The sequence below is a fragment of the Thermostichus sp. OS-CIW-31 genome (assembly GCF_054060305.1).
This window is the reverse complement of sequence record NZ_JBSSDA010000008.1, coordinates 1-57,671: the sequence shown is the minus strand read 5'-3', so window position 1 is coordinate 57,671 and position 57,671 is coordinate 1. Positions and strand designations below refer to the sequence as shown.

The 57,671-nt window shown below is 58.2% G+C and carries 47 protein-coding genes and 1 riboswitch; of the genes, 27 read left to right on the top strand and 20 right to left on the bottom strand.

Annotation, left to right across the window (positions count from 1 at the left end; translation table 11 throughout):
• Positions 1-57 precede the first annotated feature (57 nt).
• The 12 genes from ACVWY9_RS06505 (at position 58) to ACVWY9_RS06450 (ending at position 16,270) form a co-directional block, all read left to right on the top strand.
• A complete protein-coding gene (locus tag ACVWY9_RS06505) occupies positions 58-582 on the top strand; it encodes a hypothetical protein (protein WP_457387837.1) in 525 nt (174 codons plus the stop codon).
• Positions 583-1,203: 621 nt separating this feature from the next.
• Positions 1,204-1,356, top strand: a riboswitch (cobalamin riboswitch).
• A 42-nt stretch (positions 1,357-1,398) separates the two neighbouring features.
• Positions 1,399-3,369 carry a TonB-dependent receptor plug domain-containing protein gene (locus ACVWY9_RS06500; RefSeq protein ID WP_457387836.1) on the top strand — a complete coding sequence of 657 codons (1,971 nt, stop codon included), beginning with the start codon at positions 1,399-1,401 and terminating at the stop codon, positions 3,367-3,369.
• A gap of 128 nt (positions 3,370-3,497) precedes the next feature.
• A complete protein-coding gene (locus ACVWY9_RS06495) occupies positions 3,498-3,905 on the top strand; it encodes a DUF1636 domain-containing protein (protein ID WP_457387835.1) in 408 nt (135 codons plus the stop codon).
• An 11-nt stretch (positions 3,906-3,916) separates the two neighbouring features.
• Complete coding sequence (locus ACVWY9_RS06490; protein ID WP_457387834.1) at positions 3,917-4,786, top strand: (2Fe-2S) ferredoxin domain-containing protein; 870 nt, start codon at positions 3,917-3,919, stop codon at positions 4,784-4,786.
• 243 nt (positions 4,787-5,029) lie between these two features.
• Positions 5,030-5,437, top strand: coding sequence for a hypothetical protein (locus ACVWY9_RS06485; RefSeq protein ID WP_457387833.1), 408 nt, complete (start codon positions 5,030-5,032; stop codon positions 5,435-5,437).
• Positions 5,438-5,559: 122 nt separating this feature from the next.
• A complete protein-coding gene (locus ACVWY9_RS06480) occupies positions 5,560-7,596 on the top strand; it encodes an ArsA family ATPase (protein ID WP_457387832.1) in 2,037 nt (678 codons plus the stop codon).
• 32 nt (positions 7,597-7,628) lie between these two features.
• Positions 7,629-9,689: an NAD-dependent DNA ligase LigA gene (ligA, locus tag ACVWY9_RS06475; RefSeq protein ID WP_457387831.1), complete on the top strand. Its 2,061-nt coding sequence runs from the start codon at positions 7,629-7,631 to the stop codon at positions 9,687-9,689.
• A gap of 812 nt (positions 9,690-10,501) precedes the next feature.
• Complete coding sequence (gene clpX / locus ACVWY9_RS06470) at positions 10,502-11,848, top strand: ATP-dependent protease ATP-binding subunit ClpX (protein ID WP_414343692.1); 1,347 nt, start codon at positions 10,502-10,504, stop codon at positions 11,846-11,848.
• Positions 11,849-11,918: 70 nt separating this feature from the next.
• On the top strand, positions 11,919-12,608 hold the full coding sequence (locus ACVWY9_RS06465) for a potassium channel family protein (protein ID WP_414329043.1): 690 nt from the start codon (positions 11,919-11,921) through the stop codon (positions 12,606-12,608).
• A gap of 11 nt (positions 12,609-12,619) precedes the next feature.
• Positions 12,620-14,092 (top strand): TrkH family potassium uptake protein, encoded by a 1,473-nt coding sequence (locus ACVWY9_RS06460; RefSeq protein ID WP_457387830.1) that lies wholly within the window; start codon positions 12,620-12,622, stop codon positions 14,090-14,092.
• A gap of 78 nt (positions 14,093-14,170) precedes the next feature.
• Positions 14,171-15,277, top strand: coding sequence for a phosphotransacetylase family protein (locus ACVWY9_RS06455; RefSeq protein ID WP_457384520.1), 1,107 nt, complete (start codon positions 14,171-14,173; stop codon positions 15,275-15,277).
• A 465-nt stretch (positions 15,278-15,742) separates the two neighbouring features.
• Complete coding sequence (locus ACVWY9_RS06450) at positions 15,743-16,270, top strand: ribonuclease H family protein (RefSeq protein ID WP_457387829.1); 528 nt, start codon at positions 15,743-15,745, stop codon at positions 16,268-16,270.
• A gap of 60 nt (positions 16,271-16,330) precedes the next feature.
• On the opposite strand, the gene ACVWY9_RS06445 is transcribed toward ACVWY9_RS06450, so the two are convergent.
• Complete coding sequence (locus tag ACVWY9_RS06445) at positions 16,331-19,054, bottom strand: glycosyltransferase (RefSeq protein ID WP_457387828.1); 2,724 nt, start codon at positions 19,052-19,054, stop codon at positions 16,331-16,333.
• Positions 19,055-19,926: 872 nt separating this feature from the next.
• Here ACVWY9_RS06445 and ACVWY9_RS06440 point away from each other — a divergent pair.
• A complete protein-coding gene (locus ACVWY9_RS06440) occupies positions 19,927-21,570 on the top strand; it encodes a DUF3352 domain-containing protein (protein WP_457387827.1) in 1,644 nt (547 codons plus the stop codon).
• A gap of 47 nt (positions 21,571-21,617) precedes the next feature.
• Here ACVWY9_RS06440 and ACVWY9_RS06435 read toward each other — a convergent pair whose 3' ends face one another.
• The 6 genes from ACVWY9_RS06435 to ACVWY9_RS06410 form a co-directional block, all read right to left on the bottom strand.
• Complete coding sequence (locus ACVWY9_RS06435; protein ID WP_011432966.1) at positions 21,618-22,361, bottom strand: response regulator transcription factor; 744 nt, start codon at positions 22,359-22,361, stop codon at positions 21,618-21,620.
• Positions 22,362-22,429: 68 nt separating this feature from the next.
• The gene (locus ACVWY9_RS06430; RefSeq protein ID WP_011432967.1) at positions 22,430-23,188 is read right to left on the bottom strand and encodes a sensor histidine kinase; all 759 of its coding nucleotides are present in this window, start codon (positions 23,186-23,188) and stop codon (positions 22,430-22,432) included.
• A gap of 109 nt (positions 23,189-23,297) precedes the next feature.
• Positions 23,298-24,749 carry a sensor histidine kinase gene (locus ACVWY9_RS06425; RefSeq protein ID WP_457387826.1) on the bottom strand — a complete coding sequence of 484 codons (1,452 nt, stop codon included), beginning with the start codon at positions 24,747-24,749 and terminating at the stop codon, positions 23,298-23,300.
• A gap of 171 nt (positions 24,750-24,920) precedes the next feature.
• Positions 24,921-25,907, bottom strand: a complete 987-nt coding sequence (locus ACVWY9_RS06420) for a pentapeptide repeat-containing protein (protein ID WP_457387825.1) — start codon at positions 25,905-25,907, stop codon at positions 24,921-24,923.
• Between the two features lie 140 nt (positions 25,908-26,047).
• Positions 26,048-27,607 carry a hypothetical protein gene (locus tag ACVWY9_RS06415; protein WP_457387824.1) on the bottom strand — a complete coding sequence of 520 codons (1,560 nt, stop codon included), beginning with the start codon at positions 27,605-27,607 and terminating at the stop codon, positions 26,048-26,050.
• A 455-nt stretch (positions 27,608-28,062) separates the two neighbouring features.
• Positions 28,063-28,980, bottom strand: coding sequence for a CoB--CoM heterodisulfide reductase iron-sulfur subunit B family protein (locus tag ACVWY9_RS06410; protein WP_457387823.1), 918 nt, complete (start codon positions 28,978-28,980; stop codon positions 28,063-28,065).
• A gap of 316 nt (positions 28,981-29,296) precedes the next feature.
• On the opposite strand from ACVWY9_RS06410, the gene ACVWY9_RS06405 reads away from it, so the two are divergent.
• Both ACVWY9_RS06405 and ACVWY9_RS06400 read left to right on the top strand, forming a co-directional pair.
• Positions 29,297-30,049: a hypothetical protein gene (locus ACVWY9_RS06405; protein WP_457387822.1), complete on the top strand. Its 753-nt coding sequence runs from the start codon at positions 29,297-29,299 to the stop codon at positions 30,047-30,049.
• 302 nt (positions 30,050-30,351) lie between these two features.
• A complete protein-coding gene (locus ACVWY9_RS06400; RefSeq protein ID WP_011432973.1) occupies positions 30,352-31,101 on the top strand; it encodes a YebC/PmpR family DNA-binding transcriptional regulator in 750 nt (249 codons plus the stop codon).
• A 5-nt stretch (positions 31,102-31,106) separates the two neighbouring features.
• Here ACVWY9_RS06400 and ACVWY9_RS06395 read toward each other — a convergent pair whose 3' ends face one another.
• On the bottom strand, positions 31,107-31,418 hold the full coding sequence (locus ACVWY9_RS06395) for a YbjQ family protein (RefSeq protein WP_414330438.1): 312 nt from the start codon (positions 31,416-31,418) through the stop codon (positions 31,107-31,109).
• 389 nt (positions 31,419-31,807) lie between these two features.
• Here ACVWY9_RS06395 and rbsK point away from each other — a divergent pair, with 389 nt between their 5' ends.
• Both rbsK and ACVWY9_RS06385 read left to right on the top strand, forming a co-directional pair.
• Positions 31,808-32,725, top strand: a complete 918-nt coding sequence (gene rbsK, locus ACVWY9_RS06390) for a ribokinase (protein ID WP_414400639.1) — start codon at positions 31,808-31,810, stop codon at positions 32,723-32,725.
• A gap of 253 nt (positions 32,726-32,978) precedes the next feature.
• Entirely contained in the window at positions 32,979-33,722 is a 744-nt protein-coding gene (locus tag ACVWY9_RS06385) for a response regulator (protein WP_414424424.1), read from the top strand.
• Between the two features lie 166 nt (positions 33,723-33,888).
• On the opposite strand, the gene ACVWY9_RS06380 is transcribed toward ACVWY9_RS06385, so the two are convergent.
• A complete protein-coding gene (locus ACVWY9_RS06380) occupies positions 33,889-35,718 on the bottom strand; it encodes a DUF1565 domain-containing protein (RefSeq protein WP_457387821.1) in 1,830 nt (609 codons plus the stop codon).
• Between the two features lie 165 nt (positions 35,719-35,883).
• On the opposite strand from ACVWY9_RS06380, the gene ACVWY9_RS06375 reads away from it, so the two are divergent.
• The 3 genes from ACVWY9_RS06375 (at position 35,884) to ald (ending at position 39,593) form a co-directional block, all read left to right on the top strand.
• Positions 35,884-37,107: a pentapeptide repeat-containing protein gene (locus ACVWY9_RS06375; protein ID WP_457387820.1), complete on the top strand. Its 1,224-nt coding sequence runs from the start codon at positions 35,884-35,886 to the stop codon at positions 37,105-37,107.
• Between the two features lie 108 nt (positions 37,108-37,215).
• Positions 37,216-38,328: an LptF/LptG family permease gene (locus tag ACVWY9_RS06370; protein ID WP_457387819.1), complete on the top strand. Its 1,113-nt coding sequence runs from the start codon at positions 37,216-37,218 to the stop codon at positions 38,326-38,328.
• A 176-nt stretch (positions 38,329-38,504) separates the two neighbouring features.
• Complete coding sequence (ald, locus tag ACVWY9_RS06365) at positions 38,505-39,593, top strand: alanine dehydrogenase (RefSeq protein WP_457387818.1); 1,089 nt, start codon at positions 38,505-38,507, stop codon at positions 39,591-39,593.
• Between the two features lie 33 nt (positions 39,594-39,626).
• Here the strand turns inward: ald and ACVWY9_RS06360 are convergent, their stop codons facing one another.
• From ACVWY9_RS06360 to rpsN, 4 genes are all read right to left on the bottom strand, one after another.
• Entirely contained in the window at positions 39,627-40,400 is a 774-nt protein-coding gene (locus ACVWY9_RS06360) for an ABC transporter permease (RefSeq protein ID WP_414407516.1), read from the bottom strand.
• A 76-nt stretch (positions 40,401-40,476) separates the two neighbouring features.
• Positions 40,477-41,313: an ABC transporter ATP-binding protein gene (locus tag ACVWY9_RS06355; RefSeq protein ID WP_049749636.1), complete on the bottom strand. Its 837-nt coding sequence runs from the start codon at positions 41,311-41,313 to the stop codon at positions 40,477-40,479.
• Positions 41,314-41,587: 274 nt separating this feature from the next.
• Positions 41,588-42,220, bottom strand: a complete 633-nt coding sequence (locus ACVWY9_RS06350) for a ribonuclease D (protein ID WP_457387817.1) — start codon at positions 42,218-42,220, stop codon at positions 41,588-41,590.
• Positions 42,221-42,277: 57 nt separating this feature from the next.
• Complete coding sequence (gene rpsN / locus ACVWY9_RS06345) at positions 42,278-42,583, bottom strand: 30S ribosomal protein S14 (protein ID WP_011432985.1); 306 nt, start codon at positions 42,581-42,583, stop codon at positions 42,278-42,280.
• Between the two features lie 197 nt (positions 42,584-42,780).
• On the opposite strand from rpsN, the gene ACVWY9_RS06340 reads away from it, so the two are divergent.
• Positions 42,781-43,095 carry a hypothetical protein gene (locus ACVWY9_RS06340; RefSeq protein ID WP_414344672.1) on the top strand — a complete coding sequence of 105 codons (315 nt, stop codon included), beginning with the start codon at positions 42,781-42,783 and terminating at the stop codon, positions 43,093-43,095.
• Here ACVWY9_RS06340 and ACVWY9_RS06335 read toward each other — a convergent pair.
• Entirely contained in the window at positions 43,092-44,639 is a 1,548-nt protein-coding gene (locus ACVWY9_RS06335) for a YcjF family protein (RefSeq protein WP_457387816.1), read from the bottom strand. The two genes, ACVWY9_RS06340 and ACVWY9_RS06335, sit on opposite strands and share 4 nt — an antisense overlap.
• A 73-nt stretch (positions 44,640-44,712) precedes the next feature.
• The gene (locus ACVWY9_RS06330; RefSeq protein ID WP_457387815.1) at positions 44,713-45,204 is read right to left on the bottom strand and encodes a cytochrome c oxidase assembly factor Coa1 family protein; all 492 of its coding nucleotides are present in this window, start codon (positions 45,202-45,204) and stop codon (positions 44,713-44,715) included.
• A gap of 211 nt (positions 45,205-45,415) precedes the next feature.
• Here ACVWY9_RS06330 and ACVWY9_RS06325 point away from each other — a divergent pair, with 211 nt between their 5' ends.
• A complete protein-coding gene (locus tag ACVWY9_RS06325) occupies positions 45,416-46,609 on the top strand; it encodes an RNA-guided endonuclease InsQ/TnpB family protein (RefSeq protein WP_457387814.1) in 1,194 nt (397 codons plus the stop codon).
• A gap of 388 nt (positions 46,610-46,997) precedes the next feature.
• On the top strand, positions 46,998-47,312 hold the full coding sequence (locus ACVWY9_RS06320; RefSeq protein ID WP_414331733.1) for a hypothetical protein: 315 nt from the start codon (positions 46,998-47,000) through the stop codon (positions 47,310-47,312).
• 251 nt (positions 47,313-47,563) lie between these two features.
• Here ACVWY9_RS06320 and pcrA read toward each other — a convergent pair whose 3' ends face one another.
• Positions 47,564-49,924 (bottom strand): DNA helicase PcrA, encoded by a 2,361-nt coding sequence (pcrA, locus tag ACVWY9_RS06315; RefSeq protein ID WP_457387813.1) that lies wholly within the window; start codon positions 49,922-49,924, stop codon positions 47,564-47,566.
• A 132-nt stretch (positions 49,925-50,056) separates the two neighbouring features.
• Between pcrA and ACVWY9_RS06310 the strand changes: the two genes are divergently transcribed.
• Both ACVWY9_RS06310 and ACVWY9_RS06305 read left to right on the top strand, forming a co-directional pair.
• Complete coding sequence (locus tag ACVWY9_RS06310; RefSeq protein ID WP_414331728.1) at positions 50,057-50,689, top strand: hypothetical protein; 633 nt, start codon at positions 50,057-50,059, stop codon at positions 50,687-50,689.
• A gap of 86 nt (positions 50,690-50,775) precedes the next feature.
• On the top strand, positions 50,776-51,465 hold the full coding sequence (locus ACVWY9_RS06305; RefSeq protein ID WP_457387812.1) for a hypothetical protein: 690 nt from the start codon (positions 50,776-50,778) through the stop codon (positions 51,463-51,465).
• 3 nt (positions 51,466-51,468) lie between these two features.
• On the opposite strand, the gene dapF is transcribed toward ACVWY9_RS06305, so the two are convergent.
• Entirely contained in the window at positions 51,469-52,338 is an 870-nt protein-coding gene (gene dapF, locus ACVWY9_RS06300) for a diaminopimelate epimerase (RefSeq protein WP_457387811.1), read from the bottom strand.
• Between the two features lie 26 nt (positions 52,339-52,364).
• Positions 52,365-52,496 (bottom strand): photosystem II reaction center protein PsbN, encoded by a 132-nt coding sequence (gene psbN, locus ACVWY9_RS06295; protein ID WP_011432995.1) that lies wholly within the window; start codon positions 52,494-52,496, stop codon positions 52,365-52,367.
• Positions 52,497-52,698: 202 nt separating this feature from the next.
• Here psbN and psbH point away from each other — a divergent pair, with 202 nt between their 5' ends.
• Positions 52,699-52,902: a photosystem II reaction center phosphoprotein PsbH gene (gene psbH, locus ACVWY9_RS06290; RefSeq protein ID WP_414331336.1), complete on the top strand. Its 204-nt coding sequence runs from the start codon at positions 52,699-52,701 to the stop codon at positions 52,900-52,902.
• 93 nt (positions 52,903-52,995) lie between these two features.
• On the opposite strand, the gene ACVWY9_RS06285 is transcribed toward psbH, so the two are convergent.
• A complete protein-coding gene (locus ACVWY9_RS06285) occupies positions 52,996-54,084 on the bottom strand; it encodes a PQQ-dependent sugar dehydrogenase (protein WP_457387877.1) in 1,089 nt (362 codons plus the stop codon).
• A 280-nt stretch (positions 54,085-54,364) separates the two neighbouring features.
• On the opposite strand from ACVWY9_RS06285, the gene ACVWY9_RS06280 reads away from it, so the two are divergent.
• Positions 54,365-56,785: a glycoside hydrolase family 31 protein gene (locus tag ACVWY9_RS06280; protein WP_457387810.1), complete on the top strand. Its 2,421-nt coding sequence runs from the start codon at positions 54,365-54,367 to the stop codon at positions 56,783-56,785.
• A gap of 223 nt (positions 56,786-57,008) precedes the next feature.
• Here ACVWY9_RS06280 and ACVWY9_RS06275 read toward each other — a convergent pair whose 3' ends face one another.
• Entirely contained in the window at positions 57,009-57,476 is a 468-nt protein-coding gene (locus ACVWY9_RS06275) for a peroxiredoxin family protein (protein WP_457387809.1), read from the bottom strand.
• Positions 57,477-57,671 lie beyond the last annotated feature (195 nt).

Genomic DNA, 57,671 nt, shown 5'->3' with positions numbered 1-57,671 from the left:
AGCGGAACCGGCAGTCCTGCACCGTCGGATCCCTTGGTGTGTGTGAGGTTAAGCCCTATGGTTAGCCAGCCTTTGAACGCAGGTCTTGATCGTCCCAAAAGCCCTCGTCGCCACAGACAGCCTTCTGCTCTGAGCCGACCCCTCTCCGGTACAGTTCAGGCCAGCCGCACCCAACCTTTGAATTTGAAGTTGAAATCAGCCCATCCTCGCAGCCAACATTCGGCTTGGGCAGAACACCTAGGCTGGTGGAAGCAAATCTCCACAGGGATGGCTATCCTCTCCGGGGTTTCAGTGTTGAGCCTTTACAGTTGGACTGTGCATACCCAAAGCCGGTGGAGCCAGCGTTACCAGGTGTGGCAGCAGATGCAGCGCAACGAACGACAGTTTCTGCTGACTCAAGAATCCATTGCCAATTCTCTGCGGGAAATTGCCGACCGCTCCGAAATGGTGCCGCTGGTACCGGATCGGATGATCGAGGTGCCGATTGCCTCTCCCAGCCAAGTTGAGCCGGATCCAGCCCACCAGGCAACGGCTTTGCCAGAAATCGAAAAAGCCCCTCTTTTCTATCCGGTTGGGTACTAAATTCATACGGATCCCGCCCATGACGGCTAGGCCAGCGTCCCCATCTTGCTTTCCCAAAAGCTGTGGGTCTTGTGAAGTCTCAGCGTATCTGATACATTTACGCTGAACACTGCTGAACATCACTGTTCAACTATGCAGCGATAGCATTCTGTTTGTTTCCAACCAGAATGGCGGTATCCCGCAAAGCTTTGAGTAGAATACCCAAAGCGCAGTTTCCGTGTCGTCTTACTACCAATTTTCTGCTTTGCTTTGGCTACCATGTTGGCAGACTCGAAAGTAAACAGAAAGATCAACTGGTAGTAATCCGTACTGAGCATATTATACATTATTTTCAGTATGGTTGAGCTTATTATTGACTAGAGTCATGCTCTGTTCTCTAAAAGGCTAAGGGATCCCTGGGCCTCAGGATCTGGAATAGTAGTGGGCTACTCTTTAACTGCTTACAAAGCAAAGAAGAAGTCTGGCCCAGGTTTTCTAAGTTGGTGGGATGTGGCCCATCCAAAGCCCTGGGATTGCCGTTGGGATCCTGTTCACCCCTGGAGATGACATCCCCCCTGGCAGGATAGGAACTCCAGAGCAGGGGATGTATGATGCCTAGCACGGCTTTTTCGGAGCAATCGCAGAGAAAGCTGTACCGACAGGTTGTCCTGGGGATCAGCCAGGGCATGTAAAGGGGAAAGTCCGGTGCAAATCCGGCGCTGTGCCGCAACTGTGATGGGCTTGGGCTAGACCCATGCCCTCAGTCAGGATGCCCGCCTGCGGTTCTGGCTCGCATTTCTTCCGCGTCGCACGGAATCAGGAGCTTCAAGAAAGAAAATGAATCCCATTCTAGGTCTCAGCCTGGCGCTGGGGGGTCTTGTTTTGGGGATCCCAGCGTGGGCGCAGCCGGCAGCTTCCCCGCCCTCAGCTCAAGAGGTTTTGGAAACCGGTGTTAGCGCCGAGATTTTAAATCAACCCGTCACCACACCTTTTCGCCGTCCTGGTTTGCTGCGGGATTCTTCCCGCCCGGTTTACGTCATTACCCGCCAGCAAATTCGAGAGCAAGGGGCAAGAACCGTTCAGGAGGCCCTGCGCTACCTGCCCGGGATCCTCAGCGACGGCACGGCGGGAACCCAGTTGGGAGCCCTTAGCTCCCAGTTTATGCGGGGAGGACGAACGGCCCAGGTGTTGGTGCTGTTGGATGGCCGCCCCATTAACGACCTGGGCTTTTTTGGCGGGTTCGATCTGTCTCAGATCACTACAGATGTGGTCGAGCGTATTGAGATCTCTCCAGGTGGGGGCTCCACCTTATACGGCTCCGATGCCGTTGGCGGGGTCATCAACATCGTAACCCTGGAGCCAAAGCCGGGATCCGAGACCGTGCTGGAAGCGGCTATCGGCAGCTACGGCCTCAATGAGCAAGGGATCCAGAACCGCGGCCAGGTGCAGGATCTGGGCTGGGTGGTCAGCTATCGCCGTCTGCAGAGCAACAACGACTTTCCTTTTGAAATTAGGCGTTTGGGCAAAGCAGGCAGGCGGGAGAACTCGGCAGTGGAGTACCACAACCTACAAGCCAAACTCACCTGGCAACTGGCAGAAGGCCAGGTCCTAACAGGAAATGCCCTTTATCTCAATAAAGCGTTTCAGGTGCCCGGCAGCACCGAGTTTCCCTCCCCCGATGCAGGGCAAAACACCAACGACCTGCTGTTAGATCTCAGTTGGCTGTGGGATCAAGAGAGGGGATCCCTGCAAGCCAGGGTATTTTTTGACGACCTCAACTATCGCTTCAGCGCCCCACAAAGCCAGGGATCCCGGGATGAGATCCTGCGAACGGGGTGGGGATCCCAACTGCAATACACCTGGAAGGCTGCTGAAAACCTGGAGCTTACTCTAGGAGCAGACTACCGATCCATTTCAGCTCGCAACACCACCTTCTCCTTTGCCAGGGGATCCACCAACGTCAACTATGACAATACTGTGAATCAGGGGGCATTCTTCGCCCGCCTGGATTACAGGCCACAGCCCAACTTTTATCTCAACTTAGGTGTTCGCCAAGATTCGAGCAATCTGGTCAACGGTTCGGCCACCTCTCCTGCCGCAGGGATCCGCTGGGTTTTGGCAGAAGGCACCACCCTGAGGGCCAATTATGCCGGCAGCTTTCGCACCCCCTTGATCTCAAACCTGTTCTTTCGGCTGCGCGGCTTTTTTGAAGTCGACGGCAACCCCAATTTGCGACCGGAGCGGGGAGAGAGTTTTGACATTGGCCTGGATCAGGCTTTGGGAGATTTTGGCCTACTGCGCTTGACCTTTGCCCATAACCGCATCCGCGATGGCATTACCTTTGTCAGCACTGGCCCGCGCAGGGGAACCTACGAAAACATTGAGCTCGTGGAATACACGGGCTTGGAAGCAGCCCTGGATTTGCGATTGGGGGAAAACTGGACTCTTTTTGCCAACTACACCCTGAACGATCCCATCATCCGCTCGGCGCTGGATCCCAAAGCGGTTGGCAAACAGCTAGCCTTCGTGGGAGCAGACAGCTTCAACCTGGGCCTGAGCTACCGCGATGCAGAGGATCGGTATGCCTCAGTTTTCCTGCATCACATTGGCACTTTCTTTACCAACAACGCCAATACCCAATCTCTGCCCGGCTACACCAACCTGGCTCTGCGGGGAGGGATCCCGGTAGCAGAAAATCTCGCTCTAGAAGTGGGGGTTGATAACCTGCTGGATGAGCAATATGAGGTTTTCCCCGGCTACCCCGGAGTGGGTCGCACCGTTCGGCTTAATTTAAGGGGCCAATTTTAGAGCGACTTGAGGCTGACTTTTAGCTGTCTAACTCACTGCTGAATCCTTGGCCAAGACATTGAGATCGTCTTTGCCTCTTCTCACACCCTTTGCTTGGACAGAAACCTATGACTATATCAAGGAGCACCATGTCTCGATCAACTTCCCAGTTGCCCATCCAAGCTGGCAGCGCTGCCCAGCAACCCAGCAGCCATTGTCTTTGGGTTTGTGTCACTTGCGGATCTCGGTGGGTTAACGGCCAAAAAGAAGGGATTAGCAAGGGAGAAATGCTGCTGTCTGCCCTGCAATCTCAAACCCTCAATCCTCAACTGACCCTGAAGCCGGTTGCCTGTATGAGCGGCTGCAGCCATGCTTGTGTCGTTGCGTTGGCAGCACCTCAAAAGATGACCTATGTTTTTGGAGATCTCGATCCAAAAGATGTGGATCTCATTCTGCAGACAGCAGAGCTCTACCTCACCAAGTCAGATGGGATCCTACCCTGGGCCGAGCGCCCTCTCAAAAAAGGGGTGATTGCTCGTATTCCACCACTGCACTGAGGAGCTTTCTCATGGCCACTTTTACCCCCTGGATAACCCCCCTCCATCAAGCTTGGCAGGAAGTTTCTCTGACGGGTTGGACAACCCTTTATGAAGGGATCCCTGCCCACATCGACTGCTTGGGGCCGTTGCTCTACGAGCTGTTTCAAGAGCACTGGGCCGAGATCCAGGTGGGCCATGTGGCGGAAGGCGGGGTGCTGGAGCTGGCTTTCAAGAAACCTCCAGCTTTGTGCGTGCTCTACGATGGCTATCTAACCGTTGCCACCGAAACTTGGCACCTGCATTTGTGCCTGGAGGAGCACCAAGGCGGCCCCCATCGCAAGACCCCACCCGAGCTGCGCCGCAAAAGATTGGTTAGCCGTGCTGCTCTCTACCGGCGCCTCAATCCCCAAGGTCAGCCCCGCATGTGGGGGATCCAATTCTGGAATGGAGCAGAAGAGTCTTTGCTGCAGATTTTTCTGCCCAGCCCCTTTTTGGGTCCAGAGGAAGACTACCTGCCGGAAGGCAAAGCAGATTACCAAAAGCTTTCTCTTTACGAGCGCATCCGCGCCATCTATGTGCAGGGGAAAGAGCGGATCCCCTATGAGGATAACCCTCTTAAACGTCCCTACCTTGCTGTTTGTCGTTCCAGCCGTTGTTATCCTTCCCGCAACTACCAACCGGTTGTAGAAGCTCTGGAATCCGCCCTTCGAGAAGCCAACCTAGACGTACAGGTTATCACCTCAGGCTGCTTGGAAGTTTGCCAACAGGGGCCGGTGGTTTTTTACTCCGGAGATTGCACCTGGTACAAGCGGGTTACTCCCCAAGTAGCTCGACAAATTGTTTTTGAGCATTTGCTTAATGGCTGTCCTCTGAAAGACCACCTTTTTCCAGGAGATTAAAGCATGATTGGCCTGCAATCGAGTGCTCAACCTATCCCCATTCCCAGCTCTCGCCGCTTAATCCCAGCCCCACTTTGGATACAAGCTGCTCAAGATTTGGCCCGAGGCTGGTTCTGGCCCAGCTTGTTTACCACCGTCGGCTGTCTCAGCAATATTGCTTATACATGTACCCTTCCTTTTGTAACTGTTGGTATTGTTGCAGGCACAACTTTAACCCGCCAAAGGGCAGCCATTAGTGCTTTGATGATTTGGCTGGCCAACCAAATCTTTGGCTACACCTGGCACAACTATCCCCGCACTCCCGATTCGTTTGCCTGGGGGTTGGTGCTGGGGATCGGCACGGTGGGGATTGCTCTTGCTGGCGGTTACCGACCTCTGTTTTCTCAGTCCAAGCCGCTTCGGCCAAGGCAACTGCTGCTGAACTATCTCTGGATCCCGGCCATGCTCATCTTGGGGTTTCTGGCTTTTGAAGGGCTGATTTTGGCAGCCGGCCTGGTTTTGGGGGGAACGGAGGGCCTGACCCTGCCCATCCTGGGCAAAATCTGGTTGCACAACTGGCTGTGGACAGGACTTTGGATTGGGATCCACGCGCTGCTGGTGTGGGACAGAGGACGTCGCCGGGTGTGGCTGGGAGAGGGGAAACTGCGGTGAGCTGCTCCCGTACAAGCTCTTCCCATCCCGTCAGCGGTGCGGAGTACCTTTGCAGTGATCTGGAACATCCCCAAGAGGGATCCAGGCCAAAATAGGGGCGACCTATGTGGGAGGGGATCCCTTTGCAACTCAGTCGCGTTAACAGTGAGGAGCATTCCTGCCATCCTCTGCTCTTGGCTTCCCAACGCCTCTTGCTGTTCAGCGGCAAGGGAGGAGTGGGCAAAACAACCTTGACCTGCGCGCTGGCTCGCCAACTGGCCCAGGTGGATCCCCAGCGCCGTCTGCTCCTGATGTCCACAGATCCCGCCCACTCGTTGGGGGACGTGCTGCAAATCTCGGTTACGGATGTGGCCCAACCCTTGCCGGATCGCCCCAATTTACAGGTGCGGGCTTTGCAAGCGGAGATTTTGCTGCGGTCTTTTCGGCAAACCTATGGGCCGGCCCTGGAGCTCATTGCCGAGCGGGGCAGTTGGTTTGGCCGAGAGGATCTGCTGCCGATCTGGGATTTGGCGTGGCCGGGGGTGGATGAGCTGATGGCCATTCTGGAGGTCAACCGGCTGCTGGCGAGGGAGGAGGTGGATACCGTTATCTTGGACACGGCCCCCACCGGGCACACCCTGCGGCTGTTGGAGCTGCCCGACTTTTTGGATAATCTTCTGGCTGTGTTTGCCACCTTTCAGGCCAAGCACCGGGAAATCGCCCAAGCCCTGACAGGCACCTATCGACCGGATGAGGCGGATGCGTTTTTGGCCCAGTTGCAGAGGGAACTGGAGGGGGGCAAAGCCCGCTTGACCACTCCGGAGAGCACCTCTGCTTGGCTGGTGATGATCCCGGAGCAGTTGAGCGTGGCGGAAACCCGCCGCTTTTGTCAGCAACTGCAAAACCGACGCGTGCCCATCGGCGGTCTTCTGGTCAATCAGGTGCTGCTTGCAAGAGAGAATAACAGCCAACCTTCGCTGCCCGCTGCTCTCCCCTCTCCTCTCTACTCGGCGCGGCAACAGGAACAGCGGCGTGTGCTCAAAGCCCTACAGGAGGAGCTGCCCGGATACTCTATCTGGGTCTGTCCTTATCAACTGCAGGAGCCGGTTGGGTTGGCGGCCCTGGATGAGCTGGTGCAGCAGCTTCGCCCCTTGCCAGAGGTGCTGCTGCAGTTGGAAGGGATCCCAGAGCAGAGAGCGGAGAGAGAGTCTCCCTTCTCTACCCTCTTCCCTTCCTTCAGGGGGATCCCGGCTCTACCGGATTTTTTGACCCAAGGGATCCGACTGGTGTTGGTGGGGGGCAAAGGGGGTGTGGGCAAGACGACGGTGGCCGGGGCCCTGGCTTGGAACTTGGCCAAGCGCCATCCCGACAAGCAGCTGTTGCTGGTCTCCATCGATCCGGCTCACTCGCTGGGGGATCTGTTTCAGACAAAACTGGGTCAGGATCCCATTCCCCTGCTGCCCAACCTGCTGGGGCAGGAGGTCGATGCGGCGGCGGTGCTGGAGCAATTCCGGCAGGATTACCTGGAGGAGGTGGCGGCCATCTTGGCGGGGGAGGGGACGGCAGGGGTGGAAGTCCAATACGACCCGCAGGCGTGGCGGCAACTGCTGCAGATGCCCCCACCCGGCTTGGATGAGGTGATGGCCCTGTTGAGTGTTCTCCGACAGGAGACGAGCGGGCAGTTCGACCTGGTGGTGCTGGACACGGCCCCCACAGGGCATCTCCTGCGGTTTCTGCAGATGCCCCAGGCTCTGGAGGGCTGGGTAAGCTTGGCCCTGAAGCTGTGGCTGAAATATCGGGATGTGGTGGGCAGGCCGGAATGGGCGCAGCGGATGCGGGAGCTCTTGGCCCAGGTGCGACAGCTCCGGCAGCAGCTCCAGGATCCCCAGTTTGTTACCTTTATCCCCGTCTTTAACCCCGAGCAAGCAGTTCTGGCGGAAACCGAGCGTCTCTTGGCGGAACTGGATGCTTTGGGGATCCCTCATCCCTACGCCGTTCTCAATCGGGTGTGGTTGGAGGATTCTACCCCCTTTGGAGAGGCCCTCCGCCGTCGTCACCAGACTCTTCTGGCCCAGCTCCCCCAGCCATTTTCCCAGCAGGCCATCTTGACCATCCCCTTCCTACATCCTCCCAGCTTGGAGAATATCGGCTCCTACTTATTGGCTCCTCAGGAGCCCTAACCTAGGGGTAGACCTTGCTCACCCAAGGAGTTATGGATCCCAAGTTGGAAGAACGCGCCCGCGAGCTGCGCACCCTGCTGCAGAAGGCCAGCATTGCCTACTATGTCCACGATGCGCCCATCCTGGAAGACAGCGTTTACGACCGCCTTTACCGCGAGCTGCAAGAGCTGGAGCGGGCTTACCCTGAACTGGTCACCCCCGATAGCCCTACTCAGCGGGTGGGAGAAAAACCTGCAGAGCATTTTCCCACCGTCTTCCACCGCATCCCCCTCTACAGTTTGGAAAACGCTTTCAACCCAGAAGAACTGGAGGAGTGGCAAGAGCGCCTGCTGCGAGTTTTGGGCCGTGCCCCTGTTCCCGACAGCAGGACAGAGGGAGAGCTGGAATATGTATGTGAGCTGAAGATTGATGGCGCCGCCTTGGCCCTAACCTACATCGAGGGTCTTTTGGAGCGGGGTGCTACTCGGGGGGACGGACAGGCCGGAGAGGACATCACCCCCAACGTGCGCGCCATTCGTTCGATTCCCCTGCGGCTGGCGACAGCAGATCCGCCTCCCGTTTTGGAGGTGCGGGGGGAAGTCTATCTGGCCCTGGCCGAGTTTGAACGGATCAACCAAGAGCGTCGTTCCGCTGGGGATCCCCCCTTTGCCAACCCGCGCAACTGTGCTGCCGGTACCCTGCGGCAGTTGGATAGCCGCGTTGTGGCCGCCCGCAAGCTCAGCTTCTTCGCCTACGCCCTCCACTGGCCGGAGGGATGGCCTGCCGGGGATCCCCCGCAAACCCAGTGGCAGTGTCTGCAGCAGCTCAAGGAATTGGGATTTCCAGTCAACCCCCTTTCCCAGGTCTGTCGGGGCTTGGGAGAAGTGATCCAATTTTATGAGCGATGGCGGGCTGCCCAGCTCCCCTACGCCAGCGACGGGGTGGTGGTGAAATTGAACTCCTTGCGGCTGCAGGAGGAGGCCGGCTTTACGCAAAAATTTCCCCGCTGGGCCATTGCCCTCAAATACCCTGCCCAGGAAGTCCCCACCCGCATCCGCGCCATCGTGGCCAGCGTGGGCCGTACCGGCGCCGTCACTCCAGTGGCAGAGCTGGAGCCGGTTCCTTTGGCCGGCACCCTTGTCAGCCGCGCCAGCCTGCACAATGCCGATCGCCTGCGGGAGCTGGATGTGCACATTGGCGATACTGCCATCGTGCGCAAAGCCGGGGAGATCATCCCGGAGGTGGTCGGGATCCTAAAAGAATTGCGCCCTGCCGACGCTGTTCCCTACAGCCTGCCCAGCCAGTGCCCCGAATGCCACGCCCCTTTGGTTCGTCCCCCCGGCGAAGCCGTGACCCGCTGCCCCAACCCCGAGTGCCCGGCTAAGTTGCGGGGCCAATTGCAGCACTGGGCCAGCCGCGATGCTTTGGATATCGAAGGCTTAGGGGAAAAGCGGGCAGCCCAATTGGTGGAGAACTTGGGAGTGCGCACCGTAGCCGATCTCTACCGCCTCACCCCAGAGCAGTTGCAGGGCTTGGAGGGGATGGGATCCCGCTCCAGCCAAAAGCTGGTGCAAGCCATTCAGCGCTCTCGCCAGCAGCCCTGGGAACGGGTGCTCTACGGGCTGGGGATCCCCCATGTGGGGGTGGTCACCGCCCAGATTTTGGCCGGCCATTTTCCCACCCCTGAGCTTTTGGCCCAAGCCAGCGCAGAAACCATCGCCCAGATCTATGGGATAGGCGCGGAAGTGGCGGAAGCGGTGGTGGCCTGGTTTGCCGAGCCGGCCCATCGTCGCCTGTTGCAGGAGTTGCAGGCGCTAGGGATCCCCGCTCTTCCTCAGCAGGAGAACCCTGCCGTCTCCCAGATCCTGGCCGGGAAAAAATTCGTAATCACCGGCACCTTGCCCACCCTCTCCCGCCAGCAGGCCAAGGCTTGGATTGAGAGTCGGGGGGGCAAAGTCACCGCCAGCGTCAGCCGCCAAACCGACTACGTGGTGGTGGGCTCTGACCCCGGCTCCAAGCTGGAGCAAGCCCAACAACTGGGGATCCCCCTGCTGACCGAAGCGGAGCTGTTGGCGCTGGATCCCACCGTGGAATCCGGTGATCTGCATCCTTGACAGGGTGGATCCCCGAAAAACTTGGGTAGGGTGGGTTGTCTTAGCGGCAGGGATAATTTATGATTCACCTCTAGTGAGGAGTGGACGCCAATAGGGGGAAGCGAACGAAACACGGACAGTTCCTTCCCCTTTTTGGTTACAAAAAGGCGCGGCCACACCTCCAAAAAGTATCCAACTTAACTGAAGGATTCCTTTGCCAGTGCCAGATAAGTTCAACTATGATGGGATCAGCGGAGACGCATGTTTCCGTTCACTCCTCACACCATCTTCCGCTCGGCGTCAAGTCGGGCGGTTTTTCTATAAATCCGTCCAAAGGATGTATGACCATTCCCGATAGCAGCGAAACGGCTCACCCCTTCCATTTCCAGTTTTCCTCCTTGTGAGACACTTGGGGAGAACCGAGGCTGTGGCGTTTGCACGGGTAGCGCAGAGCGCTGGAGAAGCTTATGGTCACTTTGAAGCAAGAATGAAACACCTCCGTCGCATTGCTTCCCAGCTCCCTTTTGAAGAGTGGGTGGTCGCGGAAGCGGCACGGAGCGCTTGGGAAGTGTCTCAATCCAGTTTGAAATGACTATATCTCGAGTCTTTCCAGTTGATCCCCATGGGAATCTCTTGGCACCCTGCCCCCTTGGGGATCCGGAAACAAGCCCTACGAGCCCAGTGGAGATGCTAGACTAGTAGGTCAGTGAGATTCCACCAACTTCGGCCTCCTTACGCTTTCGCAGCCAATTTGCGACTGGATTGGAAGGTTTAGTTTTCTTCTGGCTTTTGCCGGATTAGGATAGCCAAGAGCAAGCAGCAACGAGGATCCCATGGCCAAATATGACTCCCATCTAAAGTGCTCCTTCTGCAACAAGTCACAGGATCAGGTGCGTAAGTTGATTGCGGGGCCGGGGGTCTACATCTGTGACGAGTGCGTGGAGCTCTGCAACGAGATTTTGGATGAGGAACTCTACGACGGCAACACTCCTCCTGCTGCCGCCCCTGCCGGCGGCCGGCGTGAAGCTCCTAAAAAATCCTCCCGCAGCCTGCCTTCTTTGGCGCAGTTGCCCAAGCCGCAGGAGATCATGCGCTATCTCGACCAATATGTGATTGGCCAAGAAAAAGCTAAGAAGGTTTTGTCGGTGGCGGTTTACAACCACTACAAGCGTCTGGCTGCCAAGGCCAACCCCGGTAGCGTCGGAGTTTCGGAACTGGATGAGGTGGAGCTACAGAAGTCCAACATTTTGATCATTGGCCCCACTGGCTCCGGCAAAACCCTGCTGGCGGAAACCCTGGCTCGCATGTTGGATGTGCCTTTTGCGGTTGCAGATGCTACCACCCTTACGGAAGCTGGCTATGTGGGCGAGGATGTGGAAAACATCCTGTTGCGCCTGCTGCAGGTGGCGGACATGGACGTAGAAGAGGCCCAGCGCGGCATCATCTACATCGACGAAATCGACAAAATTGCCCGCAAAAGCGAGAACCCCTCCATTACCCGCGATGTCTCCGGCGAGGGGGTGCAGCAGGCTTTGTTGAAGATGCTGGAAGGGACAATAGCCAACGTGCCTCCCCAGGGAGGGCGCAAGCACCCCTATCAAGACTGCATTCAAATCGACACTTCCAACATCCTCTTCATTTGCGGGGGGGCTTTTGTTGGCCTGGAAAAAGTAATCGAGCAGCGCATTGGCAAGAAATCGATGGGCTTTATCAAGCCAGGGGAGCAATTGTCGGTTAGCCGCGAGCAACGTATGGCCAATGCCCTCAAGGCTTTGGAGCCTGAAGACTTGATCAAGTACGGCATGATTCCCGAATTCACGGGGCGGCTCCCGGTAGTGGCGACTTTGGATCCGCTGGATGAGAAGGCGCTGGAGGCGATCCTGACGCAGCCCAAAAACGCCATTCTCAAGCAGGCGCAGAAGCTGTTGCGCATGGACGGGGTGGAACTGGAGTTTGAACCTGCCGCCATTGCTGCCATTGCCAAAGAGGCTTATCGCCGCAAGACCGGGGCTCGCGCCCTGCGGGCCATTGTGGAAGAGCTAATGCTGGATGTGATGTACGAGGCACCCTCCCGCCGCGACCTAAAGCACATCCGCATCACCGCAGAGATGGTGGAGCGCCGTTCCACCCGCGAGCTGATTCCTCACCCCTCTACGCTGCCCAAGCCTGAGTCGGCCTAGAGTCGCGGCCCTTCCGATCCCTGCTGGATGAACTTATGATCTGTTCTTGAAAGAGGGGGCAGGAGATCCTATGGCAGGGACTGCGTTCCGCTGGCGCGAACGACAGCGGGTGGATCGTGAATATGCGGTAATTGGTCTGGGGCGCTTTGGTTCTAGCTTGGCTCTCACCTTGATGGAGCGAGGGCACAATGTCTTGGGGATCGACCGCAGCCGTGAGATCGTGCAGCGCCTGGCGGATCAGCTGACGCAGGTGGTGGCACTCGATTCCAGCGATGAAGATGCGCTGCGAGCGGTGGATATCCTCTCCTTCGACACGGTGGTGGTGGCCATTGGCAGCGATTTTGAGAGCAATTTGCTGACGACGGTGGCCCTGAAAAGTCTGGGGGTGCGCAATGTGGTCTGTAAGGCGTCGACCGAGCGGCAACGCTCTATTCTCCTGCGAGTGGGGGCAGATCGGGTGGTGTTGCCGGAGCAAGAGGCAGGGCGCCGTTTGGCTCAGGTGTTGACAGCACCGGGGATCCTAGATCAGCTAGAGCTGGAGCCGGGCTACAGCATTACGGAATTACAGGTGCCGGAGGCGTTGGTGGGCCATACGCTGGCGGAGTCGGATCTGCGTCGCCGCTTCGGCATCACGGTGCTGGTGGTGAAGCGAAAGCAATCGCTGGTGGTCTCTCCCCCCGCAGACTACCTGCTGGAAAAGGGGGATTTGCTGGTGGTTCTGGGGGCCAATACCAACATCTCGCGGCTGAATGAAATGTAGGGAGGGATCCGATGAGAGAGGACTCCGCCCCGCTTCCGCGAGAGGAGAGCTCTGAGCGCTTGGTTCCACCGGTGCCATCCCGCGCCCGCTACCTGCCGACACCGGGCTCGGCATTGTCTCAGTCCTCTAGGGCCTTCGGGAATCGTCTGCAGTGGTTTTTCGGGGGGGACAGGCGTCGCCCGCTGCCGCCGCCATTGCGGCTGGTCACAGGGTTGGGGCTCTTGGCAGTGGTGGGAACTTTGGTGCTCATGTTGCCGGGGATCGGGCGTGGGGATCCCTTGAGCTGGAATGAGGCGCTGTTTACGGCCATGTCGGCCCTGAGCGTGACGGGGCTCTCGACGATTGTGGCGGCGGAGGATCTCACCCTGTTGGGCCAGATTGTGCTGCTGATCCTGATTCAGATTGGCGGGGTGGGCTTCATGGTGTTGGCGGTGGTGGTGTTTCAATTGATCGGGCGGCGCATTTCCCTGCTCAATCGCTTGGCGCTGTGCAATTCGCTGGGTCTAATCGATCCGGGGGCGATCCTGGAATTGACTCGGCGGGTGCTGCTGGGGGTCACCCTCATTGAGTTGGGGGGGGCTTTGCTGCTCTGGGTGCATTGGCGGGATCTCTATGGGCCGGGGCGGGCGGTTTTTCTGGCTATTTTTCACGCGGTGTCCGCCTTTTGTAATGCGGGATTCGACCTGTTTGGCCGGGAAGGGATCCCTACAGATGGTCTGTCGCTGGCGATTTTGGCCGGTCTGATTTTTATCGGCGGTTTGGGCATCCCGGTTTTGTCGGATTTGTTAACCTGGCCACGGGGCCACCGCCCCTCTCTGCACACCCGGATTACCCTGGGCGTGGTGGTGGTTTTGCTCTGCACGGGCGGCATTGGCTTGTTTTTGGGAGAGAGCTTGCCCGGCGGATCCCTGCTGGAGGTAAGCTGGCCCCACCGCTTGGGCCTGACGTTTTTTCAATCGGTTTCTGCCCGAACGGCTGGGTTTGCCGCGATCCCCATTGAGGATTTGACCCCGGCAAGCCAGTTGCTGCTGATGGCTCTCATGTTTATTGGGGCAGCCCCAGCTTCTATGGGGGGCGGCATGACCACCGGCACCTTGGCGGTGTTGGTGTTGGCCTTGTGGGGCTATGCCCGCGGTTTGCCCAGCGCTCAGATTGCCGGGCGCAGCTTGGATCCCTCCATGGTGCGCAAGGCGGCAGCGGTGTTAACGGTTTCTCTGTTTGTGGTATTGTTGGCGGCTTGGTTGATTTTGCTGACCCACAGTAACAGTAGGTTGGATCCGGTGTTGTTTGAGGTGATCTCCGCCTTTGCCACCTGCGGCCTCTCGACGGGCTTTACTGGGGAGCTCAACTGGTTTGGCCAACTGATCATTGTGCTGGTGATGTTCTGGGGCCGGTTGGGGGCATTGACCATTGTCTTGGCCTTGGCTCAACAACAGCCCCGCCCGTTGGTAACCTACCCTGAAGAGTCGATCCTAATCGGTTAGTCCAGAACTGAGGAGAGAGCAGCCTCCGTTAGACTGAGTAAGGGATCCCTTCGTCCCTCTCGTTACCGGGAGCCATCCGTGTCCAAGTTCCTTTTAATTGGTTCTACTGAGCCCTTCAGCGGTAAGTCGGCTGCCATCTTGGGTTTGGCCAAGCATCTGCAGCAGCAAGGGATAAAAGTCACCTATGGGAAGCCCATCGGTTCTTGCGAGCGGGAAGATTGCTCGCTGGAAGGGGGCGATCCGGATATGCGCTTTGTGGCGGAGTCTCTGCGGCTGACGATGGATCAAATGCCGCCGATGCTGCTCCGGCTCAACGAAGAGGCTTTGCTGGCTCAAATGAAGCGAGCTCCCGGGGATCCAGCTCCAGAGTGCCCGGTTGCCCCTCTGTTGGAGTTTGTCCAGCGCTCCCCTGCCGATTTGGTGCTGCTGGAAGGCCCAGCCGATCTTTACGAGGGGGAATTGTTTGGCCTGTCGCTGGCCAAGATGGCCCAAGCCCTGGATGCTCCGGTACTGCTGATCAGTCGCTACCATTCCTCCTTGGCTGTTGATTCTCTTCTCTTTGTCCATCGTCAACTGGGATCCCATTTGGCAGGCGTGCTGCTGAACGATGTGCCACCTGACCAAATGCAACCGGCAAAAACGATCATTCGGCCTTTTTTGGAGGGACAAGGGATCCCGGTCTTGGGCATTTTGCCCTCCCATCGCATTTTGCGCAGCATTAGCGTTGGGGAGTTGGCGCGGCAACTGGATGCTGAGGTGCTCTGCTGCCCGGATCGGATGGACTTGATGGTTGAAGACATCGCGGTGGGGGCGATGAACGTCAACTCGGCCTTGAAGTACTTCCGTAAGCTGGATCACAAGGCGGTGATCACCGGCGGAGACCGCACCGATATTCAACTGGCCGCCCTAGAAACTTCCACCCTCTGCCTGATCTTGACCGGCAAGCTCCCTCTGGATCCCCGCATTCAGTCTCGAGCAGAAGAGCTGGAAGTGCCGATCCTCTCGGTGGATCTGGACACCTTCACCACCATCAACCGCATCGAACGGGTTTTTGGGCAGATTCGCCTGCACGAGGAGGTGAAAGTCCGCTGCATCCAAGAGCTAATGTCAGCGAATTTTGACTTTTCCCGTCTCTATGCCCATTTGGGCTTGACACAACCCCTAGTGTCGGCGGTAGGTGCATAAGAAAAGTTATTACTGGCTTCTCTATATTTGGTGTCTAAATAGATATTTCTTCGAGATTGAGCACTATATCTGATCAAGACGAAATAAGCTCAGTTTTGACGCGCTGGTCTCTAGTGTCTGATGCTTTCCAGTATCTGCAATGATTTCTGCAAAAAAACGCAGGGATCTATCGCCAGTTTGGCCTACTCACCGAATTCGAGAGATATCATGCGAGTATTCATCACCTCAACACACCACTCCTCCCCCAGATTTTCTGGGGGTTTTTGTTCGTACTGTTTTTAACCTTGTGCGTCAGTGTCACGTAAGCTGATGTTGACGGGGTTTATGCTGCTAATAGTGTGAAACAAAGCTTTTCTGAAGCTGAATACACTAAACAGTGGTGCCGGCACGCCCTTCTGCAATAAGATGCAGTGTCTGTTGTCGAGCCGGGATCCCAAATGTTGCCGTTAGCGCCGGATGAGCACCATGGCCAAGGTTTCACGGATGCACAGCCGCAAAGGAGCGGGCCCCAGCCGTCTGGTTGCCTGCCCCCACAGTGGCATCTTCACCGACGGGGGATGTTCTCCCAATCCGGGGCCAGGGGGATGGGCTGTGGTGGTGGTTCAAGATGATCAAATTGTGGAAGAGTTTTGGGGAGGGGATCCCGATAGCACCAACAACCGCATGGAGTTGACCGGCCTCATCCGGGCCTTGCAATATTGCCGCCACACCCAGGGCAACGGCGTAAATACCATCTACAGCGACTCCCACCTTTGCGTACAGACCTACAACGACTGGATGGATCGCTGGGCAGCGCAGGGGTGGCGGCGGCGCACCGGGCCGGTGGAAAACTTGGATCTGGTTCAGGAACTGTATCAACTAAAGCAGCAGTGCCCTCAGGTGCAGGTGGTTTGGATCCCAGCCCACCAAGGTCTGCGCTGGAACGAGTACGTGGATGGGTTGGTTGCCCAGGCTCGAGCCAGAGTGACCGTTCCTCCAGAAGTTAGGGGTTGAGGTTCCACACCGGCAGTGGGGGCACTGTGAAACTGGTTAGCAGCAAGATGCTTGCCAAGACTACAAGGCTGTTAGGCTTGGCTTGACTGCAAGGTGCAGAACTTCCTGGATGGTTTTAGCCATGCGCTCCCAGGTAAAAGACTTAACCCACTCTAAGCCTTTCCTGACTTTCTCAGCGCGCAACTTGGGATCCAGAACCTGAACCAGGGTGTCCGACAAAGAGTCCTCTACATAAAATGCAGCTTCTCCTCCTACTTCCACTAAGGCAGAGTTGGGATAGATAATGACAGGGGTCCCACAGGCCATGGCCTCCAATACGGGTAGCCCGAATCCCTCATATGCACTTGGGTAAACCAGCGCCACGGCATTCTGGTAGGCTTGAACCAACTGCTGCAGATCTAGATAAACATTCATAACAGGTTGCGGAGCTGCCGCCTGTCGATAAGCCTCTGGAGTCGACCAGGAATGAGTGCAAAGGACAGGGAAAGGCTTATAGGACCACTGCTGATAAGCTTCAAAAAATAACTCCTGTCGTTTGTAAGCGCCTTGGTGGCATCCAATCAGCAGCCAGTGCTTGGGAATAGCTGAGGGATCCGGCTTGAATACACTGGTGTCAACCCCAGGGTAAGCTACTACTGCCTCTTTGCCAGTTAGACGCAGCAAGTCACAGGCCGTGTTTTGGCTAACAGCTACAATGCGAGCGGCTGCTTCAAGGGCTGCGTGCTTTTGGCGCCACATGGGATCTGAGAGATCCCAACCCAGCACTTCTGGGATCATGTCATGGAGCAGGAGCACCTGCGGAATGTCAGAGGGCAGGTATGTATGGTAGGTGCTCATAAAAACATCAGCCCCTGACCAAATAAAAGCTTGTCTCAACTCAGGATCATCCCAGCGGGCGTAGCTAAAGGGGTGACCCTGCATTCTCTCGACACCCTGGGGTAGCTCTCCCATGCCACCCCGATCGTAGAAAGTGATGCGAATCCCCAGCTGAGGCAATTCCCGCAGTAAGTTGCGCCAAACTGTAGCAATACCAGTTTGGTGCATCTGGAAGAACACCCCGTCCACAAATAGGTGAAGACGTTGCCGCACCTCTACCACCAAGGGATCCCCGTATGCCCAGGGGAAAAAGGGCTGCAGGGAGCAGGGCTTTTCCGCTTTTTGCAACTCTTCCCAAGCTCTGACAGCTCCTTGGTAGCCGTAGTAGGATTCCTTAAACTCCACCTGCTTTCGCAATGCATAGGCATAGTGGTCAAACACTAAGCCCTCTGCTTCCGTTTGGTCTGCGGTCAGAACCCTCTCGGGAAGTCGTCCCTTTCGGATCAATACAGGTGGCTCGTGAGTTTGCCACTCGCACTCAGAGGGATCCCATCTCCAGACCCGCCACCACTCCATCTGGGGGTTGTTGCCCCACTTACCTTTGTTGTCCAGGACAAGATTGGGGCCCACGAAGTAACGACAGTAGAACTGGGCCGCCTCTAGAGTGGGATCTGCTTCAAAGCGTCGATGAACCCGCCGGATTTGTTCGACTGTCCAAATTTCGTCTGCATCCAACTGCCACAGCAAGCAGGGATAGTCAGGTTGGGCTGCCCTGACCATTTCAATTTTGCCATCCCAAAACTGGCCATCGGGCTTCTGAACAAGCCGAACACGGCTGTCTTTGGCTGCCAAGTCCCTCAAGTATTCGACCGTACCATCCAAGCTGTGCCCCTGGGAGTATTCCTCAGGGATGCGGCCGCCGTTGGCTAAGCTCCACCCTGTGTCATGGCGTAAGGCAGCAACGCCCTCGACCACCACCCACTGCCAGGGGATCCCTAGCTTATCCAACTCGCAGAGGGTGGAGTAGTGGCGCTCAATGTACGGCTCCCCGTCTAAAACAATGGTGAAGAAGTGAATGGGAAGAGTGGCTCTGCTGTCTTTAAAGATGGCAAAGCCTTTGCGGACATTTCCCCAGCAAATGAGTCGGTAGCCATAGCTGGAGAGCTCCGTCAAGCAACGGCTGTTCTTAAAAGCGAAGATGTCATCCAGGGCAATATACTTGGGGCGAGCGCCCTGTTCCAAAAAAGCTTGGAGGTCATACCAGCCCGTAAACTCGCCGCCGTCAATGAGAAGAAGGTCGGGGTTGGGAACTCGGCTTGCCCCATCCGTGGGAACAGACTTGAGTAAATCTTGTCCCTCCTGGTGCCATTCCAGAGCCTGCTCTCGGCTATAGGGGGCCCAGAAGCTGGAGCAAGATTTCAGCCATTCTTCCACCTCCTCCACTGTAGCGATCCTAGGTTGGGCAGCAGCGTGAATGGGGATACAGCGGGGATCCTTGCTTACCCTTCTAGCCAGCTCTTTGTAGCGCTCAGGATGAGCTTCTATGCTGTAGATGCGAACAGAGTTGGGAAGGGCGTAGCGCAAAACAGCTGTGGATCCTTCTCCACTACTGGCCCCTACCTCGACCACCACCCGCAGGGAGGGATCCCTGCAAATTTCTGCAAGAGCTGCTCCAAAAGGCTCATCTAGCCGGATTTCTGGTGGGATATACCACTCTGGCCAGGCGGAGTCGCCGTTCCGTTTCTGATTGACCCAGCGGCCATACGCAGCAGCAGCTTCTCGATGATAGAAGGAACTGGCTGTGGGTAAAAAGGCATCAGCCTCCTCCTGAGAGAGGTCACGAAGGTATTGAGTAACCTGAAATAGCCACAGGCGCGCCACTTCCTCGCCTGTCTGGGGATCGTAAAGAGAGTTGATAAAGGCATTTGGAGGCCAATCTTCTAGAATTTGCTTCAATACTAACCACACCCAATCCTCTTCCCCAGCTCTAGCGAAGCAGTCAAGGCTGTGCGCCAGCAGCTGAAGTCTATGGTGGTGGTGTACAGGAAGCTTTAGGGCTTCCTCCCGCATGCGTTCTGCAACAGGTTGATAGACAATCGACAGAACTTGCAAAAGTCGCTTTGTCTGTGGCCACAATAACCCTTCTAGAGATCCACCCCTGTACCTTTCTGCAAACTCAGGAGCGATGGAAAGAGCAATGGTCTCTAGGAGAATTGAGGGAATACTTTCTTGTTCGGCCTGGGCAAAAAAGGCAGAGTAGGATCCTTGCCAAAATAAAGTTCCCAGCTGTTCAAAGTTGGTGGCTTGCGTCACAGCTAATGACCCCCATTGCTCTTCCTGCTAGAGAGAAGGAGTAGCTCTGCTTAAGCTCAAGCATAGCAAGGATTGCAACTTCTGGCAAAGGGAGAAGTGTCATTGCCTGGGGAAAAGCAACATGTACAGGAAAGCTTCAAGTTTGTTGCAGGAAATGTTCAACTGATAACTATTCCTGTCTTGGCTGCTATCGCCGCGGGGCAAGCATTTCGTGGACTTTGGTTCACTACAGCTCCTCCAGGCCGAGTTTGGGATCTTATTACGCTACAGCCTACTAAGAGGCTACAGGATACAGCTGTAAGCCTGCCTGTTCTGGACTCATCGGAATCAAGCCTCAGAAACACGACGTTTTGTATCCCTTGATCTGTGAACAGGCCGTAGGTTTACTCACAATTTAGACTATCTTGTTAGACTATCTTGACTTGTGCTAGAGTGGACTGTTTTTTCACTTACAGAAAATTTGGGTTTGCAGGCTCATGCCTAGATGCTACGATTGGCTATATCCACTAGCCGCTTAGGTAGCCGCCATGCAAGTCCAGCTTCATTCTCGGCTGCGCCCTCTCTCTCTGACGTTGATGGCGGTGGGGGGCTCTTGGCTCCTGGGATCCTGCCAACTCAGAGGGCCACAGGTACAGTTGCCCGGCGATGTTCTGCCGGAAACCGCGCTGGTTCCCCAGTCGGCGCCCCTGGTGCTGACCTTTTCTACCCAACCGGAAGAATCTTTTCGCACTCACCCTGACCTTTTGGCCCAGTGGGAGAGCTGGACGGCAGAAGCTTTGGCTGAAACCGGCAAGGAGTTCTCTCGGGAAGAGATGCAAGCTTGGGCTGGCGAGCAATTCACGATGGCAGTGGTGATCCCCAATCTGGTGCCCGGAGCTGCCGAGCCGGTGCCTGGGATCCTGTTTGGAGCCAGCACCCGCAACGCCGATTTGTCCGGGCAATTCTTGGCCCAGGTGCGGCAACAGGCAGCAGCAGAAGGGGCGAACTTCGAGCAGCGCCAGGAGCAAGGGGTCACCTTGTATGTGCAAACCAACGGAGAGCCGGGCGAGCGATGGGTGACTGCTGAGTTTGGCAACCGCTTTGTGGCGGTGGCCAACGACCCGAGGGTGATGCAGCAGGCGATTGCTGTGTATCGCGGCGAAGCAGAGCCGATTGGCCGCTCCGAAAGTTTCCGCACCGCTGTTGGCGATCTGTATAAGAGCGGCACGCTGGCCTTTGCCTACTTCAACTTCCAGGCTTTGCAGGAGGATCCCGAATCTTTCAAAGACTGGATGCAGGATCTGGATCCGGCGACGCTGGGATCCCTGCAACCCCTGCGCTCTTTGGCCATGGCTGCCCACTGGCAGGAGCAGGGCCTGCGGCTGCGCATGTTGACCCAGACCGATCCGAAAACCCAGGTGCAGGGGGGGTGGCAAACGGCTCGCGGCGAACTTATTCAGCGGCTGCCCGGCAATGCCTTGGCGGTGCTGACCACCCAGCAGATTGCCCAGCGCTGGCAAGCCGTTATGCCTGAGCTGGAAAAAGATCCGCCGGTCAAGGAGTCGTTAGAGGAGCTGCGGGCTGAGTTTCGCGCCAATACTCGCTTGGACTTGGAAAAAGATCTGCTGGCTTGGATGGATGGGGAGATGGCCCTGCTGGTGGCACCGGATGCCCAGGCCCATCCCCTGTTGCAGGGCATGGGAGCAGCCTTGGTGATCGAGACCAGCCAAAAAGACAAGGCCAACGCGGCCCTGACTCAGTTGGATCGGCTGGCCCAAGAATCCGGAGTAGGGGTAACGGAAGCCGGTGGGCAGGTGATCTGGGCGGATCCCTTGTTTAACCGCCCGCTTTTGACCCGCGCCTGGGAAGGCAACTATTTGATCGTGACCAGCAGCACGGCGGCGCTGCAAACCCTCGCCCAACGCCAGGGCAATTTGCTTCCCCAAACCGAGCCGCTGAAAACCCTCTACGATCAGTTGCCCAAGCCCAACTACGGCTACTTTTTGCTGAATTGGCAAGGGATCCGAACAGTGCTGGAGGCCACACTACCGGGTGGTTTGGCAGGCTTGGAGCCGGAGGCCCGTGAGCTGCTGACCCGCATCGATGGGCTGGGGATTACCAGCTACCCTGCCGGGGATCACGCCTTTGGGGTGGAGCTGCTGGTTACTGTGCCACCAAAGCCCCAGCGATAAAACCGTGTCTCACGTTCTTCAGTCTTCCTAGGGGTTGGGGGTGAGGGCTATAGCCGAATTAGGCCATAGGTAAGGGCATAGCGAACCAGCTCGGTGCGGCTGCTGGTGCCTGTCTTGTTCAGCAGGCGGGTGACGTATTTTTCCACGTTGCGCACGCTGGTTTGCAGCTGCTTGGCAATCTCCTTGTTCATCAGCCCTTCTGCCACCTTCTCCAACACCTGTTGTTCCCGCGGCGTCAGCTCTACCTTAATGGGTGGGGGCAGGGGGGTGGGGGCAGAGGTCTGGGCAGGCGTGGCTGTGGCAAGGGTGCGCTCCGACAGCAGGGCGCGAATCGAGGCCAGCTCGCGGGCCACTACCTCCGAAGGGCTGGCAGCGCGGGATCGCTCAATGAGATTGGAGACGATGGCCACCAGCTCCTCCGGATCGAAGGGCTTGGGCAAATAGGCATCGACACCGGCCCGGTAACCCTGGATGCGGTCGGCGGTCATCCCCTTGGCGGTGAGGAACACCACCGGCAGATGGCTGTAGGGCTCGAGTTTTCGCAGTTGGGCCAAAAATTGATAGCCATCCATGCCCGGCATCATGATGTCGGAGATGATCAACTGAGGCTGGGCCGTGCTGAGCAGTTGCAGAGCCTGCTGGGCGTTGGCCGCCGGGATCACCTCAAAGCCGCTGTCCTCGAGGTAGGCTTGCACCGCTTCCCGTAAGCCGGGTTCATCATCTACTAGCAGAATGCGGGCTGCTGGACTGGCAGCAGGGGGTTCGGGTTTGGCTGGGGGAGAAGAGGCCATCTGCAGCTCCTGGGTAGCGTTCAAGCGTTTGGCGGCACCTGCCATCCCATATCTCTACAATCTTCCTACTAACCTGTGGGCAATCTCAGGCGAAAACAGGAGCCTTGGGGGGAGCTTTCCACCTGGAGATCTCCGCCCATCCGGGTGGCCAGGTCGCGGCTAATGGCCAACCCCAGCCCCTGCCCTGGCTTAGAAAGATCTGCCCGAAAAAAGGGATCGAAGATCCGCTCCAGGTTCTCAGGGTGGATGCCGGGGCCGTTGTCGCAGACGGCAACGAACACTTCCCGTTGCGAAGCAGTTGAGGGATCTTCACCCAGCTCCACCTTCAGCCGGATCTCACCTGGGGGCGGGGTGTACTTGCAAGCGTTGTCGATCAGGTTATCAAGCACCTGCCGCAGGGCACGCGGATCGGCTTGTACAGGGGGTAGGGAAGGGGGCAGGACGGCTTGAAAGTGGTGTCCCTGGGTTTCGGCCAAGGCTTGATAGATGGGGATCCACTCCCGCAGCAGGTCGGCCAAGGAGAGGGGCTGAAGCTGGAGGGGGGCCGGGATCCCGTCCAAACGCTCGAACTCCGCCAGCAGCTCCTGCAAATGCTTGCACTCCTGTTCAATGCTCAGGCCAATCCAGTGGTTGCGATCCTCTGGGGGCAAGCGTTTTTGCAATAACTTGGCCAGCGTGCTCAGGGCGGTGAGAGGATTGCGCATTTCGTGAAGCAAAGTGGAAAGCTGCTGGGCAGAAAGAGTGACCCCCTTAACCTTGGGTTCTCCGGCTCCGCAGACGGGTTCAGGCTCTGGATGGTGTTCAGCAACTTTTCTGGCTCTCGGCATGGATCCAATCCCTAGACTCTCCCGGCGCTGGCAGATCGATCCTAGCCCCATCTTCCCTGGGTTCCGCCACATCAGCGTTGAGACGGTATCGGGATCCCAACTGGGTGGCTTATAGCTGGCGGGGCAGGTAGATGTTGAGAACTTCCCCCCGACGGGCGCGGTGGCGCACGGTGAGGTAGCCCCCCAAGGCGCGGAACAGAGTTTGGGTGACGGGAAGGCTGAGGCTCACTGCACCGGTATCCGGCTGCACGACCAACAACTGCCCAATCGCCTGAGGGGATTTGGGCTCTGAGGCAACAGTGGCGTCGCTGCCCTCAGGTGTGTTGACCTGAAACTGAAGTTTGACCAGCTCCCCTGCGCTGACCAACTGGGCGCGAATGTGGCTGCCAGCCGGGGTGCTGCGGGCAATGCGGTCGACCATGCCAAACAGCACCGCTTCCAGCGCCTTGGGATCGCTGACCACATCCGGCAGCTCATCGGGAATCTCCAACTCCAGTTGGGATCCCCGCCGTTCCACCTGCTCCTGCCAGCGAGGCAGGTTTTGCCGCACCAAGTCCACCAGCGCAATGGGCTCTAGCTGAAGCCGACGCCCCTCCTGTGGGGTAGCAGCGGGCATCACCGTTTCTGTAGCCTGGAAAAACAGCCCGAAGCGGTTGATTTGCTCGGTACATTCGCGGTCAATTTTCTCCACGTATTCCCGTACCCGCGACGGCAGATCGTGCCGCTTCAGGATGAGACTAACCAAGGTGCGGATGGTGCTGAGGGGCGTCTGGATCTCGTGGATGAGAGCCCGCAACAGTTCTGCCTCCGAAAGGCTGTTCTGTTGGCCTTGACCGGCAGGCTGGCCATGGGAAGGAGGAGACCGCCGCTTCTGCCAATCTTCTGGCCGGGTTGTGGGCGCAGGGGAGTTCTCGGCTCTGGCGGGGGGTAAGCGAGCAGGCGGGGATCCCGACTCGGCCAGGTTTCCCAGCAGAAGAAGGCTGCTGAAGCGGGCCAGCACCCGCACATGAGGCTCCATGAGGGGATGGTGCTTGATCAGCTCCTGCCAGAGGGGCAGGCGATCCGGCCTACCCTGTTGAACCCGCTGCTCTAGGATCTGCCAAGCCCGATGCACCACTTCCGGCTCAAAAGACACCATCATCCCCCTTTGCCGCGTGTGGGGGTGATGCCCTTGGGCGGCCACCGCCGAAAAAACAGGGGTGAGCACCAGCAAAAAAGGCTCCTCCACCAGGGGATCCTGCGGCAGGAGAGGGATCACCGTCTGGCCAGGGGTCAGAATCGACTCGGGGGACAAGTCGGGGGTAAACAGCCAGGGATCTTCACGGGCCAGCTCCCGCAGCTTCAGGTTCGGTTCTGGAGCGTCAATGGGCGACGGCAGTTGAGGCAGCGGATCCCGAACCACCCAGGGGGGCCACCAAGACACCGGCCCACCGATCACCACCCCAAACTGTCCAACTTCTTGCCATAGCTGGAGCAGGGCTGCCACCGTCTGCTGCCAGGAGCGCTCTCCTGCCCCCGGCAACCATTCCGGCAAGGGCAGATCGGCCCACAAAGCTTCCATCAAGGACAGAAATCGGCGGCTGTTCACGGATCTCTTTGACCCATCCTTCCCTTGTAGGGTAGCGGTTGTGGCCCCTCTGGGGCAGGGGAAAACCTCACCTTTTCCGGGGCGGATCCCCGTCTCACTCAGGGACAAGAATCCTCGTCCTCATACGGTAGCGAGTCTGTCCAATCAGCCTACCCGTCCATCCGGCAGAGTTGCCCCGCGCAAATTGGCCCCGCTGAGGTTGGCTGTGCTCAGATCGGCTCGGGTTAGGATTGCCTCGCCGAGATCGGCATTTTCCAGGTTGGTGCGGCCCAAATAGGCATCCACCAGGTTGGCACACCGCAAATCGGCCCCGGCCAGATTGGCCCGACTCAGATCTGCCCGCGCCAGTTTGGCCGAGCACAGACAACTGGCGGAAAGATCGGCTGCGGCCAGATCCGCCTCGCTCAAGTTGGCCTCTGTCAGATTCACCTGGCGAAGTATCGCCTCCTTCAAGTTGGCCCGCGCCATCTGCGCCCCTTGCAGGTCTGCCCCCAAAAAAGAAACCCCCCTCAGGTCGGTCTCGCTCAGGATGGCCCCTTGCAAACGGGCTTGCTGCAGGCTGGCCCCTTGCAAGTTGGCTTTGATCAGACTGGCCTCTTTCAGGTTGGCCCCGCTCAGGTCGGCCCGCGTCAAATCCGCTCCCGACAGGTTGGCTCCGCTGAGATCGGCGCGGCTGAGGTTGGCGTTGCGCAGTACCGCTCCCCGGCGGCTATCGAAACGGAGATTGGCCCCCCGCAGGCAAGCCCCTCCCAAGTTGGCACTGGTGAGGTTGGCCCAGCGCAGATCCGCATCCAGCAGGTTGGCATCGATCAACAGGGCCAGCGTTAGGTTGGCCCCATGCAAATCTGCCCCTTGTAGGGTGGTGCCGTGCAACTGGGCATCCCTGAGATCCGCCTCGCTCAAGTCCGCCTGGCTGAGGTTGGCCCCCCCGAGGTTAGCCCCGACGAGGTTGGCCTTCTGCAGCTTGGCCCGCCCCAAGAAGGCGAAGATCAAGTTGGCGCTGTGCAGGTTTGCTTGGGAGAGATCCACCCCGATCAAATCGGCCCGGCTCAGGTCAAGGGCGGCCAGGTTTTCGCCGGCAAAGTTGATCCGTCCTGCCCGGTAAAGCCGGAGCAGATCCTTGGCATCCATAGAAGAGAGGGGAGAGCTCAGAGAAGTGAGAGAGGAGCTGCACTGGTGGTTATTCTAGATAAGGATCCGGGCGTTTCCCCAGCACTCTGCGCAGCTGATCGCCAGTGTTGAACGGGATCCCCAAACAGCGGGTTTGAGCTTCAAACCAGCCCGAACAGACGGCGCTCTGCCTCCTCCATGCGATCCAAGAAAGCAGCAAATTTGGTGGAGATCTCCCCCACTTCCTGCAAAAAGGCGCGTAGTGTTTGGTACTTGAGAACCAAGGCTTCCTCTAGGGTGCAGGTTTGGAACTGCTCATCCAACGCCTTGCCCAACTCGCTCAGGGCCTGTTCGATAGCAGTTTTGACAGAGCCGACGCTGCGCCGCACCAAACGCATCACCTCCTGCTCCAACTGCGGCTTTTGCTGGGCCAGCTCGCTGCTGGCCAACACCTGTCTTAGGGAAGCATAGGGATCCGCCAGCTCAGCGGGCATTTCGGTAACCGCCTCCGGCAGAGCCTGTTTTGCATTGCTGACGCGCAGGGGCTGCACCAGGCGCCACTCCGATTGTTCTAGCTTTTTCAAGATCCCCATGAACATTGCGGCGGATCCCTCGACATCCCTCAAGAAGCCGCGCAGCACCTGGTGTTTGAGCGTCAGATATTGGGCGGGATCCTCATCCTGTAGCCCTTCGTCCAGGGCATTGCCCAACTCGCTCAGGGTATTCTCGATGGCAACCATCAGGGATCCGGCGCTGCGATGGAGCAGTTGGCAGCAGGGCTCTGGGATCTCCTGTCGCAGGTCAGAAGAGGGGCCGGGTGGTGTTGTCCAGGTTGCAAAAGCCAGAGGATCTGCAGGTTCTTCCTCATCTTCTGGGATCCCAGCGTCAATCCAAGTCATGGAACCGGACAAGGACTCTGTCCTGCCGGCACGAACGGCATCTTCCGTATTCAGCCAATCCAGATCGGCAGAGGGGAGCTCGGCAGCCAACCCTCCAGCGGCGACCGTTTCCGGGGGCACCTCAACGTAAAGAGGCTTCAGCATCTGCAGCACGGCGTTGGCGGCTTGGCCATCCTGATCCGGCTCCTGCAACTGCTGCACCGCCTCCTTCAGCCGGGCTTCCAGTTCTTGGGGGGAGGCGCAGGCATCGTAGAGGGCTCTGAGCAGCTCGTCCAGGCTGTAGCGCCGCAGGGCCGCCAACCCCTGCAGAGTAGGCTCTACTTTGTGGTACAAAGCCGTGAACAGAACCAGCTTGGCCCGCAAAGGGCTGGTTTGCCGCATCACCCCTGCCCGCAGCTCGAAGGGATCGTAGTCTTGCTTTTGCAGTCGTGGGCTTCCATACTCCAAGGACAAGATAGGCGAGGGTGCGGCCCAAGCTGATGGCTCCTTGGGCGAGGGCATGAGTGGGCTAGAGGGATCCGCTTGGGGCTGTTGATACAGGGGCTGTAGCTTGCTTAGCAGCATCTTGGCGATGCGAGCATACTCGGCTTTTTTGTTGATGCGGCTAATGGCATCTCGAAAGCGCTGGCCCAAAGCATCAAGGGTAGCGTGCTGGCGGCAGAGCTGCTCCAGCAGAGCTTTCAGGTCTATTTGGTTCAACTTGCTGACATCGCTTTCCCAAGTGCTGGTGCAGGCAAAGTAAACCAGCTTTTTCACTCGGTCTGCGTACCCGCCCTGCTGCACTTCTTGCACAACAAGGCCAAAGGGATCCGAGACAACCATAGGGAGCTGCTAAGCAGGAGCATGACTCTAGTCAATAATAAGCTCAACTATACTGAAAATAATGTATAATATAATATGTTCAGTACGGATTACTACCAGTTGATCTTTCTGTTTACTTTCGAGTCTGCCAACATGGTAGCCAAAGCAAAGCAGAAAATTGGTAGTAAGACGACACGGAAACTGCGCTTTGGGTATTCTACTCAAAGCTTTGCGGGATACCGCCATTCTGTTTGGACTCCGTCCCGCTAACGCGAATGGAAACAAACAGAATGCTATCGCTGCATAGTTGAACAGTGATGTTCAGCAGTGTTCAGCGTAAATGTATCAGTAGGTGGATCTAAGCTTACGAGGATCTTTGCGGTTTTTGAACAAGGACGGGTACCTTGCTGGGCAGAATAACACATCCTTCCCAGACCTGATGTTTGCCCAGGGATCCCCCAGCCATCAAGTGGGATTTAGCGGCCTATTTTTTGCAGGGCTTTTTCCACCTGTACTACATGGCGGTTCAGTCCCAAGTTTTCCGCCGGGATCCCCAGGGCCAGGCCCACCAATTGTGGCAAATGCAGGATCGGGATCCCCAGCTTGCGCCCGATCACCTCTTCCACCTCCGGCTGCCGAGAGTCCAAGTTGAGGTGACATAGAGGACAGGGGGTAACCAAACAATCGGCTCCCGCCTCTATTGCCTCTACGAGATGCCGGCCTGCCATCGAGAAAGACTGCTGCGGGGCGTAGCTGGAAATGGGCCAACCGCAACACTGGGTGCGCCCGCGATACCAAACGGGGGTGGCCCCCAAACGCTCGAAGAGATCCTCCATCAAATGGGGATCCCGTGCCACATCAAAGCGGGAGATGTCGTAGGCCCGCAACAGATAACACCCGTAGAAGGCAGCGCAGCGCAGTCCCAGGAGAGGCCGTTTGACCTGTTGGGCCAATCGCTCCAGGCCGTAGTCATGAGCCAGCACCCACAGCAAATGGCGCACATCGCCTGTGCCCTGGTAACGGCTCTCGCAGCCTCCTTTCTGGCACAGGGCCTGCACCTGGTGAAAGTACTCTGGATTCGCGGTTTTCGCAGCTTTTAACTTTTCATTCACGCGGCCCAGCACTCCCTGACAGGTGCTGCAGTGGGTAAGCATCGGCAGCCCCAGCGCTTCCGCCAAAGCCAGGTTGCGGGCATTTACCGTATCTTCCAGCAGCTCCGATTCTTCTTTGAAGGTGCCCGAACCACAGCAAGAAGCAGCCTCCAGCTCCACCAGTTCAATGCCCAGATGCCGCGCAATCTGGTCGGTGGAGTCATACAGCTCACGACAGGCCCCCTGGGCCACACAGCCGGGGTAGTAGGCGTAGCGCAAAGGTGAAGGAACAACCGCGGTCATGAGAAGACGTGAGAAGAAGAGAATTGGGTTTGCGATCTCAACGGTAATAACAATCCATGGATCCATTGCCCACACAGCAGAGCACTGGCCTGCCTGCAGAGCGGGAACCCAGAGCCTAAGATCCTACACCCATGCGCTGCCACAGCACATCCGTTGCTGCCCAGGACAGGGAGTTTGTCAAAGCTTCCCTATTTATCTGCCCCTATTTTGAAACCATTCGGAGCCGATACCCTATTTTTCTCCCTGCCTAGTGCCTCCCTAGCCGATGTCGGGTAGATTTGGCGGTAGCCATCGCTGAGGAATCGGTCAACGCCTTATGAACAGCCCGATCCAGGATCGCGATTTCCCCTTTTCACCCCGCTCTAAGCAGGGCAGTCTGGGTTGGAGCCTTCCTCTAAAAGGTTGGGGATTTAGCTTGTTTTTCGGATCCCTAGTTTGGGCAGGATGGGCAAGTCAACTCCAGCTATGGGCCCAGCCGGTCGAACAGCAACCTCAGGAAGAAGTCCTTGTGCCGGGGCGCAATCTCGATCCTGGGGCGCAAATCCGGGTGCGTAACGAGCTGGTCAAGATCTGTGGGGACTATCGTTGCGAAGATTACCGCTTTTCGGTGCGAGTACCGATCAGCCCTGAAGACACCCTGGAAACTCTGCTGGGGCGGCTGGATACGGAGATGCTGCGGGAGGTGGATCGGGTGTTTCAAACTCGGCCCGATTTGAATCGAGTCATTGTCGATGGCTACGTCTTCTCGGGTACTCCCGCTTTTGTCAGCCGGGAAGTGCTGCTGCAAACAATGTTTGTGCCCCGTCACCGTTGGGAAGTGGGCCGCTTTGGGCCAGAGCAAGATGCGATTTTCTATGCCGAGCTGTTGGGACAGGTGACGCCCTTTCTAACTCCATCCCCAACCCCCACGCCTACACCTGGGCCTGTGCCTGGAGAAGGTGTGCCCCCTCTGCCCCCGCCTCCTGGGGAAACTCCTCCCATAGAGGCAACGCCTACCCCTCAAGAAACCCCAGCCCCTCCGCCTCCGCCCCAAGGGGATGTGATCCAGCGGCAGCCGATTCAGCCCTGATGGGTTTGTTGGGTAGCTGAGTCTGGGTTGTGAAGGATCCCTCGTTATAGTCATTTCAAACCAGATTGAGATACTCCCCAAGCGCTCCGCGCCGCTGCCCTTACCCCCAGTTTCTCTCTGGGAGAGGGAGTTAGGAATCGACATAACGAACCGTTTCACTGCTGTTTGAAATAACTAACTATAATTTGTGACCAGGCCAGTGCCCTCCCAGTTGTCGCGGGGTTGAGTCCTGAGCCGAGGTGATCTAGGCTTCAAAAGTGGAGGGATCCCTCCAATTCATTGCTTGACTGGTGTGTGGCGGCATGGCAGGACACAGCAAGTGGGCCAACATTAAACGGCAAAAGGCCCGTGTAGATGCCAAAAAGGGCAGCCTCTTTACCAAACTCTCGCGGGCCATCATCGTGGCAGCTCGCAACGGCTTGCCAGATCCGGATGGGAATTTTCAGTTGCGGGCGGCAGTGGAGAAAGCCAAAGCAGCGGGGATGCCCAGCGAAAACATTGAACGAGCCATTGCCAAGGGAGCCGGCAACTGGAGCGACGACAGCCCCCTGGAAGAAGTTCGCTACGAGGGCTACGGCCCCGGTGGGGTGGCTGTGTTGATCGAGGCCATGACCGACAACCGCAACCGCACGGCTGCCGAGGTGCGAGAAGCCTTCAGCAAAACCGGCGGCAGCTTGGGAGAAGCCGGCTGCGTGAGCTGGCTGTTCCGGCAAAAAGGGGTGATCAGCCTGGAGGAGGTGTTGGATCCCGAAGCCCTGTTGCTGGCGGTGGCGGAAGCGGGAGGAGACGACTTCAAGGTGGAAGGCACAGGAGCAGAGGTGTACTGCGACTACTCTTTGCTGGAGCAGGTGGCCACCTACCTGAAAAAAGAGGGCTACCCAGTGCAAGATGCGGCCATCCGCTGGATCCCATCCACTGAGGTGCATGTGGAGGATCCCGATACGGCCAAGTCAGTGCTTGCCCTGATGGAGCGTCTCGACAACCTAGACGATGTGCAGAATGTCTATGCCAATTTCGAGATCGACGAGGCGGTGATGGAAAGCCTGGCCTAAAGGTTCTAGCGCAGCTTGACGGCGGTGCCGGCGGCGGTAACGAGGATCATTGTCGTGCTCATGTTGGTATGAATGCTAACGCCTAGGATGCCATTTGCTCCCAAACGTTTGGCTCGCTGCTCCAACTCTTCCAAAACCTTTTTCTGGGCATTCTCGAGAACTTCTTCATAGGTTCTTGTGCGTCCCCCGATGATGTTGCGGAGGGTAGCAAGGAAGTCCCGTAGAACATTGGTGCCATAAACTACCTCGGCGGTAACAATGCCCAAGTAACGCTCAACCTCTCTACCTTGGAGCACGTCTGTAGTGGTCAGCAACATCAGCTTGCTTCCTGGGTCAACACCCACCAAGATAGTCGGGATCCTCAACCTTTGGAATCGGGTTCTTGCCCTGTGTTTTCAGCAGAGTGGCGATATGTCGAAGGGCGACCAATCCCTACAGATAACCGTTCCACAACGCATAGTCATTTATCTCACCGTTGAGGTGAAACAAACGACCGGTTGCTTCCTGCTAAGGCCTCCGGCCCGCTAGCGCGATCAGTTGAAATAGATGGTAATAAAAACCACGACTGCTATCAGCCCTTGCCGCGTGGTAGGGCGCTCAAGGGGATCCCTGGCCAAGACCGGCGGCTGATACAATAGCTGCCCAGGGATCCAAACCAAAGATCTCTAGATCTCTGCTTTTCCAACAGGATTTCCCCACAAGCCCGATGGCAGGCCCGATCCGAGTGGTGGGTAGCTTGAACATGGATTTGGTGGTGCAGGTGCCCCATCATCCCGGCCCTGGGGAAACGGTGCTGGGATCCGACTACGCCACCTACCCTGGCGGCAAGGGGGCCAACCAAGCGGTGGCAGCGGCGCGGGCGGGAGCCCAGGTGGAAATGTGGGGAGCGGTGGGATCCGATGAGTTTGGGCGTCTGCTCCAAGAGAACCTGGAGCACAACGGCGTGGATACCCGCCACCTGAGGCAGTTGGAGGGGCCCAGCGGCCTAGCTTTGATCACAGTGGATCCCGGCGGGCAAAACAGAATCGTGGTCAGCCCTGGAGCCAATGGTCGCTATCTGCCGGAGCATTTGCCTCCCTTTACCCCGGCGGCCCTGCTCCTGCTGCAACTGGAAATCCCCCTGCCCACCGTGCAAGCTGCAGCAGAACAAGCCTTTGCCCAAGGGATCCCGATTTTGCTCAACCCTGCGCCCATCGTGCCATTGCCGGGATCCCTGTTGCGCCAGGTTCGCTACTTGGTGCTCAACGAAACCGAAGCGGCTGCCCTTGCCCAATCCCCTGTGGAGACGCCGGAACAAGCCCAAAAGGTGGCTCAAGAACTGCAGAAACACGGGATCCCAGCCGTTATCCTCACCTTGGGAGGGGCAGGGCTGGTCTGGGCAGATGGGGAAGAAAGTGGCCATTGGCCAGCTCATCCTGTGGAAGTGGTGGATACCACCGCTGCCGGAGATGGGTTTTGTGGGGCCTTAGCTGCTTGTTTGGCTGCCGGGGGATCCCTGAGGGAAGCCCTGCGTTTTGCCAATGCCGCCGCTGCTTTGGCCGTAACCCGTGCGGGAGCCCAACCTAGCTTGCCCCAGCGCTCTGAGATTGAGGCATTTTTGGCCTCTGCCGTAGAAACAGCATAGACTGCTGCTTATCAAAAGTTTTCGACGTCTGCGGTGGAGAAGTTCATTGGCCGTTTGCGTGAGCGCTATGGGGAAACCGCAACCTCCACAGGACAGAGCGGGGCCAAATCCTTTTTCCGAGCTGCTACTCATAGCCGGCGGAGGGGATCCCTTGCTCCATTGAGTACTGCTCAATAGTGCCTTGTCTTCCCTTGTGGGTGTCTTTAGAGTTAGGAAGTGAAAAGAAAGTATTCGGTAATTCTGATAAAGGCCCGTGAGTACCCTCCTTGCTGAAGATGACGCTCTCTACCGTCAGCATGTTCATAGCCTGCTAACACAACATTTGCCTGAGTTCGGCCCGGTGTATATAGCCTCGAATGGTAGAGAGGCGTTGGAACTTTACCGCCAGCACCACCCCAGCTTCGTGTTGATGGATATCCGCATGCCCGAGATGGCCGGGATCGAGGTAGCGCGGCAGGTTTGGTCAGAGTGCCCCAGCACGCGCATCATTTTTTGGTCGCATTTTGCCGATGAAGTCTATGTGCGGGAACTGCACAAGATCGTGCCTCCGCAAACTGTCTATGGCTACCTTTTGAAAAATTGCACCGATGAAAAATTGGTCAGCGCCATCCAAGCGGTGGTGCAGGATGAGCAATGCGTGATCGACCGAGAGGTGCGCGGAGTCGATTCCCGTTCACAAAACAAAATCACCGGTCTCAGCGATGCCGAGTACGAAGTGCTGATCGACATTGCCCTTGGCCTCACCGACCAGGCCATTGCTGCACGGCGCTTTTTGTCCCGCCGAGGGGTAACCAACCGTCTGCGCAACCTCTACGACAAGTTAGAAGTCAGCAACGACCAAATTGAGAGCGACGAGTGGGGAACCACTTTCAGCTTGCGGGCCAGAGCCATCCGCCTTGCTTTCAAACGGGGGTTGATCAACGCCCAACTGCTGGATGAGGAGGAAGTGCATTTGGATCACTGGCTCAGCCGCTACCGACTGGATCCGCTGGACTAGAGAGGGGGTGTTCGAGCCGTCATCGCTCTTGGCAAGCACTTGTAGTCAATTCCCTTGCCAGCGACCAAGGAGACTTGGGCTCAATGGCTGGCCACCCCGCCAAAGAACTGGGATCAAAGCTCCCTCGTACCGCTATGGAGAAGCAAGCCGGCAGTGTGGGGGGTCGCTAGCGGAAAATCATCTCGGCAACCGCCTCAAAGCCGGCATCCAACAGCCGATCCAAGACCGACTGGGCCTGGCTGCGACTGTCGTACAGGCCCGCCTGCAACACTGTTCTGCCGTTGAAAACCGTTTCCACCGCCTCGGGGATGAGCTGCCGCAATCGGTTCAAGTCATCGCTGCTCTTGGGGGTCACCAACACGCGAAATTGAGTTGCCGTTCGCGTTGGCGAAACGGAGTCGTTACCCACAGCAACCACAGGGGGGGCAACTGGAGTTGTAGTGGGAGCAGAGGGAGTGGCCGGGATCCCTGCCGATGAGCGACGGGCCGGCGGGGGCAGAAGGGTGGTGATATCTGTGAGGGGAGCCGAGGGTGGCCTGGGAACAGGAGCTGCGGGGGCAGGGCCAACCGGCTGAGCAGGTGCGGTAGAGCCATCTGGCGTGAAGGGGACGGCAACAAACTCCTGCGCTTGGGGTTGAGTGTCCGCCGGCTGGGCAGGAACGTTGGGCAAAACGCGCCCCCCCGATCCCGATAGAGAGGCAACTGGGCTGGGATCCGTCGATTGCGGCACCGTCACAACCGGTAAGGTGGAGGGGGTCTCAGCCGCTGGCCGGGGATCCCTGGGAGTAGCCGGCTGGGCCGGAGCGCTGGGCAGAGCCAAAGTGCCAGGGGCAATGGGGCGGGGAGCGCTGTCGGGAAGGGCGGCAACGGTGGTTTGACCGGACAGATCCAGATCCCCTTTGACCTGGCCCCGCAGTTGGTTGCCGTTGGCATTGAGGCGCAGGCCGCGGGTGGCGTTGTTGATATCGTATTGGCCGTTGCCCTCAAAGATGTTGTTGCCGGGATCCGTGGCCGTGCCCAAATCCGGCTGGGCAGTGGTGATGGCGGTGAGGCCGGTCTCCAAGTTCTGGGCGATGAGATTGTTGCGCAGGATGGGCCTGGAGCTGCCCCCGACAACCACGCCGGTACGGTTCTGCAGAATGCGGTTGTTGCGCACAACAGGCGCCGAGCGTTGGTCGATGGTGATGCCAAAGCCGGTTTCTTGGAACAGGTTATTGACGATGGTGGGCTGGGAGGTGCCCAAAACGGAAATGCCGTTGGCCCCGTTTTTATAGAAGCGGTTGCCCTCTACCCAGGGATTGGCAGCGCCAGCGATGAAGATTCCATCGTGGATGCTGCCCACAAAGCTGTTGTTGAGAATGCGCGGGGAGGCCGATTCCACCCAGAGGGCATAGCCGCGCCGCCCTTGGTTGCGCAGGGTAATTCCTCGCACTTCTGCGCCGGTCTCTGCCAGCAGAGCAACATTTTGTCGGCCTAGGGTCGGGCTCATGTAGGTACCGCCGCCGGTGATGAGATAGCCCTCTCCCAAGGTGGACTCGTCCCCACGCAAGGTGAGGCCCGCTTTCAGGCGAATGGGGAAGGTTTCGCCGCTCTCCTCGCTATACACCCCAGGAAAAAGCTGAATGACGCTGCCAGCTTGAGCCCGCTGAATGGCATAAGTAATCGTCTTGAAGGGGTTATTGCGGGATCCATCCCCACGGGTATCGCTGCCGTTGGCCGCATCCACGAAAATGGCCGGGCGATTGTCCGGGAGCGGGGGAGCTTGAGGCAGGGTCTGCTCACCGGTAATGCCGGTGTCCAGGGAAGTTTGCGCCCAGCCGGGATCCAACTTTGCTGTCAGCAGTAAGGTGGTGCCAAGCATCAGAGAGGTTGCCAGCCGCGTCAGCATTGCAGAACGATGGCGCTGCGCCCGCAGGCCGGGCAGGACTGCTGTAGATTGGTGTTCGCCGGATTTCTGCAGACCAATAGGCAGTAAGGACAATAAGGAAGAGATCATGGTGGTTATCCTCACACCAGGCTGGGCTAGAGAAGAAAGGCCGAGGTTATCCTACCAAACTGAGTAGGCGGGATCCTGCCCTATCCGCCAACTCCAAATACGGACTAACGCAGGCTTTTTTTGCAAGTCTAACACTAGCCCTAGAGTAACCTCCCTGCTTGCGCCATGACCTACAAAACCCTTGTCCCCGAACATCTGCCCCAAGAGCCGTCGCTGCTTGAATCCGGGATCCTGCTGTCTCCGGTCTCACCGTGGCAACCCCTGATTCATCTGCTGCTGTTGGGGATCCCGGCCTTCTTGCTGCTCTTGGGAAAGCTGATGGCTCAGCCGGTCTTGGGCTGGGGGGCGGTGCTGGCTTGGCTGGGCCTGGCGGGCTGGTGGGGGCGATCGCTTTGGGCTCAGATCGGACGCCGTCTTTGGCAGTGGCTGACCACTTGGCCTCAATTGGCCTGGGCGGGAGTGGCCCTCAGCTTGGCCCTGATGGGAGGGGTTGCTGGGAGCGGGCTGTTTTCTGCCTTGGGATCCCTGAGTTGGGAGGCGATTGGGGCTTTGGGAGAAGTGTTTGGGGCCACAGGCCAGATCTTGATCGCCATCCTGGCTGCTTACATTGCCTGGCGGCAGTACATCATCTCCCGCGATCTCACCATTCAGCAGAATATCATTACCCAGCAGCAGACCATCGACGCCTACTTTGAAGGCATTTCCAACCTGGTCTTGTCTCCCGATGGGCAGTTGGACGATTGGCCCCTGGAGCGGGCCATTGCTGCCGGGCGCACGGCTGCTTTGTTGAACGGGGTGGATCGCTTCGGCAAAGCCAAGATCCTGCGCTTTCTCTCCACCGCTAACCTGCTCAGCCCTCTGCGGCGAGACGAACACCTGGGCCGACCTATCCTGGATGGCAAGGGGGGCTACCAGCGGGATCGCCTGCACGGGATCCGAGTGGTCAACCTGGGCACGATGCTGGAGGGAGCCGACCTGCATGGCACCCTGTTGCGGGCGGTGGATTTCAGCGAAGCCAGCCTGGAGCGGGCCAACCTGAGCGGCTGCGATCTCAGCCACACCAATCTGTGCGGAGCTAACTTGCGGAATGCCGACCTGCGCGGGGCCGATCTCTACCGCGCTTTGCTGTTTGTGGGATCCCCTCAGACGGCTTCCCCTGCTCAGCCGGGGCAAAAGCCGGATTTTAAGACCGGAGCCTACACCGGAGCTATCGTGGCAGGGGCAGATTTCCGCCAGGCTCGCCGCCTTTCCCCCGAACAGCGGGCCTACCTGGCCGCCTGGGGGGCCGAGCTGGATCCCGAGTCCGAACCTCCCCTCAACTCTCCTCAGCCGCGTTTGGATCCTGCCGACAAAACGGAGTCGTTTCCCCCACCTGCCCCAAGCCCTTGAGCGAGAATAAATCGATAAGCCTGGTTCAGGGCTTTTGCCGCCGATTCTTCGGCTATTGCAACTCGCCTCTCCCTTGGGGAGAAGGGCGATCCCCTTCGATTCTCAAACATGGCACGGTTGCTCACCAAGTTCTGGCTGCTGGAGCGCTATCTATTTGGGCAGATGCTCACCCCAGTGCTGACCGGTGTTGCGGGGGGAACCCTGCTGCTGCTGGTGGGCCGACTGTTTACCCTGGCCGAGCGGCTGGTCGAGGGATCCATCCCCCCCCTGACGGTGTTGCGCCTCTTGGTTTTGGATCTGCCGGAGATGGTGGTGCTGGGTATGCCCATTGCCGCCTTTTTTGCCACCATGCTCACCTTGGGCAAGCTGAGCGGCAACAGCGAGATCACCGCTATGCGGGCAGCCGGGATCCCTTTTAGCCGGATTTTCCGACCCCTGCTGCTGGTGGGGTTGGCCATGAGCTTGAGCGCTTTTTTCATCAGCAACGTGTTGCTGCCGGCCAGCAAACAGCAAATCCGCCAGATCGATCAGCAAGCTTTGCTGGCCCAGGCCACCACCCCGGTGCAATACGATGTCTTTTTCAAAACCGAAGACAACCTCTGGTTCTTCATCCGCCAAGTGGATCCCCGGTTAAATACGATGCAAGATGTTACGATTTTGCGGGTGGATCCCTTGCCGGGAGGCAAATACCAGTTGGCGGAAGTGACCTTGGCCGCTCAGGCAGTGTGGAACGGACTGGAGTGGAGCCTCAGCGAAGGAGCGACCCACCTTTACGGCCCCACGGGTCTCAGCATTGCCGAGCAAACGTTTCATCGCAAGCCGCTGCAAGTTTCCCAGGATCTGGCTACCCTAATGCAGCCGCCGGTTCCCCCCAGCGAGTTGAGCTTGCCGGAGCTGGCAGAGCGGATTTCCCGTTTGGCCCGCTCCAATCTCAATACTCAGGCTCTGCGCACCGAGTTCCACATGCGCTTCTCCCTGCCCTTGGCCAGCTTTTTTGCCGTGCTGATTTCGCTCCCCCTGGGATCCACCACCGCGCGGCGGGTGGGACGCTACGGAGGCGTCGTCTTCGGGATCCTGTTGGTGTTTGGCTACTACGTGGTGCTCAGCGTGTCTCGCAGCCTGGGAGAAGCCGGCGCCCTTCCCCCCTGGGCAGCGGCCTGGAGCTTCAACATCCTCTTCGGCGGCCTCGGCCTGCTGCTTTTGGCCCGCTTCTTGCGCTAGAGATCCACCCCAGCATCCGCCAGTCCTACGTTCTCGAAAATCTCCTGCAGAAGACAGGGATCAACTTCCCTTGCTTCTCCTTCCTCCGTCCCCTTACAAGGTAGGGATCAACAGGCCAGGGATCCCATTGCGGGGAGAGTCTGTCTAGACTGGAAAGCAGCCCTACGGGGATCCCTATGCGAATTGGCGTGCCCAAAGAGATCAAAGAGCAAGAGTTCCGTGTCGGGCTGACACCGGCGGCGGTGCGGGCCTTAACCGAACAGGGGCATCAGGTGTGGGTGGAAACCCAAGCAGGCCAGGGGGCGGGCTTCACGGATGAGGACTACCAAAAAGCGGGGGCCAAACTGGCCGCCACCCCTGAGGAGATCTACCAGCAGCAGTTGGTGGTGAAGGTAAAGGAGCCCTTGCCTGCCGAGTATCCTCTGCTCCATCCCGACCTCATCCTGTTTACCTATTTGCACTTGGCCGCCAGCCGCGAGCTGACCCAGGCGCTGTTGCAATCGGGGGCCACCTGCCTTGCCTATGAAACGGTGGAATTGGCAGATGGATCCCTGCCCTTGTTGATGCCCATGAGCATGATTGCCGGGCGGCTCTCGGTGCAGTTTGGCGCCCATTACCTCACCCGACAACAGGGGGGGCGAGGCGTGTTGCTGGGTGGGATCCCAGGGGTATCGCCGGGACGGGTGGTGATCTTGGGCGGAGGCACGGTGGGCACCGAGGCGGCCAAAATGGCCGTAGGCTTGGGGGCGCGGGCGCAGATTTTGGACATCAACCTGCAGCGGCTGAACGAGCTGGAGCTGCTCTTTGGATCCCGTGTGGAGCTGCTCTACAGCACGGCCCAAAGCGTGGAAGAGTGTGTTCGCGAGGCCGACCTGCTGGTGGGGGCAGTGTTGGTGCCGGGAAGGCGGGCGCCGGTCTTGGTGGGAGAAGAGTTGGTGGCCCAGATGCGTCCTCGCTCCCTCATTGTGGATGTGGCGGTGGATCAGGGGGGGTGCATTGCTACCACACGGGTTACCACCCATGCCCAGCCGGTTTACGAAGCCCACGGGGTGTTGCACTACGGCGTTCCCAACATGCCGGGGGCTGTCCCCTGGACTTCGACCCAAGCGCTGGTCAACGCCACACTCCCCTACATCCTCAAGCTGGCCAACCTTGGCCTGGCCGCTGCTTTGGAACAAGACTCGGCCTTGGCCAAAGGGCTCAACATCAGGGCAGGAAAGATCGTCCACCCGGCGGTGCGAGCCACCTTTCCAGACCTGGGCTAGCTCAGGCAGGGGTTGGCTCCCTGGGGAGAGATGCTACTGTCGCCAGGACAGGACATAGCGCTCCAGAGCCGCGAAAAAGGTGTAGAGCAAGACACCCATGAGGCCGAGGGCAGCCAAACCCGCAAAGGCCAAAGGCACATCAAAAGAAGAACTGGCCGACACGATCAGGTAGCCCAGCCCCTGGTTGGAAGCCACCGTCTCCGAGATCACCGAGCCGACAAAAGCAAAGGAGATGGCCACCTTCAACGAGGCAAACAGGTAGGGCATGCTGTGGGGTAGCCCCACCTTGGTGAAAATCTCCCAAGAGCTGGCCCCCAGCGAGCGCAGCACATCTCGCATCTCGGCTTCCACCGTCTCCAGCCCCACCGCCACATTGACTGCAATGGGGAAAAAGGCCAGCAAAAAGGCCGTGATCACCGCCGGGATCAGGCCCAAGCCAAACCAAATCGCCAGCAGCGGCACCAAAGCCACCTTCGGGATGGTGTTAAACCCCACCAGCAGCGGGTACAAACACAGATGGGCCAGGCGGGAGCTGCCGATGATCGATCCCAGCAATATCCCCCCCACCAAAGCCAGCGCAAAGGCCAGCAGCGTCGAAGTGAGGGTAGTTAGGGAGTGACGCAGAATCACCGGGCTCCACTGGTTCATGGCTGCGAGGATCTGGGTGGGCGCCGGCAGAATGAAGCGAGGAACGTTGAACAGCCCCACCCCCACCTGCCAGAGCACAAGGGTCAAAACGATGGTGACAGCGGGCAAGACCACAGAAGCCGTTTGGGTCTGCAAAAATCGGTCAAATGATTTTTTCATGGGATCCCTCGGCAGAGATGCGCGGTAACCTGTCCAGCAAACCTTTCCAGATTTTTTGGATCAAGGGCTCTTTGGCCTAATAGCTGCGCCGAATGTGCTGGCGCACTTCCGAGACCAAGCGGTGAAACTCGTCCGTCAGGCAGATCTCCAGCGGGCGTGGACGGGGCAGATCCACTTTGAGGGAAAAGATGATCTCGCTAGGCCGTGGCCCCATCACATAAATGGTATCGGAGAGGAAAACCGCCTCCCGCAAATCGTGAGTGATCAAAATGGCGGTGCAGCCGGTGCGCAGCCACAGCCGCTGCAACATTTCCCACATATCCTCGCGGGTAAAGGCATCCAAAGCGGCAAAAGGTTCGTCCAACAACAACAGCTCCGGCTGATGGATCAAAGCGCGGCACAGGGAAGCCCGCTGCCGCATTCCCCCAGAAAGCTGCCAAGGATAGGCTTTCTGAAAACCCTCCAAGCCTACGGTGGCCAGCAGCTCCAGCGCCGACTTCTCGTGCTGGGCCAGGTTTTGCTTGAAGGTGCGCTTGTAGGGCTCTACCACCTCCAACGGCAGCAACACGTTCTCCAGGGTTGTGCGCCAGGGCAGCAGCACCGGGTTTTGAAAGGCCATGCCCACACTCTTCAGGGGGCCGGCGATGGGCTGCAACTGAAAGTAGAGGGTGCCGCCATGGTCAGTGTTCAGGCCGGCCATCATCTTCAAAAGAGAAGTCTTGCCACAGCCGCTCGGCCCAACAATGGAGACAAACTCCGAGTGGGCAACAGAAAAGCTGACGTCGCGGATGATCGTGACTGGGGATCCCTTGGTGGGGTACTGCAGCGAGACGTGGCGCAACTCCAGAACGGGCTTGCCCGAAACAGCGGGGGAAGATAACCCACTTTGAACCACCCTCTGCGACTCCAACATTGACTCAACTCCAATGATTTTCATAGTGGCCCAAGTGAGGGCTGATCCCCCTGATCCAGACAGATGATGGCGGGAGCAATGAGGGTTGCAGGCCGGTTTATCTCGATTGGTATGGCCAACCCCATCCCCACTACATCAGAGAGAGGGGCAGCCAGCTGTGTTGCCAGATACTTTGTGGGCCGGTGAGGTCCCCCCATTTTCCGCTTCAGGAGATGTGGGATCCCCGAGGGCCCGGTCATCGAAGACAGTGACTGTCTATCAAGTAAAGCCCCGCCTACTGATGTTCGAAGACGTTACTGAAGCCCAACAGATCCAGCTCTACCAAAGTAGGCAAATGTTGGAAACACTGCTGCGCCAACTCCCAGCGTTCTTCCCGCCGTAACATCTCCGCCAACTTGTGGCGCACCGGGATCAAATAGCGAACATCGTTGGCGGCATATTCCAGCTGTTCGGCGGATAGCGCGTGGACGGCTCCCCAGTCGGAGCTTTGGGCAGCTTTGTTGAGTTCGACCCCGCACAGCTCGCTCACCACATCTTTGAGGCTGTGTTTGCTGGTGTAGGTGCGGGCCAGTTTGCTGGCAATTTTGGTGCAAAAGACGGGCCACGCCCGGATTCCCAGGTGATAGCGCAGCATCGCCAGGTCAAAGCGGGCGTAGTGGAAAATCTTTTCAATGTTGGGATCCGTCAGCAGCCCCGCCAAAAAGGGGGCCTGCTTTACCCCGCGGCTCAGCCGCAACAGCACCACCTCACCGGCGGAGTTGGCGATTTGCACCACGCAGAGCCTGTCCCGCTGCGGGATCAACCCCATTGTTTCTGTATCCACGGCCAGGTAAGGTTCCCTGGCCAGGGCCTTTGCCACTGCAGGGGTGAGATCTTCGTCGCAGAGCTGAAAAGGTTGCAGGCCCACTCAGGATCTCTCAAAAGGGTGTTTTGGCTGCATAACCAAGCGGCGAAGGCCAGGCAACTACCAGCTAGACTTGACCACACCTGGCAATAAGCCTCTGTGGGCCATTTCCCGCAGGCTGTTGCGGCACAGGCCGAAATCGCGGAAGTAACCCCGGGGACGCCCGGTTTTCCAGCAGCGGTTGCGCAGGCGTGTGGGCGAGCTGGCCCGAGGGAGTTTTTGCAGTTGGGCGTGCAGCTCCATGCGGGTGGCCTGGTCGATGTTGGGATCGGCCATGGCTGCTTTCAGTTGTTGGCGCTTCTCCCGATACTTCTCGACCAAGCGTTGGCGCTTTTTCTCCCGCTCGATCATGCTCTTTTTAGCCACGGCTCACCTGTTTCCCCAGATTTTTCAGCTTTACTAGGATAACGAGGAGCAGCGGCTCCAAGCAAGGGGATCCCAGGCCCGCCCACGGCCATCCTCGCCAATGTTCATCACTCCTTTTCCGCTCTCCGTAGGATCCCTGAGGCCAGCCCCTCGGCTTGGGGGCAACCTACCTCTATAGGCGAGGTTGGTGTTGGGTGATGGCCATTTCCAGAGTGATCCCGTTTATCGCCACCAAGTTTAGGGTTTCCCCAGAGCAGATTGAGGCCACGCGCGTGATTCTCCACAAGCCGCCGGCTCTGTTGGCAGTGCTGAAGTCGGCCTCTCCACTGCCCAAAGAGGTTTTGCAGGATCCCAGTTTGGCCTATATCTATCCTGCCGCCTTCATTCAATGGTCGAAGTGCATGCATGGCTTGGCGGATTGGGACACTGGGCCGGCACTGAGCTACGCCGATTATGTGGCGCAACTGAAGCTGGCCTTCATGCCGACGGATATTGCCCTGAGCGGCCATTAGGGATCCCTTGGGTTGGCCATCCCATTTCGGAAGATGCGCCGGGAAGCCTCGCGGACAAACTCTTTGAGCCAACCGGATTTTTGGGTATTTTGCACCTGGGCTTTGACCACCGCCTGCATCCCCCCTTCTCCCCAGCTTTGGTTGTGCTGGAAATACTCAATGAAGCTCTTGCCGGCAATGCGGGTGAGATAGCCAGCACTGGCTGCCTGAATGGGGGCTGTCGCCAGAAAACCGACGACGCTCACTTCGGCAACGGTGGCCAAGATCCCCGTGGTCAGTTGGATCGCCCCTTCCACCAAGCCCAAGCCCGCTAGGGTTTTGGCCAGAGACAAGGCCAGCTCCCGCCCCTGCTGCAGGTTCATTTTGCAGCCGTAAAGGGATCCCAGTTCCACCACCATCTGGGCGTTGATGGCGGCAATGGCCAGCAGATCCACCGCCGGGATGGGGTTGGCGAACACCACTCCTGTAACAATCCACTGAAAGCGATCGATCACTTCCTCGGCTTGGCGGCGCAGTTGGGCTTGGAGAATCCGCTTGGCCTCTTCCCCCAACTGTTGCGATTGCAGCAGGGCATTGTCCAAGGCCAGGGATCCACCTTCGGCATAGAGCACTGCCTGCACGCGATCCCGCACGGCGGCCACATCCGGCTCCGGTCGCCAGGTTTGGGATCCCACCCGCACAGGGGCTGGAGCAGCGGCAGCTATCAACACATCCTGAGGTGGAATCAGGGGGTAGACCCGCTCCCGCAGGCGTTGCAAGAGGATCTGCCGTTCTTCTGAGGTGTAGCGATCCGCTTTGTTCAGGATCAGCAAGGCCCGCTTGCCCAGGGCGATCAACCGGCGCAAGGGATCCACCTCTGACTGGCGCAGATCCCCATCCACCACCACCAGCAGCAGATCGGCAGCTTGGGCTTGGGCTTGCGCCTCCTGTTCCCGCATCACCCCTGCCGGGCCGATCTCCAAAATGCCGGGGCAATCCAGGATCTGCACCGGCTGCGGGATCCCAGGCAAGTTCCAATCGTAACAAGCCACCGCCTGGGTGGTGCCCAGAGTGGCCGCCACCGCCCCCGCCCGCCGCCCCAGCAGCGCGTTGACCAAAGAAGTCTTGCCCGCCGACCCAGTGCCGAAGACCACCACCTTCAGCTGGGGCTGGGCCAACTGTTGGGCCAGCAGAGCCGACCGTTCTGCCAGCGCTGCCCGCGCCACTTCATCCTGGATTTGCGCTAGCTGCGCCTCCAGTTGAGCCAAGTTCTGTTGCGCCGCTTTCCGCTTTTCCAAAGCCGTCTCCGGCAAGGCAAGGGGTTGGGTAATTTCCCTCCTGCTGGGGGCGGGTTGGCGAAACAGAAACAAGTAGTAGATGGCAGCGGCCAAAAACACCAGCAGCAGCAGCACCAGCACCCCGATCAACAGCCCCCCCAAAATCGGGTGGTAGCGGGTGGCGTAGTACAGATCGAGAAACGATTGGATTAGCCAAACGATCAGCCCGGTGAACGAGGCCAACAGCGCCAACAACAGCAGCAAGCGCAGGTAAGGGAGCGACCGCATAGGGATCCAACAAGGCCACAACCGTTCGCGTCAGCGGGACGGACTCTACCCGCGGCTGAGCATATCCGGCTACCTAGATGTCGCCTTCTGGCTGCAGGGGCAGGGCTTCTCCATCCGACTCTTCCTTTTCACACCGAGATTCCCCCTCGATGACCTGAATGGCCTGCGGATCCCCGTCAACTTTCACTTGCAGATGGCGCAACTGCCATGCCGAGCCGGCCATGCCCCGCTCCGATTCCACCACCACATCGCCGGTGCGCTGGGCCCCTGTAATCAAAAAGAACAGACACACCCAGCCCGCTTCCTCATTTTCCTGAAAACGCAGCCGCGAGGGCCATCCCGGCCTCAAGGGTTCCCCCAGACGTTCCACCACCACGGCATTTTGTTCGAGCTGCTCCACCGCCAATTGGTAGGTGCGATAGGCACCCGAAGTGCGGATCCCATTCCAGATCAGGATCCCTGCCCCCGCCAGCCCCAAGCCCAGCACCGCCAGCAGGCCCAGACAGCCGCAGCCACAGCAGCCCAGAGGGGCAGCACAGCCGACTGTTTGTGGAGTTTCTGACACAGCCCATTGCCACCCTAGAATGCCCCCACCCTAACACAAGGCTGTTGCTCATCCTCTATGCCTTCATTGCCGACAAGGTACAGACAAAAAGCCAAGCAGCCCTACGCCATTTGTCGGTGACGAACATCGCTTCTCAGCTAGAAATCGTAGGAGCCCCGCACTGTACCCGTAGGGTCAGTGTCGGGAGGAATGCGGAAGTTATGATAGAACCATGACCCAAGTCCTGACCGTCCCCTGCAAGCTCAAGGTGTCCCAGTCGCAAGCCGCAAAGTTGGATGCGACAATGGATGTCTTTGTGCAGGCGTTGAACTGGGTCAACCAGAACACGCCGGAGAAGATCGTCAACGCGGTCAAGTTGCAATCCCTTTGCTACTACGAGATTCGAGCTCGGTTCGGCTTGTCCAGTAACTTGGCTCAACAGGTGTGCAGACGGGTGGCGGGCGCTCGCAAAGTGGCGAGACAGCGCAACCGTCCGGTTAAAGAGTTCAAGCGTAGGTTCGTTACCTACGACGCACGTATCTTTTCATTCCGCGAGAAAGACTGGACGGTGTCGCTGACCACGGTGGAAGGGAGAGAGCGCTTTGAACTAGCCATTGGCAACTACCAGCGTGGGATGCTGGCTGGTTCTAACCCCAAATCGGCCACCCTAGTCCAGCGGAAGGATGGCTCCTACGACATCCAGATTTGCGTAGAGAAAAAACCACCCAAGCAACAAGATACCGACAAGGTGATCGGGGTGGACTTTGGAAGGACAGATATTGCCCATACGTCAGAGGGGGACAACTGGAATGGACAGCAGTTGAACAGAGTCCGAGACCACTACTCCCGGTTGAGGGCGGCACTCCAACGCAAAGCCAGTAAGGGCACACGCAGTTCGCGGCGCAGATGCAGAGAACTGTTGCAACGGCTGTCTGGCAAGGAGAGACGCTTTCAGGCGTGGGTCAATCATCGCATCTCCAAAGCTATTGTCTCTAGGGCAAAGGCTACCAACAGCGCTATTGCTCTGGAAGACTTGACAGGGATTCGGGAAAGGGTCAATCAACAGCCACGCAGCAAAGCCGAACGGCGCAGGGCCAACAGTTGGGCGTTTTATCAACTCCGTCAATTTTTGGAGTACAAGGCTCTGCGTGCGGGGGTTGCTCTGATTCTTGTTCCGCCTGCCTACACGTCGCAGACCTGCCACCGGTGTTTGCACATTCATCCCGACCCTGCGCAATCCTACCGCAGTGGAAAGAAGTTTAAGTGTGGACACTGTGGATGGGAAGGGGATGCGGATTTGAATGGTGCGAATGTGATTGCGCTTTTGGGGGCTGCTGTAAACCAGCCTAGAGGTTCGTGGTTGGCTTGCCAACTGCAGGGCTACCGAAAGCCCGCCCTGTACTGCGAAGCAGTCAGGGTCGGGTAGTTTACTTCCGTATTGCCACAGATATCTGTTACGGCCTCAAACAACAGCTCGAAAAATCATGGGATCAGCACCTCTTTGGCCAGTTCAAGCAACTCACTGTTGAGTCTAATTTTGTACTGCGGTGAGGATGGGATCCCTACGTATCCAATTGTTGGCTCTGCTCCCACTTCGATTAGAAAGGCTTGTGACACAAAGATTTCAAGCTTTTCGCCTACACGGAATCCGGATGGCTCAGAAGGTCAATGGGTATCTGGAAAGCCCTATTTCCGAGCACCGAGAAAGAAGACAAAGTGCGCGCATACCGAATCCGCTATTTGGCGGAGTCAATATCAGAGGGATTTGTCGAGAATAAGAGCAGCAAAAGGTCTCCATCCAATCGCCTAAACCTATGGATGAAGCGACAACCATAACCGTGCAGCAGATCATTCAAACCGCCATGATGACCGGTTTGCTCACCGCTGCTCAGGAACACGAACTTAACGTAAGGCTATTTCGAGAGGAGTGCTCCGAAGCCGACCTCTTCCTGCTGCGCCGTCTACACCGCTGCCTACGCCAGGGATCCATCCGCCAGATCCCGGCCCTGAACAACACTGTAGCGGTTGGCCGCTTTGGCCCGCCCCTGCGCCTGGTACCGGACAGAGCCGAGACAACTCAGTCCCAGCCGACTGGGTTAAGCCTGGCGAGGGATCCCAAGACCGGGTAGTCAAGCAATTACAAGCAATTAGTGACGAGGGGGCAGAGGTAAGGTCGAGGGTTGGGCAACGGTCAAATCAGGGAAAGGGGGAGCTGAGGTTTTGCTTTCCCCGTCGTGCAGCAACACATATAAAGCAAACACATATAAAGCAAGGGATCACCAACGACGTCAACGGCAAGGCAATCTCGAATGAGCTACGGACTTCTACAGCACTTCCCTTTGCCTCTCTTCATCGCTGGAGCCCTTCCGAGTTCAGCCGCCTAGCTAAGCTTTTGAATAGGAGCGATACGGGGATCCAAGATTTTCTGTTGACCGATAGCGGGAAACCTCACCGCAATCGTGACCCGTTCACCACTGCCGAACACATGGGTAATCTGGCCTTGTCCGAATTGGGGATGTTGCAAACGATCTCCAATCGCCCACTGTTCTGAACGGCTTTGGCGGCGATTGGGCCTGGCCTTGGGTGCATCTGAAAGGGACAGTCCACTGCCGTGGGAAAGCTGTCGAGAAGGGGCTCCGCGCCTGTCGGACTCGATCAACTCTTGAGGTAGCTCACTTAAAAATACGGAAGGAATGGCCGGTTCTCGGTTGCCGTAGAGCATCCTTTCCCTGGCGTGGCTGATATACAACTGCTCACGGGCACGGGTAATGCCCACGTAGCAAAGGCGTCGCTCTTCTTCCAAAGCAGCGGGATCCTCCAAAGCCCGGAAATTGGGAAATAGACCCTGTTCCACCCCCACCAAGAACACAACAGGAAACTCCAAACCTTTGGAAGAGTGCAACGTCATTAGCGAAACTTTCTCAGCGCCTTCCTGAAGGTTATCTAAGTCGGAAGCCAAAGACACATTGCTCAAAAAAGCCTCAAGGCTGGGATCCTCCTGTTCTTCCTCGAATTGGCGAGCGGCATTGTAAAGTTCCATCACGTTGGCCGCTCTTTCTTCGGCTTCGTCTGTACCCTGTGCCTTGAGATCCTCCAAATAGCCGGAATCCCTTAGCAACCCTTCGATAAGGGTGGCGGCTGAAGTCTGAGAAGCCTGTCGATGCCAATGCTGAATCAACTGAGCAAACTGAATGACAGGCTTAGCCGAACGGCCCGCCAAGCTACTTACAGAGGTTTCATCGCTGAGAATTGCCCACAAAGGCACGTTGAGAGCCGCCGCCGCTTCGGTCAGCTTGTCCAGAGTAGATTTGCCGATGCCACGGCGCGGCACGTTAATAATTCGCAGCAGGCTAAAGGAGTCGGCAGGGTTGGCCACAACCCGCAAATAGGCCAGGACATCCTTAATTTCTTTGCGATCGTAAAATCGCAGTCCGCCCACCACCGTGTAAGGGATCCCCCACCGCAGCAAAACCTCTTCAAAAGGACGGGATTGAGCGTTGGTGCGGTAGAGAATGGCAAAATCTCCCCAGGAGAAAGCATTGGCATTTTGGCTGTGTAACCGCCGGATGGTATTGACAACAAACTCGGCCTCTGCAATCTCGTCATCCGCCTGATGAAGGAAAATCGGACTTCCTTGCTGACGGGTTGGCCTGAGAACTTTATCAATGCGCTCTGTATTTTTCTCGATGAGAGCGTTAGCTGCCTGCAGAATGGTAGCTGTAGAGCGATAGTTCTCCTCCAGCTTGATCATGGTGCGGGTATCATCATCCGGGAGGCCATCTCCAAAGGTCTCTTGAAACTCCAGCAAGATGGTAAAATCTGCCCCGCGAAACCGATAGATGCTTTGATCGGCGTCTCCCACCACAAAGATCGATCGGTTTCTCCAATCCAACCGAGATCTGCAGGTCTCGCCGTTGGTGGCCAACAGACGAATCAACTCATACTGAGTGCGGTTGGTGTCTTGGTATTCATCCACCAAAATGTGTCGAAATCGTTGGTGCCAGTAAGCCAACACCTGCTCGTTTTGTCGAAAAAGCTGCACTGGTATCCAAATCAAGTTATCAAAGTCCAGAGCATTGTTGGCTGCCAGTTGGTCTTCATAGATTTCGTAAACTTGGGCAATGGTACGGCCACGGAAGTTGGGCTGATTGCGCTCCAGGTCGGCAGGAGTCCAACCTTGGTTTTTGGCATTGCTAATGGCGTAGCGTACCGACCTTGGATCAAACTTGCGCTCATCCAAGTTCAGTTGCTTGGTTACAATCTCCTTCACCAGAGATTGGGCATCTGATTCATCGAAGATCGAGAAGTGGCGAGTCCACTTGCGCCCCTTGGGATCCTGATATTTTTCGATCTCCAGGCGCAGGATCTGGGCAAATAAGCTGTGGAACGTGCCAATCCAAAGAGGCTTAATCCAGCGGTGGTAAACAGCAGATTTTAGTCGCGTTGCCTGGGCCGGCTCCAATTCCTCTAAGGGGATCCCAAATTGTTCTTGAGCTTCTTGTTCGGCAAAGAGCTGCTCAATGCGCTCTTTCATCTCACGGGCGGCCTTGTTGGTGAAGGTCACGGCCAAAATTTCTCCTGGATCCACCCGATAGTGGCGAACCAGGTAGGCAATGCGGTGGGTGAGGGCGCGCGTCTTGCCGGAACCTGCCCCCGCCACCACCAGCAGCGGGCCACAAAAGTGTTGCACCGCTTGCCGTTGAGAAGGGTTGAGGGCATCCAGCAAAGAGGCGTGAGTCATGGCCAGCAAACCAGAAACTGCCTTCCATTATGGGCACCAACCCAATGGGGATGAGAAGCCCAGAGGGCATTTTGGAGCACCAAAGATGAAGATCGGTTAAGATTTGGCCGGCCCGCTCCAGAGCTCTCCGCCATGAACCGAGTGCTGTCCTGCTGCTGTGCCCCGGCTAACCGCTGCTGGCTTTGCGTTCAAAAGAGACTTGTGGCTTTGGGGTTTGCCACCCTTGCCCTGCTTTCTCAAGGTGCGTTCGATCCCGCCCAAGCTGGCAACTGCCCCAGCAACGGCAACCCCAAAACATCTCTTGACCTCAAGGTGGAAAGCGTTTCTGGGGATCGGCTTGACCTAAGTCGGTATGAGGGCATTCAAGCGTTGATCTTGACCAACAGCCAAACCCGCTCGCAATCGGAAGCCCTCTCCAAAAGTTTGGCCCTGGAGTTTGGGCAAAACCCTCGGCTGCGCCAGATCGTGCTGGTGGATGGCAGGGGGCTGCTGCTGGTGCGCCACTTGGTTTTGCAGGCCATCCGGGAGAGTGTACCGACGGATCCCCGCCTGGTTTCTCCGTTTGTGTATGTCTCGGTCGATTTTGAGGGAGCAACCATCCAGAAGCTGCAAGAAATAGCCGCTGCAGCTTTGCCTGGGATCAATTTTCGCCGCCAGGCTGTTTTGTTGCTGTTGGACGGCCAGGGAACTCTTCTGAGCGGATTTGCCGACTTGGAGCAATCCAACCTCAGCATTCGCCGGTGCATTCGCACCCTCATGGGATAGTCCCACTTCCCTTTCACACCGGCAACGCCTCTCCTCTGCTGCTCTGGCCCAAGCCATTAAACTGGTCATACCGGTCATGTTGAAGCTTGGAGTCAACCATTCGAACGACGGTTCACTGTTTACGGGATCCCATGCGCCGCCAGCTCAAAATCTTGAACCAAATCCTCGATTACAAGCTTGCCAACTTGCGGCTGTTTGGCCGAGCCGAGCTGAAGGGGCCTGTTCTCAACGTGCTGCTGGAACGGCTGCCGGGCGATGTGGTGGATACCCTGCAGGTGATGGAGGTGGTGCGCAGTGCGGTGGAAGCCTCTCTGCTGCAAGGGTTGCGCAAGGTCAACGTTTACCTTTGGTGCCGCGGACAAACCGAAGAAGCGCCGGAGTGGAGCGAAAGCTTTGCTGTAGAGCCATTGGTCTTTGCCCACCCCAAGGAGCTCCGAAGCCTTGCTTTCAACTATCGACAAGACTATCCCGGCATGCGGGTGCTGTTTTTCTGCCTGGGCCTTTGTCTGGGCGGCTTTTACCTGTTGGGGGGCTGGGAGCAGACAGGTTGGATCGATTGGATCCCCGTAGGACTGGCCTTCGCCTTGGGGGTGATCTTCCCCTGGCTCAAACGCTCCCTCAGCCAGTTTGTACACCCTCTATTTCTCCGCCTTGGCCTGGGCTTGGGCTTGGTCTTATTGGGCCTGGCAGTGGCGCTGATCTGGCGGCAGGGCTGGAGCGTTGCCTATGGGATCCTCGGCCTGCTGGCCATCCTCCTGTTGGGTCTGGGAGCCTAGTTCTCAACCGGCAGTGGTGCCGCTGAAGACGTGTAGGGCAGGGCCGGTCATCCACACGTGCTGTGTGCTCGGATCCCAGCGAATTTCCAGATTTCCTCCCGGCAGTTCTACTGTAGCTTGCGATTCTGCGCGCTCCTCCAAAACAGCAGCCACCAAAACAGCACAGGCACCCGTCCCACAAGCCAGCGTTGCCCCTGCTCCCCGCTCCCAAACCCGTAGGCGCAGACGAGTCGGGCTGAGCACCTGCACAAATTCGGTGTTGGTGCGCTCAGGAAAGGCCGGATGATGCTCAAACAGGGGGCCCACAGCTGCCAAGTCCAGCTCCTCCAGGGATCCCTCTTCTTCCAGGAAGACCACACAATGAGGGTTGCCCATGCTCACCGCCGTCACCCGCCACTCTCGCCCGGCCACTGCAAGCGGCTGCCGAATGACCTTCTCATCCGGTTCGACCAGGGTGGTGGGGATTTGCTTGGCCAAAAGGCGAGGGATCCCCATGTCCACTGTGACCAGCCCATCTGCCCGCACCTGCGGCACGATTCGCCCCGCCAAGGTGTGGATCTGGTAGGCGCCATCCCGACCTGGGATCCCCAAGTCCTGCAGAAAGCGGGCCAAACAGCGGATCCCATTGCCGCACATCTCCGCCTCGGAACCATCGCTGTTGAAGAGGCGCATGCTAAAGTCCGCCCCCTCCTGCCCTGGCAGCAGGAAAATAACTCCATCGGCTCCTACCCCAAAGCGGCGATCGCAAAGGGCGACGGCCTCTTCCGGGCTCAAGCAGGGTTGAGACTGCCAGCGGTTGTCCACCAAGATAAAATCGTTCCCCAACCCCTGGTACTTGTGAAAGGAGAGACGGGGGGTCAACCGAGCAGACATTTACCCAGATATCCCAACGACAGGCCTTAATCCTCGTGCATCTCGTAGGGATCCTGCAAGTCCTTGGAAGGGGGGCCAAAGGCCGTGTAGATGGCAAACGCAGTGATGCAGATGGTAACTGCCGCAATCGCCACAATCAGGGAAAAGGTGGGCTCCATATCGTTGTCTTTGATCCTGAGAGTATTCGACTACAGTATTACACAAGTTTACAATTCATTGCCCAAGACAAAAAGGTTCGGCCAGATTCTGATAGCGTGATTTTAAAAGGCGGCTGCTTTGGCGGTGCTGAGCACCAGGGATCCGCCTTCGAGCCTGCTATCTTCGACTTCGTCAACGTGTTCGGTTTCTAAGCGAGAACCTATGGCCATTCGTACCAAACTGGGCGATCTGCTGCGTCCTCTCAACTCGGAATACGGCAAAGTGGCTCCCGGCTGGGGCACCACGCCCCTGATGGCGGTCTTCATGGCCCTATTCGCCGTCTTTTTGTTGATTATCCTGCAGATCTACAACAAGTCGCTGCTTTTGGAAGACATCAACGTTTCTTGGGAGAGCCTCAGCTTCTGAGTTCCCCAGCCCTACTCTGGAGAAAATCCCCGTCCCGCCAGACGGTTGCAAGCGGGATCAAGGCAGCTCCTCTTCTCCTCCGAGCCGATGCCTTCAGGGTGCTGGCTCCAGGCGCAGCAGGGATCCATTCGGGGCGTCCGTCAACAGGTAAAGGAGTCCATCCGGCCCCTGCCGCACATCGCGAATGCGGCCCACCGCCCCCTCTAAGAGACGCTCTTCTGCCACCACGCGCTCTCCATCCAGTACCAGACGGGCCAAGTGTTGCCCGGCCAGCGCCCCCACAAACAGGTTGCCCCGCCATTCGGGGAAAGCCTCCCCCGTGTAGAAAGTCATGCCAGAAGGAGCGATAGAGGGCGTCCAGTGCAGCAGAGGGGAAGCCAAGCCGGGAGCTGCCGCCAGTCCTTGGCCGACGGGTTCTCCCGTATATTCTCGACCGTGGGTGATTAGGGGCCAGCCGTAGTTGACGCCGGGGGCCAAGATGTTGATCTCGTCCCCACCCTGCGGCCCATGTTCATGGGACCAAATTGCCCCTGTTTCAGGGTGGCGGGCCATTCCCTGAATGTTGCGGTGGCCATAGGTAAAAGTTTCCGGCAAAGCCCCTGCTTGGCCGACAAATGGGTTGTCCGCCGGGATCCCTCCTGAATCAGTGACGCGCAACACCTTGCCGGCAGCATCCCCCAGATCCTGGGCCCGATGCCGCTCTCCGCGGTCGCCGGTGCTGATGTAGAGAAATCCCTGTTCATCAAAGGCCAGGCGGGAGCCAAAGTGCTGTTGAGCGGGGGTCTTGCGCTCCATGTCGAAAATCACCTCCAGATCCTGGAGTCCCTTCTCCCCCAAGCGGGCCCGCGCCACTCGGGTTCCCCCGCCGCCCGGCCCAGGAGCGGCATAGGACAGGTAAATCCAGCCGTTCTCCGCGTAATTAGGGTGCAAGGCAATGTCCAGCAGGCCCCCCTGTCCGCGGGCAAATACTTCTGGCACACCGGCTATGGGCTGGGGATCCAACCCCTGGTCGGTAACCCGGCGCAGCCGGCCTGGTCGTTCGGTTACCACGATTGTCCCATCTGGCAGAAAGGCCATCCCCCAGGGATGCTCCAGCCCGGTTGCCAGAGTCACGACCCGAAAACGCTGCTCTGTTCTGGCTCTGGGTAGGGCTTGGGCATGATCCCCCTGTTGCAGGGCCATCACCGTTTCAGGGCTGACCGGATAGGCCACCACGGCAGGGGGGGCGGACAACCCTCCCAAAAGCAGTAGCGCGGAGAGAAGTTTGCTCACCGGGATCCTCATGGCCATTGCCGCCTCGTTTTCGCGATGGATTCTGGGGTCTGAGCTAGTCGATTATTACTGCTGCTCTTCTGGAGATGGGTACCGATGAGGGTAAAACCCACTGCGGACCAGAGTGGGCAACCCCCTGTCCCCTCCCGGCCATAGGCTAGCCTTGAGAGCAGCAATCTGTCTCCAAAGCATGCTGGAACCTGGCGAGATCTTGGGACTCGATCCCGCGGGCGCGAACGGCCAATCCCCCGCCCGCCCACCCCAAAGGCAAACTTGTGGATCCCTGCAACAGCTCCAGGCTCACTCTCGCGGGATCCACCTCATCTGTGCCCAGGGCTGCTGGTCTGTGCAGATCCTCACCCCCCGCCTGTTTCGGCTGCGCTTCGGACTCCGTCCCGCTAGCGCAAATGGCCCCAGCGGAGACTTTTTGCCCCGCCGTTCTTGGGATGTTGCCCTAGCCGACGAAGAGTGGCCCCCGACTTCCTTTCAACTGCAGGAAAGCCCTGCCCAAGTCCACCTGTCCACCTCGCTGGTGCAAGTCCGCATCGACCGGGATCCCATCCGGTTTAGTTTTCAAGACTCTCAAGGGCAAGAGTTTTGCGCCGATGTCTCCTCTGGGCTTACCTGGGGATCCGATAGCATCCGCCTGGTCAAACACCTCCACCCTGCCGAGCACATCTATGGCCTAGGGGAACGGGCGGGGCTACTCAACAAACGGGGTCGGCGCTACAGCCACTGGACTCGCGACTGCTGGAACTACGATGCCCACAGCGACAATCTCTACCAGGCCATTCCCTTTGCCTTGTTGCTTCGCCCTGGCCTCTGCTACGGCTTATTCCTGCACTGTACCCACTGGAGCCGGTTCGATCTGGGGGAGACGGATCCCGAGCAGTGGGCCATCGAAGTGCATGCCCCAGAGCTGGACTACTACCTCATTTACGGCCCCACTCCAGACTTGGTGCTCGATACCTATACCCAACTTACCGGGCGGCCTCCCCTTCCTCCCCTCTGGGCCTTGGGCTACCAACAGTGCCGCTGGAGCTACGCCAGCGCCGCCCAGGTTCAAACCGTTGCGCAGCAATTTCGCCAGCGGCAGATCCCCTGCGACGTCATTTACTTGGATATCGACTACATGCGCGGCTACCGCGTCTTCACCTGGGATCCCCGCCGCTTCCCCGAACCGGCCCGGCTGATGGCCCAACTCCACGAGGCTGGCTTCCGGGTGGTAGCCATTGTGGATCCCGGCGTCAAGTTCGAGCCCGAAGCCGACTACGCCGTCTTCGACGAGGGCTTGGCCCAGGATTTCTTTATCCGCCGCGCCGACGGCCACCTCTTCCATGGCTACGTTTGGCCAGGCAAAGTCCTCTTTCCCGACTTCTTGCGCCCTGGAGTGCGGCAGTGGTGGGGATCCTGGCAACGGGTTCTCACCCAAGCCGGTGTGGATGGCATCTGGAACGACATGAACGAGCCGGCCCTCAACGACCGCCCCTTTGGAGACGGCGGCCAGATCGTCGATATCCCCCTCGATGCCCCCCAAGGCCCTCCCGGCGAACGTACCACCCACGCCGAAGTTCACAACCTCTACGGCTTGCTGATGGCGCGCGCTTCCCGCGAAGGCTTGGAACGGCTCAACCTCAACCGGCGCCCCTTCGTGCTGACTCGCTCCGGCTTTGCCGGGATCCAACGCTGGTCTGCCGTCTGGACGGGCGACAACCAATCCTCCTGGGAACACCTGGAGATGTCCCTGCCCATGCTCCTAAACCTGGGCCTGTCGGGAGTTAGCTTTGTCGGCGCGGACATCGGCGGCTTCGGTGGCAATGCCACTCCCGAGCTGTTTGCCCGTTGGATGCAAATGGGAATTCTTTACCCCCTCATGCGCGGCCACAGCGCCCTGGGCACCCGCCCCCACGAGCCTTGGAGCTTTGGCCCAGAGATTGAAGCCATCTGCCGGCAGGCCATCCAGTTGCGCTACCAACTGCTACCCTACCTCTACAGCCTTTTCTGGGAGTCCAGCCAAACCGGATCTCCCATCTTGCGCCCCCTTCTCTATGAGTTTCCCGACGATCCGCAAACCTACGAGATCTCAGATCAAGCCATGCTGGGATCCGCCCTCCTAGCTGCCCCTGTGGTTCGGCCTGGCATGCGGTGCCGCGCTGTTTATCTGCCCCAGGGCACTTGGTTCGATTGGTGGACAGGTCAGGCCCACACCGGCCCCGGCTACATTCTCGCCCCTGCCCCTCTTGAGCAACTGCCATTGTTTGTGCAGGGTGGCTCCATCCTGCCTCTGGCTCCCCCCTGCCCATCCACCGTCCGCCTGCGCCGTGACCAACTGCGCCTCAAGCTCTACCCCGGCAACGGCAGCTTCACTCTCTACGAAGACAACGGGGAAACCCTCGCCCATCGAGCAGGAGCCTGGGCCACCACCCTCTTCCGCTTGCGACAGCAAAATGGCCAGCTCATTCTGGAGATCGAGGCCCGCCAGGGCAACTGGAGCCCGCCCCAGCGTAGCTGGCTTCTGGAGCCCCTTGGCCACACTCCCCTCTCCCTGCCGGACACCGGACAGCCGCAACAGGTTCTCTGGCCCACCCCAGAGGATCCCCCGTTTAGCTAAACCGCCGGGAAGCCCCGCACTCTCTGCAACAGCAGGAGGGTCGGGATGAAAGGCGTATATATCCTGTGCCATAATCAACATGGCTGTACAAAACGGCGTTGCCGGAATCTGGTACAGCTACGCGGTGGGACATCCCGTGTCTGCGCGTGGAGGGTTCTTGCAGTAGCTCCCCGATGAAGCGCGAAGCCCACGCTGTACCTGTAGGGTCAGTGATGGGAGTATGTCACCTAATCGCCCTCACGGCCTCCAGCAGCTCCCGGTTGTCTCGCTTGAACAAGGGCAGCCACTCCACATGCTGGTAGCGTAGGATCCCTTGGCTATCCACCAAAAAATAAGCCCGCCGCGTCCCCAGCAGGCTGTCCACCCCGTACTGCTGGCTCACGGTTCTGTCCACATCGCTCAGCAAAGGAAACTCCAGCTTAAGCTGCTCGGCAAAGGCTTGGTGCCTGGAGAGGGGATCGCTGCTGATCCCCAAGATCTCGCAGCCCGCGGCCCGGAAAGCTTCCCAATCCTCCCGAAAGCAGCGCATCTCGCTCGTGCACACCGGGGAAAAGTCCGCCGGGTAAAAAGCCAGCAACACCTTGCTCTTGCCCCGGTAGGCCGCCAGTGAAATCTGGGCTCCCTTCTGGATCCCTTTCCCCACCGCAGGCAAGCTAAAGTCAGGAGCAACAGCCCCAATCACAATCCCCATAGACCCGTCTAACTCAATCTGAGCTCACTTCAACAGTCTAACGGTGGATCCGGATCCCTTCTGGCTTCAAAAAACTTTGGGTTGGATATCTTGACGTGGGGGTGGTGGTGGGGATAGGGTAGTAAAGCGCCACAAGGCCACCCAGCCCCGGCGCCCCAGAACCTTGACAAGTAAGCTGTTCAGTCAACCATCGCC

Coding starts and splice junctions, on each gene's coding strand:
- ACVWY9_RS06340 (WP_414344672.1), top strand. CDS start 42,781: ATGGCCATTTCCAGAGTGATCCCGTTTATCGCCACCAAGTTTAGGGTT.
- dapF (WP_457387811.1), bottom strand. CDS start 52,338: ATGTCTGCTCGGTTGACCCCCCGTCTCTCCTTTCACAAGTACCAGGGG.
- ACVWY9_RS06375 (WP_457387820.1), top strand. CDS start 35,884: ATGACCTACAAAACCCTTGTCCCCGAACATCTGCCCCAAGAGCCGTCG.
- ACVWY9_RS06500 (WP_457387836.1), top strand. CDS start 1,399: ATGAATCCCATTCTAGGTCTCAGCCTGGCGCTGGGGGGTCTTGTTTTG.
- ACVWY9_RS06395 (WP_414330438.1), bottom strand. CDS start 31,418: ATGTTGCTGACCACTACAGACGTGCTCCAAGGTAGAGAGGTTGAGCGT.
- ACVWY9_RS06415 (WP_457387824.1), bottom strand. CDS start 27,607: ATGGTTGTCTCGGATCCCTTTGGCCTTGTTGTGCAAGAAGTGCAGCAG.
- ACVWY9_RS06320 (WP_414331733.1), top strand. CDS start 46,998: ATGGATGAAGCGACAACCATAACCGTGCAGCAGATCATTCAAACCGCC.
- ACVWY9_RS06335 (WP_457387816.1), bottom strand. CDS start 44,639: ATGCGGTCGCTCCCTTACCTGCGCTTGCTGCTGTTGTTGGCGCTGTTG.
- ACVWY9_RS06450 (WP_457387829.1), top strand. CDS start 15,743: ATGGCCAAGGTTTCACGGATGCACAGCCGCAAAGGAGCGGGCCCCAGC.
- ACVWY9_RS06285 (WP_457387877.1), bottom strand. CDS start 54,084: ATGGCCCTGCAACAGGGGGATCATGCCCAAGCCCTACCCAGAGCCAGA.
- rbsK (WP_414400639.1), top strand. CDS start 31,808: ATGGCAGGCCCGATCCGAGTGGTGGGTAGCTTGAACATGGATTTGGTG.
- ligA (WP_457387831.1), top strand. CDS start 7,629: ATGGATCCCAAGTTGGAAGAACGCGCCCGCGAGCTGCGCACCCTGCTG.
- ACVWY9_RS06325 (WP_457387814.1), top strand. CDS start 45,416: ATGACCCAAGTCCTGACCGTCCCCTGCAAGCTCAAGGTGTCCCAGTCG.
- ACVWY9_RS06490 (WP_457387834.1), top strand. CDS start 3,917: ATGGCCACTTTTACCCCCTGGATAACCCCCCTCCATCAAGCTTGGCAG.
- ACVWY9_RS06410 (WP_457387823.1), bottom strand. CDS start 28,980: ATGACCGCGGTTGTTCCTTCACCTTTGCGCTACGCCTACTACCCCGGC.
- ACVWY9_RS06310 (WP_414331728.1), top strand. CDS start 50,057: ATGAACCGAGTGCTGTCCTGCTGCTGTGCCCCGGCTAACCGCTGCTGG.
- ACVWY9_RS06370 (WP_457387819.1), top strand. CDS start 37,216: ATGGCACGGTTGCTCACCAAGTTCTGGCTGCTGGAGCGCTATCTATTT.
- ACVWY9_RS06425 (WP_457387826.1), bottom strand. CDS start 24,749: ATGGAAGCTTTGTGGGCCGATCTGCCCTTGCCGGAATGGTTGCCGGGG.
- ACVWY9_RS06495 (WP_457387835.1), top strand. CDS start 3,498: ATGTCTCGATCAACTTCCCAGTTGCCCATCCAAGCTGGCAGCGCTGCC.
- ald (WP_457387818.1), top strand. CDS start 38,505: ATGCGAATTGGCGTGCCCAAAGAGATCAAAGAGCAAGAGTTCCGTGTC.
- ACVWY9_RS06380 (WP_457387821.1), bottom strand. CDS start 35,718: ATGATCTCTTCCTTATTGTCCTTACTGCCTATTGGTCTGCAGAAATCC.
- ACVWY9_RS06360 (WP_414407516.1), bottom strand. CDS start 40,400: ATGAAAAAATCATTTGACCGATTTTTGCAGACCCAAACGGCTTCTGTG.
- ACVWY9_RS06485 (WP_457387833.1), top strand. CDS start 5,030: ATGATTTGGCTGGCCAACCAAATCTTTGGCTACACCTGGCACAACTAT.
- ACVWY9_RS06435 (WP_011432966.1), bottom strand. CDS start 22,361: ATGGCCTCTTCTCCCCCAGCCAAACCCGAACCCCCTGCTGCCAGTCCA.
- ACVWY9_RS06355 (WP_049749636.1), bottom strand. CDS start 41,313: ATGTTGGAGTCGCAGAGGGTGGTTCAAAGTGGGTTATCTTCCCCCGCT.
- ACVWY9_RS06465 (WP_414329043.1), top strand. CDS start 11,919: ATGGCAGGGACTGCGTTCCGCTGGCGCGAACGACAGCGGGTGGATCGT.
- ACVWY9_RS06460 (WP_457387830.1), top strand. CDS start 12,620: ATGAGAGAGGACTCCGCCCCGCTTCCGCGAGAGGAGAGCTCTGAGCGC.
- pcrA (WP_457387813.1), bottom strand. CDS start 49,924: ATGACTCACGCCTCTTTGCTGGATGCCCTCAACCCTTCTCAACGGCAA.
- ACVWY9_RS06405 (WP_457387822.1), top strand. CDS start 29,297: ATGAACAGCCCGATCCAGGATCGCGATTTCCCCTTTTCACCCCGCTCT.
- psbN (WP_011432995.1), bottom strand. CDS start 52,496: ATGGAGCCCACCTTTTCCCTGATTGTGGCGATTGCGGCAGTTACCATC.
- ACVWY9_RS06275 (WP_457387809.1), bottom strand. CDS start 57,476: ATGGGGATTGTGATTGGGGCTGTTGCTCCTGACTTTAGCTTGCCTGCG.
- ACVWY9_RS06280 (WP_457387810.1), top strand. CDS start 54,365: ATGCTGGAACCTGGCGAGATCTTGGGACTCGATCCCGCGGGCGCGAAC.
- ACVWY9_RS06430 (WP_011432967.1), bottom strand. CDS start 23,188: ATGCCGAGAGCCAGAAAAGTTGCTGAACACCATCCAGAGCCTGAACCC.
- clpX (WP_414343692.1), top strand. CDS start 10,502: ATGGCCAAATATGACTCCCATCTAAAGTGCTCCTTCTGCAACAAGTCA.
- ACVWY9_RS06420 (WP_457387825.1), bottom strand. CDS start 25,907: ATGGATGCCAAGGATCTGCTCCGGCTTTACCGGGCAGGACGGATCAAC.
- ACVWY9_RS06505 (WP_457387837.1), top strand. CDS start 58: ATGGTTAGCCAGCCTTTGAACGCAGGTCTTGATCGTCCCAAAAGCCCT.
- ACVWY9_RS06400 (WP_011432973.1), top strand. CDS start 30,352: ATGGCAGGACACAGCAAGTGGGCCAACATTAAACGGCAAAAGGCCCGT.
- psbH (WP_414331336.1), top strand. CDS start 52,699: ATGGCCATTCGTACCAAACTGGGCGATCTGCTGCGTCCTCTCAACTCG.
- ACVWY9_RS06440 (WP_457387827.1), top strand. CDS start 19,927: ATGCAAGTCCAGCTTCATTCTCGGCTGCGCCCTCTCTCTCTGACGTTG.